Raw genomic sequence first — 56,919 nt, forward strand, 5'->3', positions numbered from 1 at the left:
GGCGCATTGGCGACGGCATCGACCGAGCAGAAGAATGATGCGCTCAATGCCATGGCCGATCTGGTTCTCGCCAACAGCGCCGAGATACTGAGCGCCAATGCCGAAGATCTTCGCAACATCGAGGGCAAGGGGCTCCTTCCCTCCTTCATCGACCGGCTGACGCTGACGGAAAAGTCGATCGCCGGCATGGCGGAGGCTCTTCGGGAAATCGCCGCGATCAAGGATCCGGTCGGTGAAGTGATCGCCGCCTGGGATCGCCCGAACGGGCTTCATATCGAACGTGTCCGCACGCCGCTCGGCGTGATCGGCGTCATCTACGAGAGCCGGCCGAACGTGACGGCCGACGCCGGCGCGCTTTGCCTCAAGGCCGGCAATGCGGTGATCCTGCGCGGCGGCTCGGATTCGATCCATTCATCGCAGGCGATCCATCGCTGCCTGGTGGCCGGCCTCAAACAGGCGGGTCTTCCCGAACATGCGATCCAGCTCGTGCCGACAACGGATCGTGCGGCCGTCGGCGCCATGCTGTCGGGCCTGTCAGGCGCCATCGACGTCATCGTTCCCCGCGGCGGAAAAAGCCTGGTCGCCCGCGTCCAGTCCGAAGCCCGCGTGCCGGTCTTTGCGCATCTGGAAGGCCTTTGCCACATCTATGTCGACGCGTCAGCGGATCTGGAAATGGCAAAGGCGATCGTCGTCAACGCCAAGATGCGCCGCACCGGCGTCTGTGGTGCGGCCGAAACGCTGCTGGTCGACAGCGCCGCGATCGGCACCCACCTGATGCCGGTGCTGGAAGCGCTGACGCAGGCCGGCTGCGAAATCCGCGCTTCGGCGGCCGTGCTCAAGGTTCACCCGGGCTTCAAGCCGGCGAACGAGGAAGACTGGCGCACGGAATATCTCGATGCCGTCATTTCGGTGGCGATCGTCGATGGCATTTCCGGTGCGATCCGCCACATCAACATCTATTCGTCCAACCACACCGAAGCGGTGATTGCGCAAGATCCGGCCGTGGTCGCGCGCTTCTTCAACGAGATCGATTCGGCGATCCTGCTCCACAACGCGTCTACCCAGTTTGCCGATGGCGGTGAATTCGGCATGGGCGGCGAGATCGGCATTTCCACGGGCAAGATGCATGCGCGCGGCCCTGTTGGCGTCGAACAGCTGACCTCGTTCAAATACAGGGTGCATGGCACCGGCCAGATCCGGCCCTGACGTGACGGTAGAGCGGATCGAAAGACGCCATCTCGCCATGCCGCATGTGGAACGGGGCATGGCCGTCGGCCTTTTCGGCGGTTCGTTCAACCCTCCGCATGAAGGCCACCTTCTGGTCGCCGAGATCGCCCTTCGCCGGCTCGGACTCGATCAGCTGTGGTGGATGGTGACACCTGGCAATCCGCTGAAAAGCCGGTCGGAACTCGCGTCCCTCCCCGACCGCATCGCCATGAGCGAGCGGCTGATCCAGGATCCGCGCATCAAGGTCACCGCATTCGAGAAAGCACTCGGCGGCGCCTATACCGCCGATACACTCTCCTTCGTCAAGGCGCGCAATCCGCATATCCATTTCATCTGGATCATGGGTGCAGACAGCCTCAGGACCTTTCACCATTGGCAGAAGTGGCAGGAGATCGTCTCTACCTTCCCGATCGCCGTGATAGACCGGCCGGGTGCCACCCTTTCCTTCCTGTCATCAAAGATGGCCCGCACATTCCAGCATGCCCGTGTCGACGAGACAGATGCCGGTACGCTGTGGAAGCGCCGTCCGCCCGCTTGGACCTTCATCCACGGTCCGCGTTCGGCCCTCAGTTCAACGGCAATCCGGGCATCGGGAAAGACTTCCGATTCCTAAAACTGGAACATTCCGATCACTTGAAAGATAAAGCATTCAATGCCACCTTCGGTATGCGGCCGGTCATCAGACGGGATTCGCACGAAGAGGATGTTGCTGTTACCGGACGAAAGGAACGACCCTGACAACAGTACACGCCAAGGGAAGGACGGCCTCCGTCATTCCGCAGAGCCTGGAACGTGGCGATGATGCCGCCGCCCATGCCCTCGATCAGGTCCTCACGAGCCTCGAGGACTCCAAAGCAGAAGATATCGTCACCATCAATATTGCCGGAAAATCCGCTCTCGGAGACTACATGGTCGTCGTCTCCGGACGATCGAGCCGGCATGTCATGGCGATCTGCGATCACCTCATCACCGACCTGAAAGCAGAGGGCCTCGGCGGGGCCCGTGTCGAAGGCATGGAGACGGGTGATTGGGTGCTGATTGACACTGGTGATATCATCATCCATGTGTTCCGCCCCGAAATCCGCGAGTTCTACAACATCGAAAAGATGTGGGCCGCTCCGGATGTCGAGGAAGGCACAGTGCTTCACTAACAGGCCGGGACGTTCCTGAGCCGACAAGATGCGACGATTGCATGCTAACGGCGGCGCCTTGACGACGTGCCGGCGCAGTGGCAGCCGAGAGCTCTGAAAACAACGGATCAGGACATGCGAATCAGCCTTTTCGCCGTGGGACGGCTCAAAGCCGGACCCGAGAAAGATCTTGCGTCCCGTTACCTCGACCGTTTCTCCAAGGCCGGGCCCGCGATCGGGCTCGAACTTGCCAGGATGATCGAAGTGCCGGAAAGCCGTGCTTCCAATGCAGAAACGCGGAAGCGCGAGGAGGCCGCCGCACTCGAGAAGGCCCTTCCCGATGGTGCCATCCTCGTTCTGCTCGATGAACGGGGCAAGGCGCTCGACAGCGAAGCCTTTGCCGGTCTGATCGACAAGTACAAGGACGGCGGCAAGCGCGACATGATGCTCGCGATCGGCGGCGCCGACGGGCTGGACCCGGATCTTCGGGCACGCGCTGATGTCGTCCTCAATCTCGGCTCTATGACATGGCCGCATCAGCTGGTCCGCATTCTCATCGCCGAACAGCTGTATCGCGCCGTCACCATCCTTTCAGGCCATCCCTACCACCGCGTTTAGACTTCGTTTACCTTCCGGGCCGATGTTGCGAAACACGATGTTGTTTATGGCTGGCCCCGGCGAATCAGCCTAGCCTTCGCAGGTCCGCTGCAGATTCGAGAACGCAATGACGATCAGGAGAGCCATAGCCCTGGGCCTTGCGCTGCCAGCGATGGCATCGGCGCTTGCCTTCGCGCCTCTCCGCCTGCCCCCGTTTCACTGGATTGCCTTGGCACAGGAGCCGGCACCGCCTGCGGCCCAACCCTCCCCGCCCGCAACCGAAGCCTTGGCGGATCCGACAGCCGATCTTCAAAAGAGACGCAACGAGACCCGCGGCGAGCTGGAAGTGCTGGCCAAAAGCATGAGCCTCTCGTCGGAAAAGGTCGCTCAGATCGAGCACAGCATTTCCGGCATCAAGAAGACGTCTGCGGATATGCGCCAGGCGCTGATCGATTCAGCCGCACGGCGCAAGGACCTTCAGTCGAAAATCCAGGTGAGCGAAGACAAGCTCGCTTCGCTGAAAGTGCAGGAAGACAAGATCCGCGTGGCCCTGAGGGGGCGTCGCTCCATTCTTGCCGAAGTGCTGGGCGCGCTGGAGCGCATGGGCCGCAGCCCGCCGCCAGCGCTGCTGGTGTCGCCGGATGACGCGCTGGGCTCTGTCAGAAGCGCCATCCTGCTCGGCGCCGTCGTGCCCGGCATGCGGGCCGAGGCCGAAAGGCTGGTCACGGATCTTCAAAATCTCGCGAGCCTTCAGGCCGAGGCGGCCAAGGAAAAGGAAACCGTTTCGCAAACCATCACGGCAGGCGTCGAGGAAGAACGACGGATGAACCTGCTGCTGGCTGAAAATGCCAAGCTGAACGCCGAAAACGAAAGACAGCTCGCCGCAGAACGCGCGCGTTCTCAGGAACTTGTCGGCCGTGCCACCTCGCTTCAGGATCTCATTCAGGGGCTTGAGGGACAGATCGCATCCGTGCGCGAAGGCATGGATCTGGCCCGTGCCGAGGAAGAGCGGCGGCGGCAGATGTCCGAAGAGGAACGCGAGAAAGCCCGGCAATTGGCCGAAAGCGGTGTGCCCGACAAAAACCGCATTGCGCCCGCATACGCGTTTTCAAGCCTCAGGCAAAAACTGGAGCTTCCAGTTGCCGGCGAAATATTGCGTGCGTTCGGCGATGCAGACGGGACGGGACACCCGGCACGCGGTATGACCGTGGCCTCCAACCCCGGCGCAGTGGTGACGGCACCGGCCGATGGGCTGGTCGTGTTTGCCGGTGCATTCCGGAGCTATGGCCAGATGATCATCCTGAACGCCGGCGACGGTTATCATGTTGTTCTGGCAGGAATGGACGTGGTGAACGCGCGGCAGGGCAAGTTTGTCTTTGCAGGCGAGCCGATCGCTGCCATGGGTGAGAAAAGAGTAGCAAGTGCGACTGCGTTGGCGCTGGAAACGGATCGCCCGACGCTTTACATTGAATTCCGAAAAGACGGCACCCCGGTTGATTCCAAGCCGTGGTGGGCCAGCAAAGAAACTGGAAGGGCGCGAAATGATTCGTAGGGCTTCTCTTGTCATCGTCGGAGCACTGTTGGGTGCGACCGCGATGAGCGTCATTTATTCGGCCGGTGTTCCGGCCCAGGCCGCCGGGGCTTCCACCTATAAGGAACTGTCGATCTTCGGCGACGTGTTCGAGCGGGTTCGCGCCCAGTACGTCACGCCACCGGATGAAAACAAGCTGGTCGAAAATGCCATCAACGGCATGCTGAGCTCGCTTGATCCGCATTCGAGCTTCATGAATTCCAAAGATGCCGAAGACATGCGCACCCAGACGCGCGGTGAATTCGGCGGTCTCGGCATCGAAGTGACGATGGAGAACGAACTCGTCAAGGTCATCACGCCTATCGACGACACGCCGGCATCCAAGGCTGGCATTCTTGCCGGCGACTACATTTCCGAGATCGATGGCCAGGCCGTTCGCGGCCTGAAGCTTGAAGACGCTGTCGAAAAGATGCGCGGCGCCGTCAATACCCCGATCAAGCTGACCGTCATCCGCCAAGGTGCCGACAAGCCGCTCGACATCACCGTGATGCGCGACATCATCGCGGTCCGCGCCGTAAAATCGCGCGTCGAAGCCGGCGACATCGGCTATGTGCGCGTCATCTCCTTTACTGAGAAAACCTATGACGATCTTGAGAAGGCGATCAAGAAGATCAAGGCTGACGTGCCTGCCGACAAGCTGAAGGGCTTCGTTCTCGATTTGCGCCTCAACCCGGGCGGTCTGCTGGACCAGGCGATCAACGTCTCCGATGCGTTCCTGGAACGCGGCGAAGTCGTTTCCACCCGCGGCCGCAATGCGGATGAGACACGCCGCTTCAATGCCGGCCCTGGCGACCTGACCGACGGCAAGCCGGTGGTTGTGCTCGTCAACGGCGGCTCGGCTTCGGCGTCTGAAATCGTCGCAGGTGCCCTTCAGGACCTGAAGCGCGCGACCGTTGTCGGCACCCGCTCGTTCGGCAAGGGCTCCGTCCAGACGATCATTCCGCTTGGCGAATCCGGCGCGCTGCGCCTGACGACGGCGCTCTATTACACGCCATCGGGCAAGTCGATCCAGGGAACGGGCATTACGCCTGACATCAAGGTCGAACAGCCGCTGCCGCCGGAACTGCAGGGCAAGGTCCGCGCCGAGGGCGAATCCAGCCTCAAGGGCCATATCCAGGGCGCGGCCGAGACCGATGAGGGCTCCGGTTCGGCTGCCTATGTGCCGCCGGAAACCAAGGACGACCTGCAGCTGAACTATGCCATGGACCTGCTGCATGGGACAAAGACCGATCCGTCCTTCCCGGCTAGCCCGGACAAGGCTGCGGCCGCCGTCAAGAACTAATCAGGCAAACCAGTCAGGCGGCTGTTTCACCACAGCCGCCTGACTGCATTCATTTCGGCAGCGCAGACGCGGGCATATCCCTTGGGCAGCGATCTCCATGCACCGCTCGGTCAAAACCGGCCGCCGAAGCGACAAAAGGCTCGTCGACTGTCGACGCTTGCCATTTTCGGGGGCATCGGCCTCATCGCCATCGTCGGCTTGTCGATCTACGCGATGCGAAACGATCCCCAACTTGAGCGGATCGCCGCGAACGATCCGCCCTCCTCCGCAGCGACCTCGGCCAAGGTACCGGCTGACGCAGTAAGCCCGTCCGAAAATTCCGACCCCAACGGCATGCCGCGGTCCAATCCGAATTCCGGAGCGACCATCGAGCAGAACCGGATGGCGGATGGCTCGGTCGTGACGAAATACACACCGCGTGAACGGGATGGAAACGGCCCCGTTCTCATCAATGCCCTGAGGATCGGCCAGGACCCGCGATTTGCCGCAGAGCCGAACGACGCCCTTCTTGAGGACACCGAATACGGCAAACTGCCGATCCTCGGGGAAGACGGCATGCGGCCGATGGACCAGTATTCACGTCCCTGGTCCGGCGCCCGTGGCACAAGGATCGCAATCGTGGTCGGCGGCCTCGGTCTCAGCCAGACAGGCACCCAGCGCGCCATCCAGCAACTGCCATCAGGCGTGACGCTCGGCCTTGCCGCAAGCGGCAACAGCCTGCAGCGCTGGATGCAGGAAGCGCGCCGCGCGGGCCACGAAATCCTCATCCAGGTCCCGTTCGAGCCCTACGACTACCCGGCCAACGACCCCGGCCCGGGCACGCTTCTCGTCAAGGATCCTGCCGCAAAGAACCTCGAGCGACTGCACGTGGCGATGGGCGAGATCACCAACTATACCGGGATCATGAACTATCAGGGCGGCCGCTATCTCTCCGACGTCAAGGCGCTCGAGCCTATCCTGCGCGACATGGCCTCACGCGGCCTGCTGTTTCTTGACGATGGCACGTCGGCTCAAACCAAGACCGAGGTCCTGGCCAAGGCAATGCAGCTGCCGCACGCCTTCGGTGATCTGACACTGGACGGTCAGCTCCAGTCGGATGCGATCCTCAAGAAACTTGACGAACTCGAGCGGATAGCTCAACGCAAGGGAACGGCGATCGGCGTCGCCTCCGCATTCGACGAGAGCATCGCAGCAATCCGGAAATGGGCCGACGAAGCCTCGCAGCGCGGTGTTGAAATCGTCGGTGTCTCCACGATCGCCCGCGAGAGCGTGGCACCTTGAATGAAGGGGAATGAGATGGCCAAGGATCACAAGAAGCCGGTGAAAGCGGAAGATCTTCCCTATCGCCCTTGCGTCGGGATCATGGTGCTCAACAGCCAGGGCCTCGTCTGGGCCGGACGCCGCATCGCCGCCGGCAACAGCGAATATGATGGATCGCCCCACATGTGGCAGATGCCGCAGGGCGGGATCGACAATGGCGAAGATCCCCTGCCCGCCGCCTATCGTGAACTCTACGAGGAAACGGGCATGCGTTCCGTCACGCTGCTTTCTGAAGCCGCCGACTGGATCAACTACGATCTTCCGGAGCAGCTGATCGGCATTGGTCTCAAGGGAAAGTATCGCGGCCAGACGCAGCGCTGGTTTGCCTTCCGCTTCGATGGCGACGAAAGCGAGATCGCCATCAACCCGCCACCGGGCGGCCACACGGCTGAATTCGATGCCTGGGAATGGAAGCCGATGCAGGATCTGCCCGACCTGATCGTGCCGTTCAAGCGCTCGGTCTATGACCGGGTCGTCGCGGAATTTGCCCACCTCGCGATAGCGGGCTGATTGCACATTCGATTAGCGCTGATCAGATATAGAAAAGCCCGGTGAAAGCATCATCCACCGGGCCTTGATACAGAATGTCGAAGACTTGACCGTTACTCGGCGGCGTCTGCGGATTCCGCGTTGAGCTGACCGTATCTCTCTTCACCGATCTTGGAGAGCAGTTCGAGCTGCGTTTCGAGGAAGTCGATATGACCTTCCTCGTCCATCAGTAGCTGTTCGAAAAGCTTCATGGAGACATAGTCTCCGGCGGCGTGACAGATATCGCGCGAGGCCTTGTAGGCGGTGCGGGCATCGTATTCGCCGGCCAGATCGGCTTCGAGAACTTCCTTGACGTTCTGGCCGATGCGCAGAGGCGCCAGCGTCTGAAGGTTCGGATGGCCCTCAAGGAAGATGATGCGGTCGATCAGGCGATCGGCATGCTGCATCTCTTCGATGGACTCGGCACGTTCCTTCTTGGCAAGCTTGGTAAAACCCCAATCGTGCAGGAGACGGTAATGCAGCCAGTATTGGTTCACAGCGCCAAGTTCGAGGAACAGTGCCTCGTTAAGCCGCTCGATGACCTGTAAGTCGCCTTTCAATGTCCGCTCTCCTGTTTTCTTCGTGGAGTTGTTTCAAGCGCGACATATATACGATCACGTCAGCTTCCGTCGAGTGCCGCTGGGCGTGATATTCCTCGGTCGTGCGGATGATCAGATCAACGACATTGGGAAAGCAACCGCAGCAACGGCCGCGCTTTTCCATCGCATGGTAGACCTTCACGGGAACGATCAGCTGCCAACAGTCCTCAGTGAGGAGTTGGATGATCGTATCCTTGATCTCCCTTTCGGTGATGTAATTACAACTGCAAACCAGCATTTCAAATCGACCTGGAGAACATTGACCTCGATACAGTCTTTTTTGCAAAAGAGGACAACCGATGTCAAGAAAGAATCCAGCCCGGTAATTGACATATCATAACCCCCTTATCAACGATCCGTGATCGGAGGCAGTGATGCCTAACCGGCTGCTGTGTCGCTGCGATATCTCTGAAAAGGCTCGAACGTCACTCGATCGAAACAACGCGCCGCCACAGGTTCCGTCCGCGGCAGAAGCAGAATCGCTCCACACGCCCGGAAAAGATGCGAGTGTCCCTTTGACGTCGAAACCCATCTGACGGAGTCTGCGGGAGGCATTGCCGAGCAAGCCCTGCTCTCCGCCACCGTAATCCGCACAGCCCGTGATATCCAGAGAGAGCCCGTTGCGCCCTTCTAGCGTCACCAGTGGCGTATATCGGTCGCACCAGTCGGAGAGCGCCATCAGAAGCGCCGCGTCGGCATCATCGTCTTCGTCCATCACGTCGAGCTCCGGAAAGATCGCTCGCGCTTCTGAAACGCCCTGCCCCAGCTTCAGGTTAAGGCGTTCGGCGGCCGCGTCGAGCACTGTCAGGCACATCCTGTCGGCGTGGCGCCCGGCAAAGACGATCGGTGGATGGTCGTGATGGCGGTAAGACCGCCAGTCCATACCCCAGCGGCGGCGCGCAATTCTGTCGGTTGACAGACGCGGGAACACGAGTGTCAGAATACGCCTCTGTCGATGCGCCAGAGGGGATCGAAAACAGGCGGTCATGCGGGTTCCAATCCAGACCAGACGCGAGCATCACGAGCAAGCTCGCCGACCGCTTTCCGTCTCCGAGATCGGCTTGCGCAGGGCAAAAGTCTCTCCCGCGCCCAGGCACCTTTGGCCATGGCGTTAACTCCATCGATAATGTTCGCTTTATGTTCTTATGGATTCCAGACACGTGGCAAAGAGTCAACAGCTCCCGATCAGGAATCTTTTCCTCTAAAAGCTATCGCAATGATTCTTTTCTCGAAATAGCTGCTTCAGGTATTATATGTGCCTGAGTTGGAAGGAGATCCCATGGCCCGCATTGACCAGACCGATGATTGGCAGGATCGCCATGCGCCGACGATCAGCACGTTCGAGTCGCTGGCATTAGAAGCCTACAGCCACCTTCCGGACGAATTCCGCAAACTCACGACGAACCTCACCATTGAGGTCGAAGAATTTCCGGACGACGACGTTTTCGAAGACATGGCGCTGGAAACGCCGTTCGACCTTCTGGGCCTGTTCGAAGGACGTGGCATTTCGGAACGGTTTACGGTCGAAACCGGCGAACTGCCCAATCGCATCCGGCTCTATCGCCGGCCTATCCTCGATTACTGGGCGGAGAATGAGGAAACGCTGGGCGATATCATCACCCACGTCCTTATCCACGAGATCGGCCATCACTTCGGCCTGAGTGACGACGACATGGAGCGCATCGAGGCGAGCGCCGAGGAAGCAAGCCAGCGCTGATCCAGCGCTGGCAGACACACCTCGGCCTAGCTTTTTACTGCTCGCCGAGCTTCATGTCGGGGCTGTATTCCTTGCCTTCTACGGTCTTCATCACGGCCTGGCCGCAATGCATCTCGCCCGTCTTGCCGTTGAAGGCGTAGCTTGGCGAACCGGAGAGTTCCCAGCCCTTGTTCAGCGCCGCCGTCACCCGGTGACAAAAGGCGGCATCGTCAGGACCGGTGATGAAACGATATACTTTCATGGCTTTCTCTTTCTGTTGGCGATGACCGCCGCGCTGGCGACGAGCTTTTCCGCATCCTCGAGATGCAGACGCTCGACCATGCGACCGTCGAGGTTGATGACGTTGAGCGTTTCGGCTCCCGGCTGGCGGAAGGCCTCGATGATGGCGCGCGCCTCTTCAAGCGCATCATCATCAGGACCGAAATGACGGTTGGCCGCGTCGATCTGCGCCGGATGGATCAGCATCTTGCCTGAAAATCCCATGGCGCGGCCCTGGGCGCACTCGGCTTCGAACGCGACTTCGTCCTTGAAATCGTTAAACACGCTGTCGATCACATCGACACCATAGGCCCTGCCCGCCAGCACGACCTGCATCAACCAGGGTATGAGATTGGCCCGCCCCGGTTGCGGCAAAACACCCGTTGCCTTGCGAAGATCGTTGAGCCCCACGACGAGGCATTTGATCCGTCCGCCCACGCTCGAGATTTCGGCGGCGTTGAGGACGCCGAGCGGCGTTTCGATCATCGCCCAGATAGAGACCCTCTCCGGCACGCCCGCCTGAGAAAGGCGCTCGGCGATCACCTGGACGTCGTCCGCATGCTCAACCTTGGGAATGACCACCGCATCCGGCAGAAGTTCGACGATGAGCTCGAGATCCGCAGGACCGAATTCGCTTGTGAGCGGATTGATCCGGATAGCCGTCTCGAGACCATCGGAATTCAGCTCGGCAAAGCTTCTGCGGAGGTTATCCCGCGCTTCCGCTTTCTGCGCGAATGCCACGGAATCCTCCAGATCGAAAATCACGCCGTCGCAGTCGAGCTGCGGGATTTTCGAAAGCGCACGGGTGTTGCTCGCGGGAACGCTCAGGAGCGAGCGCCGGATCAGAGCGGCCATCGCTTCGGGACCATGTAATCATTGGGAAAAGTCATAACGTGGTTGTGACAAGCTTTTTGGCCCTCGGCAAGACAGGAGGTCGTGAAACCACTTGTAAGCGGGGCCGGCCGGTCCCACATTTCAGACGTTGAAAGGTATGATCCATGCAAAACATTCGTGCATTTTTCGTCGTCGCCTCAGCTATTGCGGTGCTTGCCATGGCGGCGCTCTTTACAGCGTCTCTGACCGTCGCATTTGCCGGCATTCTCGTCCTTCTTTCAATTGGTAGGGCGATCTCGACCAGGTTGAACCCTGTACCCGTGCGAGCGAAATCGTTCGGACCAAAGCCGGCCAGCCGCGATATTCGTGTGTGGAACGACGGCCGCGGTACCATCATCGACCTCTAGCGTCATCATGTTCGCTCCGCCTGCGCGCTCTGGCGCAGCGGAGTACCGGTTGAAGGCATAATGCCCTTCAAATCGGCGGCAAATTGCTTTATTTGGCCTTCACGACAACTCCCTTGGAGGCAGATCATGGACAAGTTCACGCAACTCACAGGCGTCGCAGCGCCGCTTCCGGTCGTCAACATCGACACCGACATGATCATTCCCAAGGACTACCTGAAGACGATCAAGCGAACCGGTCTCGGCAAGGGACTGTTTGCAGAATCCCGCTACAATCAGGATGGGTCAGAAAACCCGGATTTCATCTTGAACAAGCCGGCCTATCGCAATTCCAAGATCCTGGTGGCTGGCGACAATTTCGGCTGCGGCTCGTCGCGTGAGCACGCGCCTTGGGCACTTCTCGATTTCGGCATCCGTTGCGTGATCTCGACCAGCTTTGCCGATATTTTCTACAATAACTGTTTCAAGAACGGCATCCTGCCGATCATCGTGTCTCCAGAAGATCTCGAAAAGCTGCTCGACGATGCGGATCGCGGCTCCAATGCCGTCATTTCGATCGATCTCGAAGCGCAGAAGATCACAGGTCCGGATGGCGGCTCGCTGCATTTTGACATCGATCCCGGCCGACGCCAGATCCTCTTGGAAGGTCTCGACGATATTGCTTCGACATTAAAGAGCGACGCCGTGATCTCGAGTTTCGAGGACAAGAACAGCACGGAACGCCCCTGGCTCTGAGGGTCATCAGATGGTCACGCATATCTCCTCGGGATCACCCTTCGAAGCGCGGATCGGCTATTCCCGCGCAGTTGTTGACCGTGACATGGTCTATGTCTCGGGCACGACGGGCTATGACTATGCCCTGATGGTGATGCCTGACGATGTCGCTGACCAGACCCGCAACGCGCTCGCCACTATCGCAAAAGCGCTTGGCGAAGCCGGCAGCAGCCTGAAGGACGTGGTCCGCGTGCGCTATTATCTCGTCGACATGGCCGACTACGATGCCGTGGTCGAGGTCGTCGGATCGGTATTTGCCCAGATTCGGCCGGCAGCGACCATGATCGTCTGCGGCCTCACCACCCCTGAAATGAAAATCGAGATCGAAGTGACCGCACGCATCGGTGCCGGCGCTTCCTGAAACAGCTGCCCAACCGCCGCCTGAACAATCAAGGACATCTGCACAATGGCAAAACACCTTTTCCTGCTTCCCGGTGATGGCATCGGTCCAGAGGCCATGGGCGAAGTGCGCAAGATCATCGCCCATATGAACGACGCCATGAGTGCCGATTTCGTCACCGACGAAGGTCTGGTCGGCGGCTGCGCCTATGATACGCATGGTGCCGCCATTTCCGACGAGGATATGGAAAAAGCGATGACGGCCGATGCCGTCCTGTTCGGCGCCGTCGGTGGTCCGAAATGGGATAGTGTGCCCTATGAGGTTCGCCCGGAAGCCGGCCTGCTGCGTCTGCGCAAGGATATGGAGCTTTTCGCAAATCTGCGCCCGGCCATCTGCTATCCGGCGCTTGCCGCCGCCTCCTCGCTGAAACCCGAACTGGTGGACGGGCTCGACATCCTGATCATCCGCGAACTGACCGGCGGCGTCTATTTCGGTGAGCCGAAGGAAATCATCGATCTCGGCAACGGCCAGAAGCGCGGCATCGATACCCAGATCTACGACACCTACGAGATCGAACGCATCGCAGGCGTTGCTTTCGAACTGGCGCGCACCCGCAAGAATGCCGTGTGCTCGATGGAAAAGCGCAACGTGATGAAATCCGGCGTGCTGTGGAACCAGGTCGTCACCGAGATCCACAAGGCCAAGTATTCCGATGTGAAGCTGGACCACATGCTGGCCGATGCCGGCGGCATGCAGCTGGTTCGCGCGCCGAAACAGTTCGACGTCATCGTCACCGACAACCTGTTCGGCGACATGCTGTCTGATGTTGCGGCCATGCTGACGGGTTCGCTCGGCATGCTGCCGTCCGCTTCCCTCGGCGCACCCGATGGCAAGACCGGCAAGCGCAAGGCGCTGTACGAGCCGGTCCATGGTTCGGCACCGGATATTGCCGGCAAGGGCATTGCCAACCCGATCGCCATGATCGCGTCCTTTGCCATGTGTCTTCGCTATTCCTTCAACATGATCACTGAAGCCGACAACCTGGAAAAGGCGATCGCCAACGTTCTCGACCAGGGCATCCGCACCGGCGACATCATGGCCGACGGCTGCCGCCAAGTCGGCACCGGCGACATGGGCGACGCCATCCTCAAGGAATTTGCCGGCCTCTCGGCCTGAGGCATCCCGCGAGGGGACCACTGCCCTGAAACGAAAAAGGGCCCGGCGTTTCCGCCGGGCCCTTCTTTTTTGCTGACTGATCAGTCGTTAAGATCGATATTGCGCCGGTCCTTCACGAAGACCGCGCCGATGATGATCGTGAGAACGGCAAAGCCGACCGGGTACCAGAGGCCGGCATAGATATCCCCGGTCGAGGCAACGATCGCGAAGGAGGTGGCCGGCAGCAGCCCGCCGAACCAGCCGTTGCCGATGTGATACGGCAGCGACATGGCGGTATAGCGGATGCGTGTCGGGAAAAACTCCACCAGCGCCGCGGCGATCGGGCCGTAGACGATCGTCACATAGACGACCATGACCCAGAGAATGGCGATGACAGTCAAAGCCTGGGCATTGCCGAACACCGCGAAGAAGCCATCCACACGCACCTTGGCAGCATCGTTGGCGGCAGGGTAGCCGGCTGCCACGCTGGCCGGGCCGAGACGCTGGGCGAAGGTTTCGGTCTTGCCGTCCGGCAACGTCACATTGGCAACGGGAACGTCCGTGCCCGCTACGCTGACCGTGGTTGGCGCACCGGCGGCTGCTGGCACCAGCGTGTAGGTAAACGCCTGCTGCGACAGCGTGCGTCGCGCGACGTCGCATGGCTGCGTGAAGGTTCTGATACCAACAGGGTCGAACAGGGATCCGCATGTCGCCGGATCCGCCGAAACCTGGATCTGGACGTTTTTGATCGCTCCCGCGTAGGTCGGATTGGCGGTATTGGTCAATGCGTGGAACAGCGGGAAGTACGTGACCGCTGCGAGCGCGCAGCCTGCCAGAATGACCCATTTGCGGCCCACGCGGTCAGACAGCGCACCGAAGACGAGGAAGAATGGTGTGCCGAGAAGAAGCGACCAGGCAATCAGTACGTTCGCCGTCAGAAGGTCGACTTTCAGGATGCTCTGCAGGAAGAACAGCGCGTAGAACTGGCCGGTATACCAGACGACGGCCTGGCCGACGACAAGGCCGAACAGTGCTATCAGCACGATCTTGCCGTTCTTCCAGGTGCCGAAGGCTTCCGTCAGCGGTGCCTTCGAACGGGTGCCTTCTTCCTTCATCTTCTGGAAGACGGGGGACTCGTTCATCTGCAAGCGGATGTAGATGGAGACCGCAAGCAGCAGTGCCGATCCGAGGAACGGAATGCGCCAGCCGCCCAGCAGACCGAATATGACCGGATAGCTTGTGGCAAAGGCTTCTTCACCCATGTTGACGCGCAGCGTCACGATGACGGCGAGCGACAGCAACAGGCCAAGCGTCGCCGTCGTCTGAATCCAGGCCGTGTAAAATCCGCGGCGACCGGGCGGGGCGTGCTCCGCCACATAGACAGCAGCACCACCGTATTCGCCACCGAGCGCCAGGCCCTGCAACATGCGCAGCGCGATGAGAAGGATGGGCGCCGTTGCACCAATCTGCTCGTAGCTCGGCAGAAGACCGACAAAGAATGTCGATAGGCCCATGATCACGATCGTGACCAGGAAGGTATATTTGCGTCCGACAAGATCGCCGAGCCGTCCGAAGACCAGTGCGCCGAAGGGTCGGACGAGAAAGCCTGCAGCAAAGGCCAGCAGTGCAAAGATGGCCTGCGTGGCGGGCGGAAACGCCGAAAAGAACTGCCGGCCGATGATGACGGCAAGCGTTCCGTAGAGATAGAAATCATACCATTCGAAAATGGTACCCAGCGACGAGGCGAAGATGACCTTCTTTTCCTCGCGCGTCATGGGGCTAGCCTTCGTCCGGGCTGCCGTTGCGACGTGTGCCATTGTCGTCCTCCCAACAAGATGAACTCCGTGCCTTCCTGTCCGGCCATTCTCCTCCTCGGCCAGACAGGTTAGCGCAATCGTTGCAGAGTGACAGAATTTGGCACGCCGGATGAGACATGCTTTCGGCTTATGACTTTCGTCTAATGACGTAGTCCGGAGTGGTCAGGAGCGAAGCGCCTGGGCGGGCGACTGCCGATAGGCAAGAAGTGCCGGCACGGCCGAAAGGACCGCTGCAAAGCCCAGCAGAAAAAGTGCCAGACGTACGTCGTCTCTCGTGAACCCGACCGGCAGGATGACCCCGCTTTTCGCGGTAAACAGATGGGCGCCGAACTGCGCCGCCAGTAGCCCGCAGACGAAGCCGAGCCCGATGCCAAGCGCAACCAGGAGAAGCAGCTCCAGCCACACGATCAGGAAGACGGCGCCGCGCGGTGCCCCGAACGCGCGCAGCGCGCCGATCTGCCGGCGCCGTTGCCCCACATGGATCACCGTCACCAGCACCAGTGCCGCCGCGACAAGAGCCTGAGATCCCGCAGCGACCGCACTCAACACCATTTTCGCATCGCCAAGCGTTGCATAAAGGCCGGTCAGCACCTCGCCGGGAAAGACCGCCACCGTGCCATTGCCGCGATAGGCCTGACGCAGGCGATAAGCGTCGGCAATCGACTTCGGTTTGACCAGAATCGCTGGAAGGCCGGGGGTATCAACACCGAAATCCTCGACGAGCGGCGCATCCGGATCGATGCCGCCGTGATGATGGTCTTCGTCATGGGTGGTAGAGGCGACAGCTGCCGCAGGCTCCGTGCTTGCGTCCTCGTGCTCATGCTCAGCGCCTAAACCATGAACGTGCCATACGGCCTGGATCGGCACGAGAATGGCGCGGTCCCATGGCGTGCCGGTCGGTTTGAGCTTGCCGACGACCTTGTATGCGATGTCCGTATGGGTTGGACCACCAGTTTCGGCTGTTCCATGCATCGGCTTGACGACGGCGCCGACCGGAAGAGTGACGGAAGCGCCGAGAACCGCTTCGCCTTCCGCGGCAAACATGCGCCCCTCGCCAAAGCCCGGCGTCGTGCTGGTGACAAGCGTGGTCGTCGTTCCAACGATCGGATAGCCGGCAAAGGAATCGCCGAAACCGACGGGTGCCGCCCAGGCCACGCGCGGATCGGCAGCAAGCTTTGAAAGCACTTCTCCATCGACCAGCGGCAGCGGTGCGGGCTGCAGAAAGATCGAGGAAAGGATAAGCTGCGTTTCGCTGCCGGAGGCGCCGATCACCAGATCGAACTTGTCCGCAGCACGCGCACTGCCGAGCCGCAGCGACCGTTCCTGCAGGGTCACGGCAACACCGAGTGCCGTCGCTAAGGCAACCAGAAGCACCACGACGGCGCAGCCCAGCCAGAGACGCCGCAGGTCGGCGACGATAAAACCGATCATGCAGCGATCTCCCTGACAGTCTCATCGCCGACGATGCACCCGCCCCTGAGCACGATGCGCCGGTCGAGGCGTTCGATCATGCGCTGGTCATGGGTGGCCACGACAAGCGTGCTGCCGGCACCGGCCGCGACCGACAAAAGCAGATCACCGACTGCCTCGCCGTTTTCGAGATCGAGGCTTGCCGTCGGCTCATCGGCGATGATGATACCCGGCTTGCGCAGCAACGCCCGGGCGATCGCCACCCGCTGCATCTCGCCGCGCGACATGGTCTCGATGGACTGACCGGGTCGCTTCAACCCGACGGTCTCGATCAGCTCCTGCGCTCTTTTCACCAGATCCGGGTTTGATACGCGCGAAAGCCTTGCCGGCAGGAGCACGTTGTCGAGCGCGGAGAGGCCCGCAAACAGATGGAAATCCTGCATCACCAGGCCGACATTCTCGGCCCGCCAGCGGTCTCTCCGGCCTTCCGACAGTCTGGCAATATCCTGCCCACCCCAGACGACATGGCCGATGCGAACACGCTCGAGGCCTGCAATGATATTGAGAAGCGTGCTCTTGCCCGATCCCGACCCGCCCGTCAGCGCAACGCGGCTGCCGGCTTCGATATCGAGAGCATCGATGGACAGAACCGGTGTCGCCAGACCGGGAAACGAGACGGCGAGAGATTGTACCTTCAGAGGCATCATGTCGTCAGACCGTACCGTATTCCGCCTGTCGGATCCTGAGCAGGCTCACGAAGCCGGTGTCCGGATCGGTCCACGAGCCCATCTCAAGCTTGCCGCGCACCTCGATCGTCTGGCTTGGCTGGGTGAATGTCTGCTTCTCATCGAGATAGACAACGACGATATTGTCCGGCCAATCCGCATCGGTGGAGCAGAACGGGCAGATCGACATCGGCACTTCGGTCAGAACGAAGAACGAGGCTTCCGCCTTCAACGGCGGCGCCATGAAACCGCGCATGGCGATCTCCTGGCCGTTCAGCCGCTTGACCTTGTCGGAAAATTCGAGCCCGAGAACGCTGACCTTGCCATAGAGTTCGTCGAAGGAAAGCGGATCGTCCGCACGCGCGGTTGCGCCTGATATCAGCAGCGGCAGGCCGGCAATGATGCCAAGCGAGGTCTTGAGCATCTGGCGACGGTCGACCATCTCGAGCGCTCCCATGATCATTTTCCCTCGTTGATCACGGTCATCATCCAGCAGGTGAGGCATATCTTCAAGTCCCGCGATATCTCATTGGACAGGGGGCATGCCACAGGACATGCCCCCTCCTTCATTCATGTCGTTCAGGCCAAATAGGTCTGATTAGTTGGTCTGCTTGGCGCCCAGCGCGAAAGTCTCCGCGAGAACCTTGTAGACGTCGCTCTGCTCCATGTAACCGCGGAAGCCTTCCGAACCCGGACCGGCAGCCTGAAGCACGACATCGTCAACCGCATGGACGCCGCTGTCAGCGCTCTTCGGAATGATGCCGGTCACGAGAACAGCGCCCGGGACATCCTTGTAGGCTTCGTTGGCGACATATTCCTTCTTCTCGTTCTGGATGGCGGGAACGAAGGGATTGTCGAGCTTCGGACGGAATGTCTCGTAGTGATCAGGGCCGTTATTGGCGTTCAGGAACAGGCGCTTGGTAACATCGACCTTGTCAGGATAACCGTCCTTGTTCTCGTCCATATAGTTCGGGAAGCCTGCCTCGGCATAGGTCCCGACCTTTTCGCGCATGTCGTCGCCCGGCTTTTCATCGTTGACCGTACCGATGATCGAAACACCGTGGGTATGATCGCCGGTGACGATGATCAGCGTGTCGGGGTTCTTGTCGGCAAATTCGCGGGCTGCGGCGATTGCCTTGTCGAATTCGATCGTATCGACGACGGCGCGGTCCCAGTCCAGCGGATGGGACATCTTGTCGATATTGGCAGCTTCGACCATCAGGAAGAAGCCGTCCGGGTTCTTCGACAGCGTGTCGAGGGCGACCTTGGTCATGTCGACGAGGCCCGGCTGGTCCGGGAACTTCGCGGTCGTGCCCTTTTTCAGGAATTCGCGGTCAAGCGTCGTGTCCATGTTGCCGGTGTGGAACAGGCCGAGGATCTTACCCGTATTGGTGCCGGATGCCCTTGCCAGTTCAGCCTTGCTGGTCGCAAGCATGTAGCCGGCGTCCTTGAACAGGGCGATATAGTCCTTGTCGTCCTTGCGCTTGGATCCGGGCGTCGCCTGGGGCAGGAAGTAGGCGGAACCGCCGCCCAGCAGGACGTCCGGCTCGACGTCGAACAGCATGCCGTTGATTTCCGCCTTGTCGCCGCGCTTGCGGGTGTGGGCGACGACGGCTGCGGGTGTTGCGTCCTGAACTTCTGCGGTCGTGACAATGCCGATCGACTTCTTCGTCTGGCGGCGGACCGCCTCAGCGTATGTTTCAACCTTAGGATCGTCCAGCGAGTCAGGCGTGCGGTCGGCATAGACGCCGATTGCGTTCACAGCTGTCTTGTGGCCGGTCATATAGGCCGACATCGTGTTGGCGCTGTCGGTAGCGACGGCGTCAGTCGCGGATGTGCCGATAAAGGCTGCCGGCGGGATGTCGTCCATCGCGAGACGACCGTTCGCCTTGCCTTCGGTCATGCCCTTGGCCATGATGCGGGCAGCGGTGCGATGCGCCACGGAAAGACCGTCACCGATCAGGAAGATCACGTTCTTGGCCTTTGGCTGCGCCGCGGTGCCGTAGACGTTCCAGGTCACGCTTTTGGTTTCCGAACCAGCAGACACCTCAACCTTGTAGTCGCCGGCATTCGCGATCGTCAGTGCGCGCAGCACGACGGCGGAACCGAGGACCTTGTCCTTGTTCTTCTCTTCTGCAACGAACTCGACATCCTTGCCGAACACAGACTTGTAGTCCTGGCCGTTGACGGTGATCTTGACGTCCTCAGGCTTCACGACCGAGCTGAACTCGACCTTGAAATCGAATGGAGAGCCGGTCAGGATCGTCGCCCGATCAAGCGGAAAGACGTTCGCGGCGTGGGCGGCTTGAATGCCGCCGGAAAGAATTGTGGTGGCTGCAAAGGCAGCAAGAAGCATACGCATGGAAAACCCCCGTCGTTGCGTCGCATAGAGGTTCGGGGATAGCCCCATGCGATGACAGTGCAATGACAGAAACGTGATAACGGCGCCGATGTCCGATCGCATCAACCTTGACTCTGTGGCAAAATCTTTTATGAGCAGCGTTGGAAAAGGAGTGTCCATGCTTCGCCGCGACTTTCGCTTTGCTGCGTGTGATGACCTGGCAGTATCTGCCGGGCGGCTGGATGTTGCCCTTTCGGTTTCCGACAAAACCACGGCCAAAACGACGACGAAAATTATCGTCTGACGTCTCTGGCCACCGCTCTCTCCCCGGTACGGCCGGGGACAAGGAACACCGCGTCGCGCGCGACACGGGCTTCCCCCTCAGAAAACCGAGGAGAGACAGAAAGAGAGCAAAGAAATGGGTTTCAAGATCGCAGTCGCCGGTGCAACCGGCAATGTCGGCAGGGAAATGCTGAACATTCTGGCGGAACGTGGTTTTCCGGCTGATGAAGTCGTCGCACTCGCCTCCGCCCGCAGCCAGGGCACGGAAGTCTCCTTCGGTGACAAGACGCTCAAGGTGTCCAACCTCGAGAACTACGATTTCTCCGATACCGACATCTGCCTGATGTCCGCCGGCGGCGATGCCTCCAAGAAGTGGTCGCCGAAGATCGGTGCGCAGGGCTGCGTCGTCATCGACAACTCGTCCGCCTGGCGCTACGATTCGGAAGTGCCGCTGATCGTTCCGGAAGTGAACCCCGACGCCATCGTCGGTTTCTCCAAGAAGAACATCATTGCCAATCCGAACTGCTCGACGGCCCAGCTCGTCGTCGCGCTGAAGCCGCTGCATGACTTTGCCAAGATCAAGCGCGTCGTCGTTTCCACCTACCAGTCGGTGTCCGGTGCCGGCAAGGAAGGCATGGACGAACTCTTCACCCAGACGCGCGCCGTGTTCGTGGCCGATCCGGTCGAATCGAAGAAGTTCACCAAGCGTATTGCCTTCAACGTCATCCCGCATATCGATAGCTTCATGGAAGACGGCTACACGAAGGAAGAGTGGAAGGTTCTGGCCGAGACCAAGAAGATGCTCGACCCGAAGATCCGTGTCACCTGCACGGCCGTTCGCGTTCCGGTCTTCATCGGCCACTCCGAATCCGTCAACATCGAGTTCGAAAACGAGATCACGGCCGATCAGGCCCGCGATATCCTGCGCGAAGCGCCGGGTTGCCTCGTGATCGACAAGCACGAAGACGGTGGCTACATCACGCCTCTCGAATGCGCCGGTGAAGATGCGACCTACATTTCGCGTATCCGCGAAGACGCAACCGTCGAAAACGGACTCAACATCTGGGTCGTCTCCGACAACCTGCGCAAGGGTGCCGCGCTGAACGCGATCCAGATCGCCGAACTTCTGGTCAATCGCGGTCTCATCAAGCCACGCAAGGTTGCTGCTTAATAAGTAACGTACTTTATTAAGCAAATCCGCTTAGAAAGCCCCGTCAGAAATGACGGGGTTTTTTCGATTCGTCTCTCTTCACGAACTATTCATGGGAAGATGAATTGCGATTATCCGCCACTGGGGTCATAAGGCCGAATATAGCGCAATTCTTCCGGAAGCTTTCGGCCAAGCAATCCGGACTTTCGACGGGTTTGACCGCATGATGAAGACTATTCTGGCAGGATTGATCGCAGCAGCAACGCTTGCAACCGCAGCCCCGGCCTTTGCCGCCGCCTGCGGCAATGATGGAGCCGGTTTCGACCGCTGGGTCGCCGATTTCAAGCAGCAGGCACCGTCCAAGGGTATCAGCCCTGCAGTTCTCGACCGCGCCTTTGCCAACGTCGTCTACAACCGCCCGACCATTCGCGCCGACCGCGGCCAGAAAAGCTTCAAGCTTTCCTTCGACGAGTTCATGAAAAAGCGCGGTGGCGCAACGATCATCTCGCGCGGCAAGTCCATGAAGAAATCCAACGCAGCGCTGTTTGCGTCGATTGAGCGCCGCTACGGCGTTCCGGCCGGCCCGATCCTGGCAATCTGGGGCATGGAAACCGGTTTCGGCAATTACATGGGCGACCAGCATACGCTGTCGGCCGTCGCGACGCTTTCCTATGACTGCCGCCGCTCGGCCTACTTTACCGAACAGCTTTACGCTGCCCTGCAGCTCGTTGCCCGCGGTGATCTCAGCACCACTGCAAAGGGTGCAGCGCATGGCGAAATCGGCCAGACGCAGTTCCTGCCGCTCAACGTCATCCGCTACGGCGCCGATGGCGACGGTGACGGCCATATCGACATGGTTCGTTCGCGCGCCGATGCGCTGGCATCGACCGCCAACTTCCTCAAGGGTCATGGCTGGCGTACAGGCGCCGGTTACCAGCAGGGCGAGCCGAATTTCGTCGCCATCCAAGGCTGGAACGCGGCAACCGTCTACCAGCAGGCGATCGCATACATGGGCGCCCAGATCGACGGCGGCTGAGCCCTTACACCGTTGAAATGATCAGGCCGGGCTCTGCTCGGCCTCGATCGCCGGTACACTGATGTCTGGCCGGGTGAAATCGCCCTTCTCGTTCATCACCCACAACTCGCCGGTCGAGATATCGAACCAGGCGCCGTGAATGTCGAGTTCTCCCTTTTCCGTGAGATTGCGGACGAAGGGGAAGGTCTGCAGATTGGCGATCGAATTGCGGATCGACACCCGTTCGAGCGCTGTCTGACGCTCGCTCTGGGTCATCAGGTCGTTGCTCTGGATCTGCGTGGCCGCAGGCCTGACCAAACCCATCCACTTGCCGATGAAATCCCCCTCCGACAGCGGCTTCATGGAAGCGTCGAGCGCTGCCTGGATACCGCCGCAGCGGCCGTGGCCCATGACTACGATATTGCGGATCTCGAGCACCTGCACCGCGTATTCAACCGCAGCCGATGTCCCGTGAAACTGGCTGTCGGGCTCGTAGCGCGGTACCATGTTGGCGACGTTGCGGACCACGAAGAGTTCTCCCGGACCGCAGTCGAAGATCGTCTCGGGCGCCGCGCGGCTGTCGCAACAGGCAACCAGGAGCGTATGCGGCTTCTGGCCGGTATCGGCGAGCGCGCGGTAGCGCTCCCGCTCGTCGCTGTAGCGACCACTCATGAAGTTACGGTAGCCCGAAAGCAGTTTTTCTGGAAATTCGCTCATGGCTCACGATTATCGTGCAGCCAGACGAGAATCAACGGCCATTGTGTGGATGGGCATGCTCTTTGAGCTTACGGCTTGCGCCTCTTAAGGGGATGCACGAGCCGGCGCATCTGGACCATCGCCATCGGCGTCGAGAGGCTGGCGGCATCCATTTCCAGCGTCAGCTCGTTGGCCCCGCGCTTTACCGAACGCGCCAGCACTTCGAACACGCTGGCAGTCGTTGTCTGCAGGGCTTTCTCTTCATCCATGCCGGACATGACGCGGGCGAGAAAAACCGCTGAGAGTAGGTCTCCGAGCCCGTTCGGGGCGTGGTCGATCAGCCGGTGTTCAGCCAGCAGCGCATGATTGCCGGTGAGATAGAGATTGCCTGTACTGCCTGTCATCATCGGCACCGCCGAGGTCACCAGCATCCGCGGCGGCCCGAGCGCGACTGCTGCCTCCATGATCGCATTGTTATCATCGAGCGGTGCACCCGAGAGCCAGGCAAGCTCGTATCGGTTCGGCGTGGCGATGGTGGCAAGCGGCAGAAGCTCGTCGCGGATTGCTTCGGCTGTCGGCTGCGGGATATAGAGCCCGCCGAGATCGCCCATCACGGGATCGCAGACATAGATAAGGTCCGGGTTGTTTCTCCGCAGCGCCTCGATCAGTCGTGCCACGGCGCGCGGCTGCGCGGCATTTCCGAAATACCCGGTCAGCACCGCCTTCACTTCGCCGAGCCATGGCGCCCGGATGAGATCGTCTATAGCCTTGTCGAAATCCGATTCGGGAAACGTCAGGCGCGTCGAAGGACCGTGCCCGGGATGCCAGGGCAGCACGACGGTCGGCATGGCCCAGACGGGATATCCCAGGGTCTCGAGCGCGAAGACGGCGGCCCGGTTACCGACCGAGCCACGGATCACATGGCTGGAAATGACGATGACCGCGCCTGAATTACCCTGCATGATGCTTGCTTTCGACGTTATCGAACCGTTGATCGGATCTCTGTGTCGGCATGTCAACAAGACGTGACACGCCTATGACAAATTCCAGCCGCAAGCACCGGTGAGACACCGCGGCAAAGCATAATGACATTGGCTGCGTTTTATCGCACGTTGAGAAAAAATTTAGGGAGAGACAGATGGCAGGCCGGCAAAACCCGAAGCGGGACAAGCAGATCGAGAAGGCGGGCAAGATTGCGGCCGCTTCCGGCATGGAGGACAATCTCGATCCCTTCCTGATCTTCAGCCGCGCCAGCAGTGACGATCTCGAAAACTACACCCCAGAAATGCTCGCCCTGTGCGCGGGACATGCCGCAAGACGGCTGAAAGCCTGGACGCGAATCAAGGCCGACATCACAATCGAAACCCTTGATGGTGTCGAGCCCGATGGAATGCCGGTTTCGATCATTACGGTGATTGATCGCAACATGCCGTTTCTGTTCGATTCGGTCATGGGTGAAGTTACGACGGCCTATCGCGACCTCACGATGGCCGTCCATCCGATCCTGGTCATCGAACCGGGCAAGCAGCCGACGCTTCACTCGAGCGAGCGACCCGGCGACCCGGCCCATCACGTCAGCCTGATCCAGATCCATGTGCCTCAGCTCAACGACGAGCAAGCCGACGGGCTGGTCGAGCGAATCCGCTTTGTTCTTAACCAGGTGCACCAGGCCATTACCGGCTGGTCCGCGATGCTCGGCGTTCTCAAAGACGCCCAGGCCCAACTCGTCAACGCTAAAAAAGGCAAGAAGGCCGATGCCGACGAGGCGTATGCTTTTCTCGACTGGCTCAGGAACGACAATTTCACCTTCCTCGGCATGCGCGAATACACCTATTCGGGCAAGGGCGCCGATGCCAAGGTGGAGCGCGGCAAGGGCAGGGGCCTCGGCATTCTGTCCGATCCGGATGTGCTCGTCCTGCGTCAGGGCAAGGATCAGGTCACGACGACGCCAGAAATCCTCGAATTTCTCGACGGCCCGGATTTCCTCATCGTCGCCAAGGCCAACGTCAAATCCGTCGTGCACCGTCGCGCCTATATGGATTACGTCGGGGTGAAGCGCTTCGACGAAAAGGGCAATGTGGTCGGCGAACTGCGCATCGTCGGCCTGTTCACGTCCACGGCCTATACCCAGTCCGTCCGCGACGTGCCGCTCTTGCGCGCAAAGATTGCCCGCATCGAGAAGAATTTCGGGTTCGACCCGGAAAGCCATTCGGGCCGCATGCTCGAAAACACGCTGGAATCCTACCCGCGCGACGATCTCTTCCAGATCGATCTCGACGTGCTCTCGAGCTTCTGCGAACAGATCATGGAGCTGAGCGAGAGGCCGCGCGTGCGCGTGCTGCCGCGTATCGACCATTTCGACCGTTTCGTTTCGGTCATAGTCTACGTGCCGCGCGAGGATTATAATTCGATCGTCCGCGAAAAGGTCGGCGCGTATCTCTGCGAAATCTTCGACGGCCACGTCTCGGCCTATTACCCGGCGTTTCCGGAAGCCCGCGTGGCCCGCGTCCACATGATCATCGGCCGCAGCGGCGGCAAGACGCCGCGTGTCGCGCAGGCAAAGCTTGAGGAGGCCGTGCGCCTCATCGCCACGCCTTGGGAGGACAGGTTCGCGTTGCTTGCGGAAGACGGACCCCGCCTGTCCGTCACCCGCGCTTTCCAGGAAGCGTTCTCTCCGGAAGAAACCTTTGCCGACCTGCCCGATATTGCCGCCTGCGCAGCGGGTGAAACAATCCGCATCGACTTCTACCGGCGCCCCGGTGACGATGCGAACACCGTTTCGCTAAAGATCTTCCACCGCGACCAGCATCTTTCCCTGTCGCGCCGCGTGCCGCTTCTCGAAAATCTCGGCTTTCACGTGGTCAGCGAGCAGACATTCGAAATCCACGCCGGCCCGCAGGCGGACCTCATCGTCCTGCACGACATGGAACTGCAGCTCGACGGTGCCCGCGAGATCGATCTTGCGCGTGAGGGACAGCGGCTCGAAGACGCGTTCCTCAAAGCCTTCGAGGGATTGACCGACAATGACGGCTTCAACCGCCTCGTTCTGCTCGCCGGACTTTTCGCCCGCGAAGTGACCGTGCTGCGCGCCTATGCCCGCTATCTGCGCCAGGCCGGCATCGTCTACTCGCAGACCTACATCGCCGATACGCTCAACAAGTATCCGGAAATTTCCGCCTCCGTCTTCCGCCTGTTCCGCGACGGGTTCGATCCGAAGATTGCCGAAAAAGCCCGCATCAGGAAGCTGACCGAGCTGCACGAGACGATCGAGCAAGCACTCGGCAACGTGCCGAACCTCGACGAGGACCGCACACTTCGCCGCTTCGTCATCGCGATCGACGCAACGCTTCGCACCAATTACTTCCAGGTTGACGAGAACGGCGGCGCAAAGCCGATGCTGGCGTTCAAGCTTGATCCTGATTTGCTCGATGGCCTGCCGGAACCGCGCCCGTACCGCGAGATCTTCGTCTACGGCACCGAAGTCGAAGGTGTTCACCTGCGCTTCGGCAAGGTCGCTAGAGGCGGCATCCGCTGGTCGGATCGCGGCGAGGATTATCGCACCGAAGTGCTGGGCCTTGTGAAGGCACAGCAGGTCAAGAACGCCGTCATCGTTCCCGTCGGCGCCAAGGGCGGCTTCTTCCCGAAGATGCTTCCCGCCGCCGCCTCGCGCGACGCCTTCTTCAACGCCGGCAAGGAAGCCTACAAGACCTATATCCGCACGCTTCTGTCCGTCACCGACAACATCATCGACGGAGAGGTGGTCCCGCCGGAAAACACGCTGCGCATCGATGAGGACGATCCTTACTTTGTCGTCGCTGCCGATAAGGGAACGGCAACCTTCTCCGACACCGCCAACGGACTGGCGCAGGAAGCCGGCTTCTGGCTGGATGATGCCTTCGCATCGGGCGGCTCTGCCGGCTACGACCACAAGAAGATGGGCATCACCGCCCGCGGCGCCTGGGAAGCGGTCAAGCGGCATTTCCGCGAAAAGGACATCGACATCCAGACGACGCCGTTCTCCGTCGCCGGTGTCGGCGACATGTCGGGCGACGTCTTCGGCAACGGCATGCTTCTGTCGGAAAAGATCCGCCTGATCGCCGCCTTCGACCACCGCGACATCTTTATCGATCCGGATCCGGATATCGAGAAATCCTTTGCCGAGCGCAGTCGCATGTTCGCGCTTGCCCGCTCCAGCTGGCAGGATTACGACCGCTCGACGCTGTCTGAAGGCGCGATGATCATTTCGCGCACGGAAAAATCCGTGAAGCTGACCAAGCAGGCGGCAGCGGCGATCGGCCTGGACAAGATGACGGCCTCGCCCTTCGAGATCCTGACGGCGATCCTGAAAAGCAAGGTCGACCTTCTCTGGTTCGGCGGCATCGGCACCTATATCAAGGCCGCATCCGAAACCGACACCGAAGTGGGCGACCGCGCCAATGACCCGATCCGCATCACGGCCGCAGAAGTCGGTGCTAGCGTCATCGGCGAGGGCGCCAATCTCGGCGTTACCCAGAAGGGCCGCATCGCCTATTCGCTGGCCGGCGGGCGCTGCAATTCCGACGCGATTGACAATTCCGCAGGCGTCAATTCGTCCGACGTCGAGGTCAATATCAAGATCGCGCTCAATCCGGCCATGCAGGACGGCAGGCTGACCCGCGCCAAGCGCAACACGCTGCTCGCCTCCATGACGGAAGACGTGGCTCATCTCGTCTTGCGCAACAACTACCTGCAACCACTGGCGATTTCGCTCGTCGAGCGCAAGGGTGCCGCCAATCGCGAGCAGCTCGCCCGCCTGATGTCGGTCCTCGAAAGCGAAGGGCGGCTGAACCGCAAGGTCGAGACTCTGCCCGACGACGCCGAGCTTGCCGAGCGCTACGCCAGTGGGAGACCGCTGACACGACCGGAGATCGGCGTGCTCGTCTCCTACTCGAAGATCGTCCTGTTCGACGCCCTGATCGACAGCACCATCCCCGACGACCCGTATTTCGCATCCGTGCTGAAAACCTATTTCCCGGCGAAGATGCAGAAGGCGTATGCCGCAGATATCGCCGGCCACCGCCTGCACCGCGAAATCGTCGCGACGGCGCTGGCAAACGAAGCCATTAACCGCGGCGGCCCGGGCTTTGTCCACATGATGAGCGACATGACGGGGGCCACCTCGGCCAATGTCGTCAAGGCACTCTTCCTCGTTCGCGACGGCTTCGATCTCGAAAACATCTGGGCCGAAATCGACCAACTGGATGGCAAGATCTCGGGCAGGGTTCAGAATGATCTCTACGCCCAGGTTAGCCGCATCATCGGCATCGGCACCTATCTCGCGCTTCAGACGCAGATCGGCACGACGGAGCTGACCGAGGCCATCGCCAGGCTCCGGGCCGCCATCAAGGGTCTGCGCGCCGCCGTGACCGACGATATCATCGCCGAAACGGGCCCGCTTGCCGCAGAACTTGAGGCCGAAGGTGCGCCGTCCGGTCTCGTGAAAGAGATACGCCTGCTATCGGCCCTCGTCATCGTGCCGGAGATCATGCGGATTGCCGACCGGACCGGCGAAAGCATGGCGCGCGCCATCGAGAGCTATTTCGCCGTCACCGAAACGTTCCGCGTCAACCGGCTGATCGTGGCCGGCGAGCGGATTGGCACAAGCGACCATTACGAAAGCCTGGCACTGTCACGCAGCCTGCAACAGCTCGCATCGGCACGCCGCGACATCGTCATTGCCGTCCTGACCGAGCACCGCAAGGACAAGAAGCCGGTGGAGGCCTGGATCGCTGGCGATCGACTGCGCGTCAATCGCATCGGCGCTGAACTGATGAGCCTCAGCGAAAGCGGCGATCTGACCCTCTCGAAGATTTCCGTCGCCGCCGGCCTGCTGGGAGATCTGGCACACGCACGGTCGACTTGAGGGCAGGGGCTCCGGGGAAAAGAAGATGGCCGAGACAGGAATTGACGAGGCGCCGGCTAAACCAGGCCGGCGCGGCATTTGGGGCTGGATGCTGTTCGACTGGGCGGCACAGCCGTTCTTCACGGTTGTCATCACCTTCATCTTCGGCCCGTATTTCGTCGCGCGCCTCACCGACGACCCGATCTCCGCCCAGACCACCTGGAGCAACATGGCGACGGCATCCTCCGTCGTCATCGCCATCCTGTCTCCGATCCTGGGATCGATCGCCGATCAGTCGGGGGCCAGAAAGCCATGGATCGCAAGCTTTGCACTGATCAAGGTCGCAAGCCTCGTCATGCTCTGGCAGGCCGCCCCCGGCTCGCCACTCACCCTGCCGGTGACCTGCATCATCCTTGCCTCGATCGCGGCGGAGTTTTCCATCGTCTTCAACGATTCCATGATGCCGCGCCTCGTATCCAAGGCCGATATCGGCAAGGTTTCGAACATCGCCTGGGGTCTGGGTTATCTCGGCGGCATGACCGTGCTGATCGCGGTCGTCGCGCTGCTTGCCGCCAATCCGGAAACGGGTCTGACGCTCCTCGGCATTCCGCCGCTCTTCGGGCTTGATCCGGCGCTCGGCGAGGACGCGCGCATCACCGGCCCGATCGCGGCGATCTGGTATCTTCTATTCATCCTGCCGATGTTCTTCTTCACGCCGGACGCCCCGAAAGGCCTGCCTCTCGCAAAGGCCGTCGGCTCCGGCTTCCGCGAACTTGCAGGCACGCTGCGTGAACTTAAGCATCGCCCCGACATCGTCCGCTTCCTGATTGCCCGCATGCTCTATCAGGATGGCGTCAACGGCCTCATCATTCTCGGCGGCACGTTTGCGGCGGCCATGTTCGGCTGGGCGACCATCGAGATCGGCATCTACGGCATCATCCTGAATGTCGTGGCGATCTTTGGCTGCATTGCGGCCGGGCATCTCGACCGGGTGCTCGGATCAAAGACGGTGGTGGTCACAAGTCTTGTCCTGCTGCTGATCGCAACCGTCGGCATCGTTTCCACCAGCCCGGGCGAGGTCTTCTTCGGCCTGATGCCGCTTTCCATGGAGGATTCAGGCGGTATGTTCGGCACCGCGGCGGAAAAGGCCTATATCCTGTTCGGGCTTCTGATCGGTGCCGCCTTCGGCCCCGTCCAGGCCTCGTCGCGGTCATACCTTGCCCGCAGCATCGATGTGTCGGAGGCCGGCCGCTATTTCGGCATTTATGCGCTGTCTGGACGCGCCACGAGCTTTCTCGCCACGCTGTCGTTTTCCATCGTTACCTATGCAACGGGCTCTGCCCATCTCGGCATGGCGACGCTGACAGTCTTTCTCGGCACCGGCCTGATCCTGCTTCTGACCGTGCCCTATCCGGCCGACAGATCGGCCGGATAGAAGGTTCTCAACCTAGATTAGTGCCGGAAGTGACGCATGCCGGTAAACACCATCGCCACACCATGCTCGTCGGCGGCCGCAATCACTTCTGCATCGCGCATCGAGCCGCCGGGCTGGATGACCGCAGTTGCGCCGGCAGCGATCGCCGAAAGCAGACCGTCGGCAAACGGGAAGAAGGCTTCCGAAGCGACCGCTGACCCCTTGGTCATCGGCTCGGCCCAGCCCATCGCCTTTGCCGCATCTTCGGCCTTGAGACCAGCGATTCGGGCGGAATCGATCCGGCTCATCTGGCCGGCGCCGATGCCCGCCGTCTGGCCGTCCTTGGCATAGACGATGGCGTTGGACTTGACGTGCTTTGCCACCTTGTAGGCGAACTTCATGTCTTCAAGCTCGGTCGGCGTCGGTGCGCGCTTGGTCACGACCTTCAGATCGACATCCTCGATGACGCCGCTGTCGCGGCTCTGCACCAGCAGGCCACCGGCAACGGTCTTTGCCGTGATGCCGCGCGAACGCGGGTCCGGCAGGCCGCCGGTCACCAACAGGCGCAGGTTCTTCTTGGAAGCGATGATCGCCTTCGCCTCGTCGGAAACCTCGGGCGCAATGATCACTTCGGTAAACAGCTTGACGATCTCTTCCGCCGTCTCGGCATCGAGCAGCTGGTTGAGCGCGATGATGCCGCCGAAAGCTGATGTGCTGTCGCAGGCCAGCGCCCGCAGATAGGCGTCCTTCAGCGTCGAGCCGGTTGCGACGCCGCAGGGGTTGGCGTGCTTGATGATGGCACAAGCCGGTCCCTGATCGGCCGCAAATTCACCGATCAGCTCGAAGGCGCCATCGGTATCGTTGATGTTGTTGTAGGACAGCTGCTTACCCTGCAGCAGCACCGCCGTGGCAACGCCGGGGCGGTTCTCGCCAGTCACGTAGAAGCCGGCGCTCTGGTGCGGGTTCTCGCCGTAGCGCATGGCTTCCTTCAGCACGCCGCCGATCGTCCGATAGCTCGGCGTCTCGATCTCGAGCGCTTCGGCAAACCAGTTGGAGATCGCCGTGTCATAGGCTGCGGTGCGGGCATAGGCCTTGGCGGCAAGCTTCTGGCGAAACGCATAGTCCGTCTCGCCGCCATTGGCCTGCAGCGCCTCGATCAGGGCAGTGTAATCAGAGGGATCGGTGACGATCGTGACATAGGCATGGTTCTTGGCAGACGCACGGATCATCGCCGGGCCGCCGATATCGATATTCTCGACCGTCGTCGGATAGTCGCCGCCTGCCGCGCGCACTTCCTCGAACGGATAGAGGTTGATGACCGAAAGATCGATACTCTCGATGCCGTGTTTCTGCATCGCGGCGACATGCTCCTCGTCGTCGCGGATGGCGAGAAGGCCGCCATGCACGGTCGGATGCAGCGTCTTGACGCGACCGTCCATGATTTCAGGAAAACCCGTGACTTCGGAGACGTCGGTGACGGCAAGACCGGCGGCCGCGATCGCCTTGTGCGTGCCGCCGGTGGACAGAAGCTTTACACCCTGTTCGGTCAGCGCCTTGGCGAGCTCGATGATGCCGGCCTTGTCGGACACGGAAAGAAGCGCTGTGCGGATCTTGACGCGGTCGGGCGCTGGGATTTTCTTGGATGCGACGGCCATCGGTCTCTCCTGAAAGAGGGTGCCCCGAAAGGGCTAAAAGGGATTGGGCGCCGGTTAGCACAGCTACCCCTTCAGGGAAACCCTATTCCAACCAGGCTAGTCGGCGCGACGCAGCATCCAGCGGATTTCGGTCACCTCGGGCAGGATGAATTCGATCGCCAGCTGCTGGCTCGGGCGAGGGCCGGAAACATCCGCAAAGAAGATGTCCTCGTCGATCATGACATCGAGACCCGGCGCCGAAAACAGCCATTTCTCGCCGTCACTCGCCTGCATCACGACGCTTTCCGGGTCGCGCCGCACCAGCCGGATGGCCGGGTGGATGTGAAAGCGAACAACAGCCACCAGTCTCTCGTCTCCCGGCTCCTCGCCATCGGGCACGAACAGCCGGTCATGGCCCTTGATCTTGTTGCCGGTCGTGTTGAGGCCGATCTCGCGGTGGTAGAGATAGCCGAACTCCTTGAGATACCCGTCATGGGTCGCCCGCAGCCAGTCGTTGCCATGCGCATCGTCGCGTCGGTCGATCGTGACATCTGAGACGCCGGGAAGCAGGATGGGGCCGGCAAGCTTCGACTTGGCGATCCGGCTCGATGACGTCTCCGATAGGGTGAGCGTCGAATGCGCCGCCGTCGAGCGCGCCATCTTGCGGTGGCCGCGCCCGGAAAATTTCGGTGAGCCTGAGTTGACGATGAACCTGTTGCGGCCCGACGAGAGCTCGAAGGCAAGGCAACCGGCATGCGCCGTACGCGAGAATTCCGGCTCCGACCAGCCGGTATCGACGATCAGCGTCGTGTCCTCGGCCGTCAGCCGGTGATAGTTCATATGCGGCAGCGCCTTGAACGGCTTGCCACCGCTTTCGTCATACCGCAGCACCGACATCAGCTCGCTTGCCGGTGTCGCCGTCGCACCGTTGAACAGCGCCAGATCGCCATCCTGGTGGCGGAAGAAGCGCAGCGCAGGATAGATGCGGTCGATCGTCGGGATCAGCTTCTGCGGCAGATCGTGGCCAAGATTGATATAGGTCTGCCGCAGCGGCAGAAGGTCGAGCAGCGCATCGAGCATCGAGCGCGGATTGCGCGAGAGATGGCCGCCATCGGCCAGGATCTGAAATTCCAATTCACGATCGAGCCGCGCACCTTCGCGGCGGATGAAGGCCGCCCGTGTGGGCATGGAAACCGACGCCATGGCGAGCGCGATGCGGATGCGAAGCCGGGTCTCGTCGGCGGGAATGCAGCCGGCGATCTTGCGCAGGTAGCGCACCTGAAACGCCAGGCTCTTCATGAAGCGGCGGTAGAAGCCGGCCTCCGCGCCCTGGAGGAGGACGGTCGAGTGCGAGAGCCATGCGACCACCCGCTCGGCCACCACGCTCGGTTCCCAGCCGATGCCCTTCTGGCGGCGGCCATGCAGCGTGATCCAGTCCGCCACCACGTCACGGGCGTGGTCGCAGGCTTCTTCCGTCTTGTTGGCGCGAACATGCCGCAGCCAGGCAAACGAATGCAGCCGCTCGGCAAAGGCCTTGGACGGAAGCTCGACCTGGAACGGCGAATGACCGAAGGTTTCGAGAACGCGCCCGGCCAGCGGATAGCGCCCCTCGAGAATTTCCTCGGCAATGAACGGATCGATCGATCGCAGGTCGGTGGGCGCCACGATCAACCTGTCCGGCACCGGCAGCGGTGTCAGAGCAAGGCGCATGCCGGCGGACCGGCGACACATGCGTCGCCAGATCTCCCGCATGCCGAAGGCAAGAATCCTTCGGCGATCGGCAAGCCGCATCGTCACTTGAGATATTCTCCGCAGGGCCGGGTGCTCTCCCCGAGCGCCCGGAATCGATTATGGATCAACCGAAACTATGTAAGGTTATAGTGAATAAAGACTTACCTGACGCGAAGCACGCTCGCGAAGAAGCCATCCATGCCACCGGCAAAGGTCTCATCGCCCGGCAGCATGGCGGGCGTGGTGCGGAATTCACCGAGATCTGAAACCGCAGATTCCAGACCCGGCCAATCGCTCGGGCTGACCGGCTGGCGTTCCAGTGTCGGCGTATCCGCCAGAACCTTGGCCACCAGCTTTTCGCCCTCCAGCGGATCGAGCGAGCAGTTCGAAAACACGATGAGCCCGCCCGGTTTTACCAGTGTCACCGCATGCCGCAGCATGCGTTCCTGCAGCACGGCAAGCTTGCCGATATCCTCGGGTCCCTTGGTCCAGAGCACATCGGGATGGCGGCGGGTGGTGCCGGTGGACGAGCAGGGTGCATCGAGCAGCACGCCATCGAGCAACTCGTCCGGCTTGAATTCGAACAGATCGCCGCTCGAAAGCTCCGCTTCGAGACCGAGCCGTGCCAGGTTTTCCTTCAGCCGCGCCAGCCGGTTGGCGGATTGCTCGACGGCAATCACGTGCGCGCCGGCCACAACCAGCTGCGCCGTCTTGCCGCCGGGCGCCGCACAGAGATCCGCGATACGCTTGCCCGTGAGGTCACCGAACAACTGTGCCGGAATGGATGCGGCAACGTCCTGCACCCACCATTCACCGTCCTCGAAACCCTCGAGACCGGTCACGGATCCCTGGAAAGCCTGCAGGCGGATGCTGCCTGTTGGCAACAGCTTGCCGCCGAGCTTTTCGGCCCAGCCCTTGGCATCGCTCTTTACTGTCAGATCGATGGCGGCCGGCGTCAGCTGCGCTTCGGCAATCTTGTCGGCCTTGGTCTCGCCGTAGGCGGCAACCAGACGCTTGCGGAACCAATCCGGTACCGGCGACACCGAAGCGGTGGCCGCGAGGATCTCTTCCTTTTCGCGCACCATGCGGCGCAGAACGGCATTCACCAGCTTGGCAAAGCGACGGTTGCGAGGATCGCGATTGGCCTGCTCGACGGCCAAGTCGACCGCCGCATGCGAGGGGACGTCGAGATGGAGGATCTGCGCGGCCGCAACCACCAGAACATGATGCAGGGATTTTGCCCCGTGCGGCAGCGGCGTATCGATCATGGACGAAATCGCCGCTTCGAGCCGGGTCAGATGGCGAAGGGCGGTGGTCAGGATGGCGCGCGTCAGGGCCCGGTCAGCATCGCCCAATGCCTTGTAGGCCGGGTTGCCGTGGGACAGGTCGAGCATGCCATCGAGCGAAATCTTCTTGTCGATGGCCGCCGACAAAAGCTTGGCCGCTGTCACGCGGACTTCGAGCCCCGGCTTTGCCGGTCCGGCGTCTGGGCGAGGCCCTGGCGCATGGGATGTCGGGTTTTCCCGCGCGCCAGTTGATCTGGAAGGCCTGTTGTTTTTCTTGTCGTTCAAGACCATGGACCCTTGGGCGGTTCGTTCGAACTGCGGCCCCACCGGCTGTCGGAGCCGGAATTCGGAACGGAGCGCGCGCTTCGCTGCGGTCTAGCAGCCGAAGACTGCCCCGTCGAGCCACCGCCGCCGATGTCCCCCCGGAACTCACCAGCCATCTGCTGAAGTGCTGCGATCCGGTTGTCCGTATTCGGATGGGTCGAGAACAGGTTATCCATCCGCTCGCCCGAAAGCGGGTTGATGATGAACATATGCGCCGTCGCAGGGTTGCGCTCCGCCTCGTAATTCGGAACCTGCCGCGCCGTGCCGGCGATCTTGGAGAGTGCGGAAGCCAGCGCCAGCGGCTTGCCGCAGATCTCGGCGCCGCGACGGTCGGCCGAATATTCGCGCGTCCTGCTGATCGCCATCTGCACCAGCATTGCCGCAAAGGGCGCAACGACCATGGCAACAATCACGCCGATAAAACCGAACGGATTGCTGTTGTTTCCGCGATTTCCGCCGAACAGAAACGCAAAATTGCCCAGCATGGAAATCGCGCCGGCGAGCGTCGCTGTGATCGTCATGATCAGCGTGTCGCGGTTTTGCACATGCGCCAGCTCATGCGCCATGACACCGGCCACTTCGTCATGGGTCAGGCTTTGCAACAGACCGGTCGAAGCGGCAACGGCAGCATTTTCCGGATTGCGGCCGGTCGCAAACGCATTCGGCTGCGGGTTGTCGTAGATATAGACTTTCGGCATCGGCAGGCCCGCATTGGCAGCAAGTGACTGCACCATTAGGTAAAATTCCGGCGCCGAACGGGCATCGACCTCCTGCGCATGATAGGCAGACAGCACCATCTTGTCGGAGTTCCAGTAGGAAAACAGGTTCATGCCGGCCGCGATCACCAGCGCGATCATCATCCCGCCCTTGCCGCCGATCAGGAAGCCTATGCCCATGAACAACGCCGTCATGAAGGCCAGAAGCATGGCGGTGCGCATCACATTCATCGTCATATCTCCCGTTGCCAATTCAACCCGTGTAAGGGTTTTCGAAATCTTCAGAACGCCCTATAATGTGGTGAATTCGCTCAGACTTTCAATAAACCATCCGGTGAATGAAATGCAGACGCCCGACAACGACAACAGCGAAACGCAGATCGAGACCGCAGCCCCGAGCAAACCGCTCTCGCCGGCTGCCCAGCGCGCTCTGAAGGAAGCCGAGGAGCGCCGGCAGGCAGCAGCAAAGACGGACACTCCAGAAGAATTCGGCGGCCGCGGCGGCGCCGATCCCTCCCGGTTCGGCGACTGGGAAATCAACGGCCGCGCCATCGATTTTTAAGCTACCGAGCCGTAAGCAAATATTCCTATTGACTTCAGTCAATGATCGGAATTTATTCCTTTCATGGTCAGATATCTCGTGCTCATTGCTGTTCTCCTCGTAGCCCCTGCGGCTGAGGCGACAGCGCGCGAAGAAATCTCCGGACCGGTTGCTGCCGAGATCCTGCGGGTCATCGATGGCGATACGATCCTGGTCGAAGCGCGGCCTTGGCCGCAGCAGAGGGTGGAAGTCTATGTCCGCATCCGTGGCATCGATGCGCCGGAGCTGAAGTCGAAGTGCGGATCCGTCCGTCAAGCCGGTGGCAACGCGCGACAGGCGCTGGAGGCACTGACGCAGGCGTCCGGCACGATCCAGCTCGTCAATATTTCCGGAGACAAGTATTTTGGCCGCATCGTCGCTGACGTCGTCCTGCCAGATGGCCGCAGCGCCAGCTCGGACCTGCTTCTGGCAGGACTGGTTCAACCCTATGACGGCGGCCGCAAGATGGTGCCAGTGTGTGATGACTGAGCCTGTATTGGCCGCTTGGACTAATACGCAGATATTCGTTGAAATGCGTGGGATGCCATCGCTGACATCCCACGCGAGTTATCGGATCAATCCGACCTGTTCTGCCGGTTGGCGATCAGATCATCCACCACGCCTGGATCTGCGAGTGTCGACGTATCTCCCAGCGCCCCGAAATCGTCCTCGGCAATCTTTCGCAGAATGCGTCGCATGATCTTGCCGGATCGGGTCTTGGGCAGGCCGGGCGAGAACTGGATCTTGTCCGGTGCCGCGATCGGGCCGATTTCCTGGCGCACATGCTTGACCAGCTGCTGGCGAAGCTCCTCCGTCCCCTCGTTGCCGGCCATCAGCGTCACGTAGCAGTAGATGCCCTGACCCTTGATGTTGTGCGGGTAGCCGACCACGGCCGCCTCCGACACGAGATTGTGCGACACCAGCGCCGATTCCACTTCCGCCGTACCGAGACGGTGGCCGGAAACGTTGAGCACGTCGTCGACGCGGCCCGTGATCCAGTAATAGCCGTCCTCGTCACGCCGGCAGCCGTCGCCGGTAAAGTACTTGCCCTTGTAGGTGGTGAAATACGCCTCGACGAAACGGTCGTGATCGCCGTAAAGCGTGCGCATCTGGCCCGGCCAGCTGTCGATGATGCAGAGATTGCCGTCGGCAGCCCCTTCCAGCACATTGCCTTCGTTATCGACCAGCTGCGGCTGCACGCCGAAGAAGGGTTTTGTCGCCGAACCAGGCTTGAGCGCTGTGGCACCCGGCAGCGGCGTGATCATGTGGCCGCCGGTTTCCGTCTGCCACCAGGTATCGACGATCGGGCAGCGCTTGTTGCCGACCACTTCGTGATACCAGTTCCAGGCCTCCGGATTGATCGGCTCGCCCACCGTTCCGAGCAACCGCAGGCTGGCCCGCGACGACCGCGTCACGAACTCGTCGCCGGCGCCCATCAGCGAACGGATCGCTGTCGGCGCCGTATAAAAGATGTTTACCTTGTGCTTGTCGACGATTTCCCAGAACCGGCCCTGATCGGGGAAATTCGGCACGCCTTCGAACATCAGCGTTGTCGCGCAGTTCGCCAGCGGCCCGTAGACGAGATACGAATGCCCGGTCACCCAGCCCACATCGGCCGTGCACCAGTAGATATCCCCGTCATGGTAATCGAACGTGTATTCATGCGTCATCGCCGCATAAACCAGATAGCCGCCGGTCGTGTGCAGAACGCCTTTCGGCTTGCCGGTGGAACCTGACGTGTAGAGGATGAACAGCGGATCTTCCGCCTTCATCTTCACCGGTTCGCAATGCTCTTTGACGGTGGCGATTTCCTGGTGATACCAGAGGTCGCGACCGGGCGCCCAGTTCGTCTTGCCGCCGGTGCGGCGGACAACCAGAACCTTGTTGACCGTGACATACTGCTTGGCCGCGATGCGGATAGCGGTATCGGTATTTTCCTTGAGCGGCACCGGTTTGCCGCCGCGCACGCCCTCGTCACAGGTGATCACGAATGTCGACTGGCAGTCGATGATGCGGCCGGCCAGCGCTTCCGGCGAAAATCCGCCGAACACGACGGAATGCACCGCGCCGATGCGGGCGCAGGCCAGCATCGCATAGGCTGCCTCCGGGATCATCGGCATGTAGATCGTGACACGGTCGCCCTTCTTGACGCCGTGCTTCTTCAGCACGTTCGCCATGCGGCAGACCTGATCGTAGAGCTGGTTGTAGGTGATCTTCTTGTCGATATACGGGTTGTCGCCTTCCCAGATGATCGCAGTGCGCTCGCCATGCGTCTTCAGGTGTCGATCGATGCAATTATAGGAAACGTTGGTCTGGCCGTCCTCGAACCACTTGATCGAGACCTTGCCCTTGAACGACGTGTTTTTCACCTTGGTGAAAGGCTTGAACCAGTCGATCCGCTTGCCATGCTTGCCCCAGAACTTGTCCGGGTTTTCGATGCTTTCCTCATACCACTTGTCATACTTGTCCTTGTCGATGAGCGCCTTTGCCTTGGTGGCTTTCTCGACCGGATAAATTTTTTCGGACATGTGCTCCTCCCTGCTTTGACCCATATCTAACACTTGGAACATGGGCCGCAATTAGACAAAGGGTAAGGTGCTGGACGATTTGCAATTCCGACGCAAATCGAATATAGGGCAATAAATTCCCGGAAATTGTGGTTGATACCCACGCCCGCGACACCGGCGCGGACGGACAGAGGAACTATATCTATGGCTCAAACACTGCTCATGCCGAAAGCGACAGCCGTCTGGCTCGTCGACAACACCGCGCTTTCGTTCGACCAGATCGCCCAGTTCTGCAAACTTCACCCGCTTGAGGTGAAGGCGATTGCAGACGGCGAAGCAGCGCAGGGTATCAAGGGCCTGGACCCGATCGCCACCGGCCAGCTGTCGCGCGACGAGATCGAGCGCGCTGAAAAAGACATCAACTACAAGCTCAAGCTTTCCGAGCCGAAGGTTCGCGTTCCCGAATCCAAGCGCCGCGGCCCGCGTTACACGCCGGTCTCCAAGCGCCAGGATCGCCCCAACGCCATTCTCTGGCTGGTGCGCAATCACGCAGAACTGAAGGACGCGCAGATTTCGCGCCTCGTCGGCACCACCAAGTCGACCATCGAACAGATCCGCGAGCGCACCCACTGGAACGCCGCAAACCTGGCGCCGATGGACCCGGTCACGCTCGGCCTTTGCAGCCAGATCGATCTCGACCTTGAAGTCGAGAAGGCCTCGAAGGGTCGCCCGCTGCCCACCGCTGCCGAACTCGGTGCATCCCTGCAGCCGGCTGCAGAAGCCGAAAACATCGGCTTCGGCGGTTTCCGCAGCGAACGCGAAGAAGAGAAGGAAAAGGAAATCGATGCGAACGCCGTGTTCGCCAAGCTTTCCTCCCTCAAGTCGACCCGCAAGGACGACGACGAAGAAGACGACGGCCGCTTCTAAGCCGCGATCTTCGAGATACGATTTTACGAAAGCCCTGGGCCACAGCCCGGGGCTTTTTATTTGGGCGCTCAGTCGCCAGCCTAGGTGTCGCCTGTGCGCGATACAGCCCGCATGCCCCCTCCATAGCCTTTCGCGGTGAGCGCGGCTGTCACCGCATCCAGTGCGCCCGGATCCTCGATCGTTGCCGGCATGGTCCAGGGCATCCCGTCCGCGATCTTCTGCATCGTTCCCCGCAGGATTTTGCCCGAGCGTGTCTTCGGCAGTTTCGGTACGATCATGACCGTCTTGAACGCGGCGACCGGGCCGATCTGCGAGCGCACCATTTCTGCGACTTCCGACGAGATCTTCTCCGTTTCCCGTGAAACATTGTGCTTCAGGACAAGGAAGCCGCAGGGGATCTGCCCTTTCACCGTATCGCTGATGCCGATCACGGCGCATTCCGCCACATCAGGATGTTTCGCACAGACCTCTTCCATCGAGCCGGTCGAAAGGCGATGCCCGGCGCAGTTGATGATGTCGTCGGTGCGCGCCATCACGAAGACATAGCCGTCCTCGTCGATCACGCCTGCATCTGCGGTCGTATAGTACCCAGGGAAGGTGCTGAGACAGGTCTCGCGGAAACGCTCATCTGCGCTCCAGAAGGTCGGCAGGCATCCGGGCGGCAGCGGCAGCCGGATGGCGAGGTTGCCGAGCGTCCCCGCCGGCACCGGCAGTCCGGAATCATCAAGAACATCGATGGCGTAGCCGGGCATCGGTCGTGTGGGAGATCCGTGCTTGAACGGCATCAGCCCCAGCCCCATCGGATTGGCAGCAATCGGCCAGCCGGTCTCGGTCTGCCACCAGTGGTCTATCACAGGCACTTTCAGCTTCTGTTCCGCCCATTTCAGCGTTTCCGGATCCGCCCTTTCGCCGGCCAGAAAAAGAGCACGCAGCCCCTTGAGATCGTAATGCGCCATGAGCTCGCCGTCCGGGTCTTCCCGACGGATAGCGCGGAACGCCGTTGGCGCCGTGAAGAAGACCTTGACGTCATGGTCGGCGATGACGCGCCAGAAGGTCCCTGCATCCGGTGTTCCGACGGGCTTTCCCTCGAAGATGACGCTGGTATTGCCGGCAAGCAGCGGCGCGTAGACGATATAGGAGTGACCGACCACCCAGCCGATATCGGACGCGGTCCAGAACACCTCGCCCGGCTTGATCCCAAAAATATTCGGCATACTCCAGGCGAGCGCCACCATGTAACCGCCGTTGTCGCGCACCACGCCCTTTGGCTGTCCCGTCGTACCGGATGTGTAGAGAATGTAGAGCGGATCGGTAGCCTTGACCGCCACGCATTCGATATCCCGGCCAAGCGCGTTGCCGACCAGATCGGCAAAGTCGAGTTCGCCCTTTTCGGGCCTGAGCTGCGCTATGAGTTCCGGCCGCTGCACGATGAGGCAATGCTCGGGCTTCACGGTTGCGAGGTCGATTGCCTTGTCGAGCAACGGCTTGTAGGCGACGACCCGGCCAGGCTCCAGTCCGCAGCTCGCCGAGATGACCAGTTTTGCCTGGCTATCATTCAGCCGTGCTGCGAGTTCCTGTGCCGCGAAACCGCCGAACACCACGGAATGCACAGCACCGATCCGCGCGCAGGCGAGCATAGAGAAGATCGCTTCCGGCACCATCGGCATGTAGATAACGACCCGGTCGCCGTAACCGACGCCGAGATCGCGCATGACAGTTGCAATCGCCTTCACCTCCGCCAGAACCTCGGAATAGGTGAAGGACCGTTGCGCACCGGTCATCGCGCTGTCGTGGATAAAGGCGAGCCGATCGCCGTTGCCTGCTGCGACATGGCGGTCGAGGCAATTGTAGCAGGTGTTGGTTTCACCCCCCACGAACCACCGACCATAGACACCGGCATTGGCATCAAAGACCGCGTCCGGTTCTTTGAACCAGTCGATCGCCTCTGACGCGGACTTCCAGAAGGCCTCTGGGTTGTTTTCCCAGCTGCTGTAAACGTCGAAATATTGGCTTTGCATCTGTACCTCCCAACACAACCGCATAGCCTGATCGGGCGAGTGTAGGGGAGGGACGATCGGGCGGGAAGCCCGACCAACGGGTTAGACCTCAGCGTGCGCCGAAGATTGCCGAACCGACGCGGACGCTGGTGGCGCCAAATTCCACCGCCGTCTCGAAATCGCCGGACATGCCCATGGAAAGTTTTTCCACGCCGCATTCTTTGGCAAGCTTTGCCAGAAGCGCGAAATGCGGTCCCGGATTTTCATCCGCCGGCGGAATGCACATCAGCCCTTCGACGGCGAGCCCCAGTTCGTTTCGGCAAAGCGCGACGAACGCCACCGTCTCTTTCGGCTCGATGCCTGCCTTTTGCGGTTCGAGTCCGGTATTCACCTGCACATAGAGCTTCGGCGACTTGCGCTGCTTGGCCATTTCCGCCGCCAGCGCTCGTGCAATCTTCTCGCGGTCCACCGTCTCGATCACATCGAACAGAGCCACCGCATCACCGGCCTTGTTGGATTGCAGCGGGCCGATCAGATGCAGCACAATATCAGGCGTTTCCGCCTTCAGCTCCGGCCACTTTCCCTGGCTTTCCTGTACCCGGTTTTCGCCGAACACCCTCTGGCCCGACGCGATCACCGGCCGGATGTCACCGGCATCGAATGTCTTGGAGACAGCGACGAGCGAGACAGAGCCCGCGGAGCGATTGGCCGTCTCTTCCGCCTTGCCGATCCTTGTCCTGACTTCCTGGAGCCGTTCTTCGACGCTCATTGTCCGTCACCTTTCGCTATTCTTGTGATGCAAGCGATTAAAGCCCATATGAGGCTCTGCCAAGGGCATGTCCCATCAAAGTTTGGCACGTGTCAGGCCTCAAAAACTTGACGCTTGCGGCCATTCATGGTGAAGGTCTGCCCGACTCCTATATCCTGATTTCCCGGAATATCATCCAGATGGCGACTGAACGTTACAACCCGCGCGATGCCGAGCCCCGTTGGCAGCAGACCTGGAACGAGGCGAAGGTTTTCGAAACCGACAATGCCGATCCGCGGGAAAAGTATTACGTCCTCGAGATGTTCCCCTATCCATCCGGCCGCATTCACATGGGCCACGTGCGCAATTATGCGATGGGTGACGTTGTCGCCCGCTACAAGCGCGCCCGCGGCTTCAACGTTCTGCACCCGATGGGCTGGGACGCGTTCGGCATGCCGGCCGAAAACGCCGCGCGTGACAACAAGACCCACCCGAAGGCCTGGACCTACCAGAACATCGAATCCATGAAAAAGCAGCTGAAGGCGATGGGCCTTTCGCTGGACTGGTCGCGCGAGTTCGCCACCTGCGACGTGGAATATTACCAGCAGCAGCAGCACCTCTTCCTCGACATGATGGAAAAGGGCCTGGTCTATCGCAAGCAATCCAAGGTCAACTGGGATCCGGTCGACCAGACGGTTCTGGCTAACGAGCAGGTGATCGACGGTCGCGGCTGGCGTTCGGGCGCTCTGGTTGAGCAGCGCGAGCTCGTGCAGTGGTTCTTCAAGATCACCGATTTCAGTCAGGATCTGCTTGACGAGCTGGATAACCTGGACCAGTGGCCTGAAAAGGTCCGCCTGATGCAGAAAAACTGGATCGGCCGCTCTGAAGGCATGAGCCTGCGCTGGGAAATCGTCACGGACACCGCACCTGTCGGCGTCGACAAGGACGTGACGGTCTATACGACCCGTCCCGATACGCTGTTCGGCGCATCGTTCCTGGCCATCGCTGCAGACCATCCGCTGGCGAAGGCCGCGGCTGCGAACAACCCTGAGATCGAAGCCTTCGCCGAGGAATGCCGGCGTCAGGGCACGTCCCTTGCTGCGCTGGAAACGGCCGAGAAAAAGGGCATCGACACCGGCGTCCGCGTCAAGCATCCGCTCGATCCCTCGTGGGAACTGCCGGTCTATGTCGCGAACTTCGTGCTGATGGAATACGGCACGGGCGCAATCTTCGGCTGCCCGGCCGGCGACCAGCGCGACCTGGATTTTGCCCGCAAATACAATCTTCCAGTCGTTGCCGTGGTGATGCCCAGGGATGGTGATGCCGCCACGTTTGAGATCGGCGATACCGCTTTCGTCGACGACGGCGTGATGATCAATTCCCGCTTCCTGGACGGCAAGTCCACGGACGAAGCGTTTCAGATCATTGCCGATAGGCTGTCCGAACAGACGCTCGGCAATGCACCGCAGGGCGAGCGCAAGGTGAACTTCCGCCTGCGCGACTGGGGCATTTCCCGCCAGCGCTACTGGGGTTGCCCGATCCCGGTCATCCATTGCGAAGTCTGCGGCGTCGTGCCGGTGCCGAAGAAGGACCTGCCGGTGCAGTTGCCCGACGACGTCACCTTCGACCTGCCGGGCAACCCGCTCGACCGCCACCCGACCTGGCGCCATGTCAGCTGCCCGAAATGCGGCCACGATGCCCGTCGCGAGACGGACACGATGGATACGTTTGTCGATTCCAGCTGGTATTTCACGCGCTTCACAGCCCCTTGGCTGAACGAGCCGACAAACCCGGCCGTTGCCGATCACTGGCTGCCGGTCGATCAGTATATCGGCGGCATTGAGCACGCGATCCTGCATCTGCTCTATTCGCGCTTCTTCACCCGTGCCATGCGCGAGACCGGCCACGTGGCCGTGAAGGAACCGTTCAAGGGCCTGTTCACGCAAGGCATGGTCGTGCACGAAACCTACCGTCTCGGCGAGTCCGGCCAGAACGGTGAATGGGTCGCTCCCGCCGATATCCGTATCGAGGAAGTCGACGGCAAGCGTACCGCGACGCTGCTGACAAGCGGCGCCGACGTCACCATCGGCTCGATCGAAAAAATGTCGAAGTCGAAAAAGAATGTCGTCGATCCCGATGACATCATCGCATCCTACGGCGCCGATACGGCCCGCTTCTTCGTTCTGTCCGATAGCCCGCCGGATCGCGATGTGATCTGGTCGGAAGCTGGTGTCGAAGGTGCCTACCGCTTTACCCAGCGCCTGTGGCGCCTGATTTCTGAAGCCGCCGAAAACCTCAAAATGGTCGATCCGACTCCGGCTAAGGATGGCGATGGACTGGCAATCTCGCAGCTGGCCCACAAGACGCTGCAGGCCGTTCAGGGCGATCTCGACAAGCTGTCCTTCAACAAGGCCGTGGCCCGCATCTACGAACTGGTCAACGCGCTTGCAGCGCCGCTGACCGATGTTGCCGCCGGCAAGGGCGACGCCGCCTACCGTGCCGCTGTTCGCAACGCCTCGGAAATCCTGATCCAGATCGTCGCGCCAATGACGCCGCATCTGGCCGAGGAATGCTGGGCCGTGCTCGGCAATGGCGAGATGGTATCAACAACTGCATGGCCACAGTTCGACCAGGCTCTCGTCGTCGAAAACGACGTTACGATGCCGGTCCAGATCAACGGCAAGAAGCGCGCCGAATTGACAATCGCGCGCGACGCGGATCAAACTGCCGTCGAGGCTGCAGCCCTCGCACTCGACGTGGTAAAAGCCGCTCTCGGTGGCAAGCCACCGAAGAAGATCATCGTCGTCCCACAGAGGATCGTGAACATTGTTGCCTGATCGTTCATTCCGCCGCTTTGGCATCGCACTTGGCATCGCCGGCCTTGCCCTTCTGGCGGGATGCCAGGCACGGCCTCTCTATTCCGAACAGGAAGGCACCGGTCAGAAGCTCGCATCCGTGGAGTTTGCGGATCCGAAGACCCGTATCGAGCAGGTGATCCGCAACAATCTCGTCTTCCTCACCGGTCATGGTGCAGGCGAGACGGCGCATCCGCTCTACGAAGTGAAAATGACGGCCACGAGCTCCGCCTCGAGCATTCTCGACCTTACCAGCGACGATGACACCGTGTCTGTCAGCAACATCCCTGTTGCCGGCCGCGTTCAGGTGGATGTCACCTATACGCTGACCCGTATCAGCGACAGCAAGATCCTGAAATCGGCCAAGCGCGAAGTCGTCGCCTTGATCGATGTCCCGGGACAGAGCTTTGCAAAACTGCGGGCAATCCGCGACGCTGAAAACCGTGCTGCCCGCGAGACGGCCGAGTTCCTGCGTGGTGAGATCGCCATTGCCCTTGCCCGCGAGCCCCAGTCGCCTCCCGTATGGCAGAAATAAAATCCCACGAGTTCGACCGGTTTCTTGACAAGTCGGTCGGCCTCTACAAGATCTTCGTAATCTATGGGCCCGATCGCGGGCTCGTTTCCGAGCGGGCTGCGCAGATCGCGGCCAAGACCGGTGTCGCGCAGGACGACCCATTCGCGATGCTCAAGCTGGATGTATCCGATCTCCAGGGAGATCCCGGCCGTCTCCTTGATGAGGTCAACTCACTCGGCCTTTTCGGAGGCGCCAAATTGGTCTGGCTCCGTGGCGCAATGAACGAGAAGCCGCTGCTGGATGCCATGCAGGCGCTCGCCAAGGATGAGCCTCCCGCCAATATCTTAATCATCGAGGCTGGTGACCTGAAGAAGGGCAGCGGCCTTCGCAAGGTGGTGGAGCCGGTCCGCTCCATCGCCGTCATTCCCTGCTATGCGGACGATGCACGCGCGCTTGCCGGCCTGATCGATACCGAACTGTCGGCCGAAGGCCTCACCATCAGCGGCGCTGCCCGCCAGCGCCTGATGGAGCTTCTCGGCGGCGATCGAATCGCATCCCGCAACGAGGTGAAGAAGCTTGCGCTCTATTGTCGCGGTGCGGGGACTATTAGCGAAGATCACGTCGATGAAATCATCGGCGATGCTAGCAGCGTCTCCGCGGACGAGGCCGTCGACGCCATTCTCTCCGGAGACGTGGCGTCTCTTCAGCGCGCTTTTCAGAAGGTGTTGGTATCCAAGACGCCGATCTTTCTGATCCTGCAATCCTGCCTCAGACAGTTCCAGTTGCTGGATGTGATGCGGGCGGAAATGGACGACAAGAAGCTGCAGGCCGCACAGGTCATGATGACTCTCGGTCGGCATATCCACTTCAAGCGCAAGCCGATTATCGAAAAGGCGCTGCGATCCTGGACCGCACCGGCACTTGCCCGGGAAACCGAGCGCCTGCAGGCAGCCGTCCTTCAGTCCCGGCAAAGACAAAGTCTCGAGCCCAGCATCGCCTTCCACAGCCTGATGGCAATCGCGATACAGTCGTCGCGATATCGCTGATGACGATCTGGGAAGGCGCTAACCTCGCCGCTCCAGCAACCGGCAAACCTCTTCAAGCTGCTCGAGATTGCGGTAGTTGATCCGAACCTGACCGTTGCCCCCTCGGTGATTGATCTTCACATCCAATCCGAGAGCATCGGTCAACGTGCGCTCCAAGGCTAGCGTATCAGAATCCTTTTCAACCGACTTGGTTTCAAGCTGGGGCATGCCCTGGGACTTGATATCGTTTTGCGCAAGCCGCTCTGCATCGCGCACCGACATGCCTTTGGAAACGATCGTGCGCGCGAGGGACGAGGGATCGGACGTGGTGATCAAGGCACGCGCGTGACCAGCTGAAAGGCTTCCGGCAGACAGCATGTCGCGAACCGGGTCCGGCAATTTCAGAAGGCGAAGGCTGTTTGCGACGTGACTGCGGCTCTTGCCGATGATTTCACCCAGATCGTTCTGGGTATAGCCATGTTCGGCAATCAACTGCTCGTAACCGAGCGCCTCTTCGAGCGGATTGAGGTCGGACCGCTGAACGTTTTCAACGATTGCGATTTCAAGTGCAGTCCGATCGTCTACGTCGCGGACGATGACCGGGATCTCAGTCAGTCCCGCCAGTTGCGCTGCGCGCCACCGGCGCTCACCGGCAATGATCTCAAGGCGACCGTCGACCGTCCGAACAACGACCGGCTGGACAATGCCATGCTGCCTGATCGAGCTGGCGAGATCCTGCAGCTCGGCCTCATCGAAATGGCGCCTGGGGTTTTTCGGACTGCGCGAAACATGCTCGATCGGCACCATGCGGTCCGGATTGACGTTTTTCGCAGGTGTATTGACCTGCACAGGTTGATCCATCTCACCGATAAGCGCAGCAAGCCCGCGGCCCAGCCGCCTTTTCGAGGGATCTTCGTTCATCCTGTCACCTGTTATTTCGTGTAATCAAAGAAGGGTTTCAAGCCGCCTTGCGCCGACGTTCCCGCTGGATCACCTCGGAGGCGAGCTGAAGGTAGGCCTGGCTCCCAGCGCATTTGAGATCGTAAAGAATAGCCGGCTTACCATATGAAGGCGCTTCGGATACCCGAACGTTTCGCGGAATCAGCGTGTGGTACACCTTATCACCGAGATATGTCCTGACGTCGCTGACGACCTGTTGGGCCAGATTGTTGCGCGCATCGAACATCGTCAGAACGATACCCTGGATATCGAGCAGAGGATTGACCGTCCGGCGGACCTGGTCAACCGTTTCGAGGAGCTGGCTCAAACCCTCGAGCGCAAAGAACTCGCACTGCAGAGGTACGAGCACCGAATGCGCTGCGGCCATCGCATTCATCGTCAGCAGATTGAAAGAGGGTGGGCAGTCGACGAGGATATAAGAGTATGCACGCGCGACATCAGTATCCAGCGCCCGCTTTAACCGGAAAGCGCGGTCCGTGGCCTGCGAAATTTCCATCTCGAAACCGAGAAGATCCATGGTGGAGGGAACGATGGACAGGTTCGGAACAGCAGTCGGAACGGCAGTTTCGCCAATATCGCTTTCACCCATCAGCACGTCATAAGACGAATGAACGCGATCCTTGCGGTTAATACCGAGGCCAGTGCTGGCGTTTCCCTGAGGATCAAGGTCGATGATGAGGACGTTTTCGCCGATTGCGGCGAGCGCCGTTGCCAGGTTGATCGCTGTCGTCGTCTTACCGACGCCGCCTTTTTGATTAGCGATGGTAATAATACGGTTCTTTTCGAACATATCGCACCTGACTTTACGGGTCCTTGCGTCGGAGGTTGCTGATCTCAAGAATAACCGAGTCCTGCTCGACAACGCTTTGGTGTTCTAGCAGATCGAAATCCCAGCGACTACGGGCTTCGCTGACTTCACGGCGATAATCCCGGCCTTTGTGGAAGAAGCCTCTGGCTTCCGTCTCGACCATCCAATCGGAGGAATAGGATAGAAGTTGGTCAAGATCAGCCAGAGCGCGAGCGGAAACGCGCTGGCATTCAGGCAACTCATGTGCCGCCTGCTCGATCCGGAGAGGGTGAACCGAACCCCGAGCTCCGGTTTCGTTTAGAGCGACGCGGAGGAAAGCAGCCTTTTTATGGTTGCTTTCGACCAAGTGAACCCAACCATCTTCAAGCTCGGCGAGGAAAATCGAGGTCACGATTCCTGGAAAGCCACCGCCCGAGCCAAGATCGATCCATTTTGATGGCCCCGGGGATAGTTGAAAGATTTGCGCACTATCAGCGATATGGCGCTGCCAAATCTCGTTCAGGGTCGAGGGAGCGACAAGGTTGATTGTTTTCGCCCACTTGGAGAAGAGCGTAGCAAAATGCTCAAGCCTCTCCTGCGTTTCACGTGAAACACTTCTGCCGTTTAACATCATGCCGAGACTCGTTTTACGCGATCCGCGACCGCGGCTTCCTTTTTCACAAGCGCGAGAATGAGCGCCAACGCTGCGGGCGTCATACCGTCAACTTTTGCGGCCTGCGCCATATTACTGGGCTGATGCTTCGCGAGCTTTATGCGTAGCTCGTTTGAGAGACCGGGCACTGTAGAATAATCGAAGGACAGAGGGATGGTTTTTGACTCATCGCGGATCGTTGAGCCAATATCTGCAGCTTGTCTGTTCATGTAGACAGAGTAAGAGGACTCGATCTCGAGAGCTTCTGCTACCTTCGCATTGACCCCATGGAGTTCCTCCCAGACACCGGCCAGCCCAGCCATCGATTGGTTGGGGTAGGCGAGCAGCTCGTACGCCGTACGCCGCTGGCCGTCCTGGTTGAGGGACAATCCGTGGGCTGCACCCTGTTTAGGCGTTACCGAGAGCGATTTTAGCATCGCACGGGCTTCGTCGACTGCTCTGGAGTAGGCCGCGAACTTGGCTGCACGATCGGCGCCCACGCAACCCAGTTCAATACCCTTCTGAGTGAGCCTGATATCGGCATTGTCGGCCCGTAGCGAAAGGCGGTATTCGGCACGTGATGTGAACATGCGATAAGGTTCCGTCACGCCCTTCGACGTGAGGTCATCGACCATGACACCGATATAGGATTCGGCACGACTGAACGGCTCCGGCTGGCCTCCCGAAGCCGTCATCGCTGCTGAAAGGCCGGCGACCATTCCTTGCGCGGCAGCTTCCTCGTAACCCGTGGTGCCGTTGATCTGGCCAGCCAGGAACAGCCCCGGCAATTTCTTGACTTCCAGCGTGGGTGTCAATTCCCGCGGATCAACATAGTCATACTCGATCGCATAGCCGGGCTGAATAATCTCGACCTGCTCAAGGCCCGGGATAGTGCGGATGAAAGCTTCCTGGACTGATGCGGGCAGGGACGTGGATATTCCGTTTGGGTAAACAGTTGGATCATCAAGCCCTTCGGGCTCTAGGAAGATCTGGTGCCCGTCACGCTCACCGAACCGCACGATCTTGTCTTCGATCGACGGACAATAACGCGGGCCCACGCCCTCGATCTGGCCGGAATACATTGCGGACAGGTGGATGTTGTCGGAGATGATCCGATGGGTCGCCTCGTTCGTGCGGGTCACTCCACAGCTGATCTGCGGCGTTACGATTTTATCGGTCATGAACGAGAACGGAACTGGCTGCTCATCGGCTTCCTGCTTGTCAAGCTGGTCCCAAGCGATGGTCCGCCCATCAAGCCGTGCCGGTGTGCCGGTTTTCAGGCGCCCCAGGGCAACGCCAAGTCCAAGAAGCGTCGCTGATAGCCCGAGCGATGGTTCCTCACCCACCCGACCGGCCGGTATCTTTTCCTGCCCGATATGAATAAGCCCGCGCAGGAACGTACCGGTCGTGAGTACAGCCGTTCCGCATCCGAATCGACGGCCATCCCTCATGATGACAGCTGACACTCGACCAGTGTCCGTGATGAGGTCGAATGCGTCACCCTCGATGACAGTGAGGCTCAGGTGATTGAAGATTTCCTTCTGCATCGCTTCACGGTAAAGGCGCCGGTCGGCCTGCGTACGGGGACCACGAACGGCGGGACCCTTTTTCCGGTTGAGCAAACGGAACTGGATTCCAGAAACGTCTGCGACGCGGCCCATCAGACCGTCAAGCGCATCGACCTCGCGCACGAGGTGACCTTTGCCCAGCCCGCCGATCGCGGGATTGCAGGACATGACACCAATCGTTTCACGTTTGTGGGTGATTAAGGCCGTCCTGGCGCCCATCCGCGCCGCAGCGCTCGCGGCCTCGCAACCGGCATGACCACCACCAATTACGATGACATCGAAATTTTGGTCCATATTCATTGTCCCACGTCAGCCGAGTGTTTCACGTGAATCATTTTCCGATACAGAACTGCGAGAAGATAACATCCAGCAACTGCTCGACATCGACGCGGCCCGTAATGCGCCCCAAGGCGGATGCGGCTGCTCGAAGGCTTTCGGCTCTCAAGTCAAGTTCCGTGCCGTTTAACGCCTCTGCGATAAAATTGGAAGCATCTTTCAGTGCGTCGACTTGCCGAGCTCTGTTCGGAACCAGCGAACCGGTCCACAGCGCTGTGATCTTTCGGAGGATGGTCTCCCTGAGGAGCTCGAGCCCGTCGCCAGTTTTTGTTGAGATGCAAAGGTCGAAGTCGTCCGAAGGTGCGTGCGCATCCAGCTTCGTTCCGACAGTCAGGACGTTAGTCTGACTGAACTCATGGTTTTGTAACGCCGGCGAACCGATCTCGTTGAGAGCGAGGATCATGTCGGCTTGCTCGATCGCAACACGGGCCCGACGGATCCCTTCGACTTCAACAATGTCGTCGCTTTCCCGCAGGCCAGCCGTATCGAAGAAACGGACGAGATAACCCGACATGTCGAGATCGACATGCAGGATATCCCGGGTCGTTCCTGCACGTTCCGTCACAATCGCCACATCCCGGTTCGCAAGCGCGTTCAAAAGGCTGCTTTTGCCCGCGTTCGGAGGTCCGGCGATGACGATCTTGTAGCCATCCCGGATGATCTCGCCAGACTTTGCGGTTTCCAGATGCTGGAGAAGTTCCAGATAAATCTGTCCCACCTCGCTCCAGACCCGCTCCGATACGGAACCCGGCACGTCGTCCTCGTCAGCGAAATCCATCTCGGCCTCGATCAGAGCACGCGACCGCGTCAGACGCTCAGCCCAGTCGATATAGAGCGCTGACTGGCCGCCAAAGCTTTGCTCGACCGCTAGACGGCGCTGCATTTCCGTTTCGGCAGAGATGAGATCCGCAAGACCTTCAATCTCGACGAGATCCAACCTGCCGTTCTCAAACGCTCGCCTTGAAAACTCTCCCGCCTCGGCCAACCTAAGTCCGTCGATTTGCTCGAGCTCTAGGATGAGAGCTGCAACAACGGCGCGGCTGCCATGCACATGCAGTTCGACGCAGTCTTCTCCCGTAAACGAGTTTGGCCCCGGGAAGCCGACCACCAGTCCCTGATCGATGATCGCGCCGTTTCGGCCGCGAATCGTTCTGAGCGATGCTTTACGGTCCGTCGCTAAACGACCAGCAAGCGTCTCAGCCGCAGTGAAGGCTTGGCTGCCGCTTAGCCTGATAACGGCGAGACCTGCGGGCAGTGCTCCGCTCGAAAGGGCAAAGATCGTATCAGGGTTCATGATGCGGCTTTCGGACTGTGTCCCAGAAACTCGAAAGCGCCCGTCTTTACGACGGGCGCCTCTCGGTAGCAGTGAATCCGGCTAAGGATCAGGTGTTCATCGAGTCGAAGAAGTCGCTGTTGCTCTTGGTCTGCTTCAGCTTGTCGATCAAAAACTCGATTGCATCCGTCGTTCCCATCGGCGCGAGAATTCGACGGAGAACAAAGATCTTCTGCAGGTCCTGGCGCTGGACGAGAAGGTCTTCCTTGCGCGTGCCGGATTTCAGAATATCCATGGCTGGGAAGATGCGCTTGTCGGCAACCTTTCGGTCGAGCACGATTTCCGAGTTGCCGGTCCCCTTGAACTCTTCGAAGATGACTTCGTCCATACGGCTGCCCGTATCGATCAGCGCCGTAGCGATGATGGTCAGCGATCCGCCTTCTTCGATGTTACGAGCGGCACCGAAGAAGCGCTTCGGGCGCTGCAGGGCGTTGGCGTCCACACCACCGGTCAGAACCTTGCCGGATGACGGAACGACCGTGTTGTAGGCGCGGCCAAGACGGGTGATGGAGTCGAGCAGAATGACGACATCGCGGCCATGTTCGACCAGACGTTTCGCCTTCTCGATGACCATTTCAGCCACCTGAACGTGGCGGATGGCGGGTTCGTCGAAGGTCGAGGAAACAACTTCGCCCTTCACCGAGCGCTGCATGTCCGTCACTTCTTCCGGCCGCTCGTCGATCAGGAGAACGATGAGATAGCACTCGGGGTGGTTAGCCGTGATCGAATGCGCGATGTTCTGTAAGAGAACGGTCTTACCCGTGCGCGGCGGCGCGACGATCAGGCCGCGCTGGCCCTTGCCGAGCGGTGCGACGAGATCGATCACGCGCGCCGAATTGTCCTTCGACGTCGGGACGTCGAGTTCCATCTTGAAGCGCTCATTCGGGTAGAGCGGTGTCAGATTGTCGAAATGCACCTTGTGGCGGATTTTTTCCGGGTCGTCGAAGTTGATCGTGTTGACCTTCAGCAGCGCGAAATAGCGCTCGCCTTCCTTCGGCCCGCGGATCGGTCCCTCGACGGTGTCGCCGGTCTTCAGCGAAAAGCGGCGGATCTGCGAGGGAGAGATGTAGATATCATCCGGGCCAGGCAGGTAATTGGCGTTGGCCGAACGGAGAAATCCGAAGCCATCCTGCAGAACTTCAACGACACCTTCGCCGATGATCTCGACATCCTGGCTGGCCAGAATCTTGAGAATCGCAAACATCAATTCCTGCTTGCGCATGGTGCTGGCGTTTTCCACCTCCAGCGATTCGGCGAATGTCAGCAAATCGGTCGGCGATTTGCTCTTGAGTTCTTGAAGCTTCATTTCAGCCATGAAGAGGGGACCATATTCAGAATTTTTTGGGGAAACAGGCGTGTCGGTGAAATTCGCTACCGCGGAAGACACCGGGGTAGGACAGACGATTACACACATGCCACGAGATGAGATGGCTGGGAAAATAGCTGTTCACGAGCACGCCTGCAAGGGGGAGGGGCAGGCGGAGTTAAGAAAAAGCTCAAGACACCATCAAAATGGCTTAACGATGACCATGATTACGATGGCAATCATCAAAACCGTCGGGATTTCGTTCATCAACCGCCAGTAGCGGGCGGTTTTGCGCGGCCCGTCTATGGCAAAAGCCCGAACTGCGGCACTGAACCGCATATGCGCCATGGTGAGCAGCAGGACAAACAGTATCTTGGCATGAAGCCAGCCGCCCTGGAAACCGTAGACTGCCCAAGCGAGATAAAGCCCGAGCGCCCAGCTGATCATCATCGCCGGGTTCATGATGATTTTCAGGAGCCGCCCCTCCATCACTTTGAAGGTTTCCGACTGGGCGGAGCCGGGTTCGGCTTCCGCGTGATAGATGAAAAGCCTGGGAAGGTAGAGCAGCCCGGCCATCCAGGAAATCACGGCGATGACGTGAAAGGCCTTGATGTAGAGCAGGAAATCATCAGGCCGCAGCCAGTAGATAAAAAACAGCACGACGACGAAAACCGAAAGCGCCGTCGCCGCCCGGAACGCGACACGCCGCCCATTTCCGGCACCGGTGCGATCGTCCCGCGTCATACGCCCGATCCTCTGACCCGTTTCACAAGATGCGCAACAGTCTGCGGATCCGCCTGCGGTGTGATGCCGTGGCCGAGATTGAAGATCAGCGGTCCCTGTCCAAGCCCCTGGAGAATAGCATCGATCCCGTCGTCTAGGGACTTTCCGCCTGCCACCACGCGCATTGGATCGAGATTGCCCTGGACGGGCCCGTCCTTCTGCAGCTCCTGCGCAAACGACATCGGCACCGACCAATCGAGCCCGATTGCATCTGCGCCCGTCCGGGCCCGGTAGTGTTTGAGGTTCATGCCTGCACCCTTGGCGAAAGCAATCACCTTCGCGTTAGGTCGCGCTGCCTTGATGATATCGATGATCCGCCGCACGGGCTTGATCGAGAATTCCTCGAATTCCTTCTCCCCGAGCACGCCGGCCCAGGAATCGAAGATCTGCACGACATCTGCGCCCGCATCGATCTGACCGATCAGATATTCGGCAGACATCTCCGCCAGCAGAGCCAGCAGTTTTTCAAAGGCCTCGGGGTAGCGGTAGGCGAACAGACGTGCCGGCGCTTGGTCCGGTGTTCCCTGACCGGCGATCATATAGGTCGCAACGGTCCAGGGAGCCCCGCAGAAGCCGATCAGGGCAGTTTCAGGGGGTAGCTCCAGCCGAAGCCTCCGAACCGTCTCCAGCACCGGTGCAAGGTGGGAAAGCATCGTACTGCTATCGAGCGCTGCAATCCCTGCTTCGTCGATCGGATCCATCCTTGGACCCTCTCCCTGCACGAAGCGAACATTGCGCTTCAAGGCATCGGGAATGACGAGGATATCGGAAAACAGGATGGCTGCGTCGAACTGGTAGCGCCGGATAGGCTGAAGCGTCACTTCGACAGCCAGATCCGGCGTATAACAGAGATCGAGAAACGAACCGGCTGCCGCACGGACTTCCCGGTACTCGGGCAGATATCGACCTGCCTGCCTCATAAGCCATATCGGCGGTGGGGTGATCGTCTTGCCGTTCAGCACCTCAACGATCTTCCTGGTCGGACCGGCCAATGGGTTCTCCAAATAAAGAAAATAAGATTCTTAAGATCTTCTATTTCTTAGAGTCGGTGAGTAGCAAGGATTAAAACTCCTGCACAGAAAACGCGACGATCTGCCGCTCCGTATCGTTGGAAAGGAAAACTTCCGGGCATTCTTGGCAGAGCTTCTGGATAACCATATTTCGATCAGGGATATCAATTGCTTGTGCCGGGCGCCCGGTGAAGCTCTCTTGTGGATATCTTGTGAATCAAACGATACGTTAATCCGGTTATCCCCGCTTTGAACAGGGGGCCTGAAACGGCTTCCTCGAAATACGCGATTGTGGACAACTCGGAGGTTATCCCAGGGGTCTGGCTCGGCCCTCGAAAGGCGGTCAGTCTCTCCCCGGTTATCAACAGAGGACGAAGAACAACGTGGAGAACAGAAAAAACTTCTTCCATCTCCACCTCATATCTGACTCCACGGGCGAGACCCTGATCTCGACAGGACGCGCGGCGGCAGCCCAGTTCCAGACCTCGCTCGCCGTCGAGCACGTCTATCCGCTGGTGCGAAACCGCAAGCAGGTTCTCGCCGTGCTGGAGGCGATCGATCGTGAACCGGGGATCGTCCTTTATACGATCGTTGATCGCGAGCTTGCGAAACTGCTGGACGAGCGCTGCCGTCAGATAGGAACACCGTGCGTCAACGTGCTGGAACCGGTTATGGCGACATTCCAGACCTATCTCGGAGCACCGTCGAAATACCGCGTCGGCGCGCAGCATGCGCTCAACGCGGAATATTTCGCCCGCATCGAAGCGCTGAACTTCACCATGGATCATGACGATGGCCAGATGCGCGAAGGGTACGACGAGGCCGATGTCGTACTGGTCGGGATCAGCCGCAC

The 56,919-nt window shown here is 60.2% G+C and carries 52 protein-coding genes (2 of these 52 cut by a window edge); 25 read left to right on the forward strand and 27 right to left on the reverse strand.

Going from position 1 to position 56,919, the window contains the following annotated elements:
• The 8 genes from ACQY1P_RS22000 to ACQY1P_RS22035 all read left to right on the forward strand — a co-directional run.
• A protein-coding gene (locus ACQY1P_RS22000; RefSeq protein WP_430255488.1) for a glutamate-5-semialdehyde dehydrogenase crosses the window boundary here: on the forward strand, window positions 1–1,206 show its 3' portion. It extends 75 nt beyond the left edge of the window; the window shows 1,206 of its 1,281 coding nt (coding positions 76–1,281); its start codon lies off the left edge, out of view; its stop codon occupies window positions 1,204–1,206.
• Window positions 1,181–1,840, forward strand: a complete 660-nt coding sequence (locus ACQY1P_RS22005; protein WP_209902585.1) for a nicotinate-nucleotide adenylyltransferase — start codon at window positions 1,181–1,183, stop codon at window positions 1,838–1,840. Before ACQY1P_RS22000 ends, ACQY1P_RS22005 begins: the two co-directional genes overlap by 26 nt.
• A 121-nt stretch (window positions 1,841–1,961) precedes the next feature.
• A complete protein-coding gene (rsfS, locus tag ACQY1P_RS22010) occupies window positions 1,962–2,378 on the forward strand; it encodes a ribosome silencing factor (RefSeq protein WP_062577032.1) in 417 nt (138 codons plus the stop codon).
• A 114-nt stretch (window positions 2,379–2,492) separates the two neighbouring features.
• Window positions 2,493–2,975, forward strand: coding sequence for a 23S rRNA (pseudouridine(1915)-N(3))-methyltransferase RlmH (gene rlmH, locus ACQY1P_RS22015; RefSeq protein ID WP_062463039.1), 483 nt, complete (start codon window positions 2,493–2,495; stop codon window positions 2,973–2,975).
• A 106-nt stretch (window positions 2,976–3,081) separates the two neighbouring features.
• Window positions 3,082–4,506, forward strand: coding sequence for a murein hydrolase activator EnvC family protein (locus tag ACQY1P_RS22020; RefSeq protein WP_430255490.1), 1,425 nt, complete (start codon window positions 3,082–3,084; stop codon window positions 4,504–4,506).
• The gene (locus tag ACQY1P_RS22025; protein WP_174197291.1) at window positions 4,496–5,827 is read left to right on the forward strand and encodes a S41 family peptidase; all 1,332 of its coding nucleotides are present in this window, start codon (window positions 4,496–4,498) and stop codon (window positions 5,825–5,827) included. The genes ACQY1P_RS22020 and ACQY1P_RS22025 overlap by 11 nt, the downstream gene beginning before the upstream one ends.
• An 81-nt stretch (window positions 5,828–5,908) precedes the next feature.
• Window positions 5,909–7,108, forward strand: a complete 1,200-nt coding sequence (locus tag ACQY1P_RS22030) for a divergent polysaccharide deacetylase family protein (RefSeq protein WP_430255492.1) — start codon at window positions 5,909–5,911, stop codon at window positions 7,106–7,108.
• A gap of 15 nt (window positions 7,109–7,123) precedes the next feature.
• Window positions 7,124–7,657, forward strand: a complete 534-nt coding sequence (locus ACQY1P_RS22035; protein WP_430255494.1) for an RNA pyrophosphohydrolase — start codon at window positions 7,124–7,126, stop codon at window positions 7,655–7,657.
• A gap of 92 nt (window positions 7,658–7,749) precedes the next feature.
• Here ACQY1P_RS22035 and bfr read toward each other — a convergent pair whose 3' ends face one another.
• From bfr to ACQY1P_RS22050, 3 genes are all read right to left on the reverse strand, one after another.
• Window positions 7,750–8,235 carry a bacterioferritin gene (bfr, locus tag ACQY1P_RS22040; RefSeq protein ID WP_430255496.1) on the reverse strand — a complete coding sequence of 162 codons (486 nt, stop codon included), beginning with the start codon at window positions 8,233–8,235 and terminating at the stop codon, window positions 7,750–7,752.
• Window positions 8,201–8,512, reverse strand: a complete 312-nt coding sequence (locus ACQY1P_RS22045; RefSeq protein WP_430255498.1) for a (2Fe-2S)-binding protein — start codon at window positions 8,510–8,512, stop codon at window positions 8,201–8,203. The genes bfr and ACQY1P_RS22045 overlap by 35 nt, the downstream gene beginning before the upstream one ends.
• 96 nt (window positions 8,513–8,608) lie before the next feature.
• A complete protein-coding gene (locus ACQY1P_RS22050) occupies window positions 8,609–9,076 on the reverse strand; it encodes a hypothetical protein (protein WP_174197292.1) in 468 nt (155 codons plus the stop codon).
• A gap of 477 nt (window positions 9,077–9,553) precedes the next feature.
• Here ACQY1P_RS22050 and ACQY1P_RS22055 point away from each other — a divergent pair, with 477 nt between their 5' ends.
• On the forward strand, window positions 9,554–9,991 hold the full coding sequence (locus ACQY1P_RS22055; protein ID WP_062462782.1) for a metallopeptidase family protein: 438 nt from the start codon (window positions 9,554–9,556) through the stop codon (window positions 9,989–9,991).
• Between the two features lie 34 nt (window positions 9,992–10,025).
• Here the strand turns inward: ACQY1P_RS22055 and ACQY1P_RS22060 are convergent, their stop codons facing one another.
• Window positions 10,026–10,232, reverse strand: coding sequence for a DUF1737 domain-containing protein (locus ACQY1P_RS22060; protein ID WP_062462785.1), 207 nt, complete (start codon window positions 10,230–10,232; stop codon window positions 10,026–10,028).
• Complete coding sequence (locus tag ACQY1P_RS22065; protein ID WP_430255500.1) at window positions 10,229–11,104, reverse strand: HpcH/HpaI aldolase/citrate lyase family protein; 876 nt, start codon at window positions 11,102–11,104, stop codon at window positions 10,229–10,231. Before ACQY1P_RS22065 ends, ACQY1P_RS22060 begins: the two co-directional genes overlap by 4 nt.
• 143 nt (window positions 11,105–11,247) lie before the next feature.
• Here ACQY1P_RS22065 and ACQY1P_RS22070 point away from each other — a divergent pair, with 143 nt between their 5' ends.
• The 4 genes from ACQY1P_RS22070 to leuB all read left to right on the forward strand — a co-directional run bounded on the left by ACQY1P_RS22070 (window position 11,248) and on the right by leuB (window position 13,777).
• Entirely contained in the window at window positions 11,248–11,490 is a 243-nt protein-coding gene (locus ACQY1P_RS22070; protein ID WP_062462792.1) for a hypothetical protein, read from the forward strand.
• A 126-nt stretch (window positions 11,491–11,616) separates the two neighbouring features.
• Window positions 11,617–12,222: a 3-isopropylmalate dehydratase small subunit gene (gene leuD, locus ACQY1P_RS22075; RefSeq protein WP_062462796.1), complete on the forward strand. Its 606-nt coding sequence runs from the start codon at window positions 11,617–11,619 to the stop codon at window positions 12,220–12,222.
• Window positions 12,223–12,232: 10 nt separating this feature from the next.
• Window positions 12,233–12,622: a RidA family protein gene (locus ACQY1P_RS22080; RefSeq protein WP_184655582.1), complete on the forward strand. Its 390-nt coding sequence runs from the start codon at window positions 12,233–12,235 to the stop codon at window positions 12,620–12,622.
• Between the two features lie 45 nt (window positions 12,623–12,667).
• Window positions 12,668–13,777, forward strand: coding sequence for a 3-isopropylmalate dehydrogenase (leuB, locus tag ACQY1P_RS22085; protein ID WP_430255502.1), 1,110 nt, complete (start codon window positions 12,668–12,670; stop codon window positions 13,775–13,777).
• Between the two features lie 80 nt (window positions 13,778–13,857).
• Here leuB and ACQY1P_RS22090 read toward each other — a convergent pair whose 3' ends face one another.
• From ACQY1P_RS22090 to ACQY1P_RS22110, 5 genes are all read right to left on the reverse strand, one after another.
• Entirely contained in the window at window positions 13,858–15,573 is a 1,716-nt protein-coding gene (locus ACQY1P_RS22090) for an MFS transporter (protein ID WP_430255504.1), read from the reverse strand.
• Window positions 15,574–15,735: 162 nt separating this feature from the next.
• Window positions 15,736–17,004 carry an FtsX-like permease family protein gene (locus tag ACQY1P_RS22095; protein WP_430255506.1) on the reverse strand — a complete coding sequence of 423 codons (1,269 nt, stop codon included), beginning with the start codon at window positions 17,002–17,004 and terminating at the stop codon, window positions 15,736–15,738.
• Window positions 17,001–17,690: an ABC transporter ATP-binding protein gene (locus ACQY1P_RS22100; RefSeq protein ID WP_325265603.1), complete on the reverse strand. Its 690-nt coding sequence runs from the start codon at window positions 17,688–17,690 to the stop codon at window positions 17,001–17,003. Before ACQY1P_RS22100 ends, ACQY1P_RS22095 begins: the two co-directional genes overlap by 4 nt.
• Before the next feature lie 4 nt (window positions 17,691–17,694).
• Complete coding sequence (locus ACQY1P_RS22105; protein ID WP_325265604.1) at window positions 17,695–18,165, reverse strand: hypothetical protein; 471 nt, start codon at window positions 18,163–18,165, stop codon at window positions 17,695–17,697.
• Between the two features lie 141 nt (window positions 18,166–18,306).
• Window positions 18,307–20,070, reverse strand: a complete 1,764-nt coding sequence (locus tag ACQY1P_RS22110; RefSeq protein ID WP_325265605.1) for an alkaline phosphatase — start codon at window positions 20,068–20,070, stop codon at window positions 18,307–18,309.
• 88 nt (window positions 20,071–20,158) lie between these two features.
• Between ACQY1P_RS22110 and ACQY1P_RS22115 the strand changes: the two genes are divergently transcribed.
• The 3 genes from ACQY1P_RS22115 (at window position 20,159) to ACQY1P_RS22125 (ending at window position 22,517) form a co-directional block, all read left to right on the forward strand.
• Window positions 20,159–20,353, forward strand: a complete 195-nt coding sequence (locus ACQY1P_RS22115; RefSeq protein WP_162734925.1) for a hypothetical protein — start codon at window positions 20,159–20,161, stop codon at window positions 20,351–20,353.
• 114 nt (window positions 20,354–20,467) lie between these two features.
• Window positions 20,468–21,502: an aspartate-semialdehyde dehydrogenase gene (locus tag ACQY1P_RS22120; RefSeq protein ID WP_062577062.1), complete on the forward strand. Its 1,035-nt coding sequence runs from the start codon at window positions 20,468–20,470 to the stop codon at window positions 21,500–21,502.
• A gap of 202 nt (window positions 21,503–21,704) precedes the next feature.
• Window positions 21,705–22,517, forward strand: a complete 813-nt coding sequence (locus ACQY1P_RS22125) for a lytic murein transglycosylase (protein WP_062462825.1) — start codon at window positions 21,705–21,707, stop codon at window positions 22,515–22,517.
• Between the two features lie 21 nt (window positions 22,518–22,538).
• Here ACQY1P_RS22125 and ACQY1P_RS22130 read toward each other — a convergent pair whose 3' ends face one another.
• Window positions 22,539–23,213: a carbonic anhydrase gene (locus ACQY1P_RS22130; RefSeq protein ID WP_062462828.1), complete on the reverse strand. Its 675-nt coding sequence runs from the start codon at window positions 23,211–23,213 to the stop codon at window positions 22,539–22,541.
• A 68-nt stretch (window positions 23,214–23,281) separates the two neighbouring features.
• Complete coding sequence (pdxY, locus tag ACQY1P_RS22135; RefSeq protein ID WP_430255509.1) at window positions 23,282–24,154, reverse strand: pyridoxal kinase PdxY; 873 nt, start codon at window positions 24,152–24,154, stop codon at window positions 23,282–23,284.
• A 176-nt stretch (window positions 24,155–24,330) separates the two neighbouring features.
• On the opposite strand from pdxY, the gene ACQY1P_RS22140 reads away from it, so the two are divergent.
• Together ACQY1P_RS22140 and ACQY1P_RS22145 are read left to right on the forward strand one after the other, a co-directional pair.
• Window positions 24,331–29,094 (forward strand): NAD-glutamate dehydrogenase, encoded by a 4,764-nt coding sequence (locus tag ACQY1P_RS22140; protein ID WP_430255511.1) that lies wholly within the window; start codon window positions 24,331–24,333, stop codon window positions 29,092–29,094.
• A gap of 25 nt (window positions 29,095–29,119) precedes the next feature.
• Window positions 29,120–30,508 carry an MFS transporter gene (locus ACQY1P_RS22145; RefSeq protein ID WP_430255513.1) on the forward strand — a complete coding sequence of 463 codons (1,389 nt, stop codon included), beginning with the start codon at window positions 29,120–29,122 and terminating at the stop codon, window positions 30,506–30,508.
• Between the two features lie 17 nt (window positions 30,509–30,525).
• Here the strand turns inward: ACQY1P_RS22145 and purH are convergent, their stop codons facing one another.
• The 4 genes from purH to htpX form a co-directional block, all read right to left on the reverse strand.
• Complete coding sequence (purH, locus tag ACQY1P_RS22150; protein ID WP_325265610.1) at window positions 30,526–32,142, reverse strand: bifunctional phosphoribosylaminoimidazolecarboxamide formyltransferase/IMP cyclohydrolase; 1,617 nt, start codon at window positions 32,140–32,142, stop codon at window positions 30,526–30,528.
• 96 nt (window positions 32,143–32,238) lie between these two features.
• Window positions 32,239–33,912, reverse strand: coding sequence for a heparinase II/III domain-containing protein (locus tag ACQY1P_RS22155; protein ID WP_325265652.1), 1,674 nt, complete (start codon window positions 33,910–33,912; stop codon window positions 32,239–32,241).
• A gap of 101 nt (window positions 33,913–34,013) precedes the next feature.
• A complete protein-coding gene (locus tag ACQY1P_RS22160; RefSeq protein ID WP_430255515.1) occupies window positions 34,014–35,429 on the reverse strand; it encodes an RsmB/NOP family class I SAM-dependent RNA methyltransferase in 1,416 nt (471 codons plus the stop codon).
• A complete protein-coding gene (gene htpX / locus ACQY1P_RS22165; RefSeq protein ID WP_113110011.1) occupies window positions 35,420–36,409 on the reverse strand; it encodes a zinc metalloprotease HtpX in 990 nt (329 codons plus the stop codon). The genes ACQY1P_RS22160 and htpX overlap by 10 nt, the downstream gene beginning before the upstream one ends.
• 112 nt (window positions 36,410–36,521) lie before the next feature.
• Here htpX and ACQY1P_RS22170 point away from each other — a divergent pair, with 112 nt between their 5' ends.
• Complete coding sequence (locus ACQY1P_RS22170; protein WP_325265612.1) at window positions 36,522–36,740, forward strand: DUF1674 domain-containing protein; 219 nt, start codon at window positions 36,522–36,524, stop codon at window positions 36,738–36,740.
• A 63-nt stretch (window positions 36,741–36,803) separates the two neighbouring features.
• The gene (locus ACQY1P_RS22175; RefSeq protein ID WP_430255517.1) at window positions 36,804–37,247 is read left to right on the forward strand and encodes a thermonuclease family protein; all 444 of its coding nucleotides are present in this window, start codon (window positions 36,804–36,806) and stop codon (window positions 37,245–37,247) included.
• An 86-nt stretch (window positions 37,248–37,333) separates the two neighbouring features.
• Here the strand turns inward: ACQY1P_RS22175 and acs are convergent, their stop codons facing one another.
• Window positions 37,334–39,286, reverse strand: a complete 1,953-nt coding sequence (gene acs, locus ACQY1P_RS22180; RefSeq protein WP_062577075.1) for an acetate--CoA ligase — start codon at window positions 39,284–39,286, stop codon at window positions 37,334–37,336.
• 183 nt (window positions 39,287–39,469) lie between these two features.
• Between acs and ACQY1P_RS22185 the strand changes: the two genes are divergently transcribed.
• Complete coding sequence (locus ACQY1P_RS22185; RefSeq protein WP_062462856.1) at window positions 39,470–40,192, forward strand: DUF1013 domain-containing protein; 723 nt, start codon at window positions 39,470–39,472, stop codon at window positions 40,190–40,192.
• A gap of 80 nt (window positions 40,193–40,272) precedes the next feature.
• Here the strand turns inward: ACQY1P_RS22185 and ACQY1P_RS22190 are convergent, their stop codons facing one another.
• Window positions 40,273–42,210 (reverse strand): propionyl-CoA synthetase, encoded by a 1,938-nt coding sequence (locus ACQY1P_RS22190; protein ID WP_430255519.1) that lies wholly within the window; start codon window positions 42,208–42,210, stop codon window positions 40,273–40,275.
• 88 nt (window positions 42,211–42,298) lie between these two features.
• Window positions 42,299–42,958, reverse strand: coding sequence for a YggS family pyridoxal phosphate-dependent enzyme (locus ACQY1P_RS22195; RefSeq protein ID WP_430255521.1), 660 nt, complete (start codon window positions 42,956–42,958; stop codon window positions 42,299–42,301).
• 179 nt (window positions 42,959–43,137) lie between these two features.
• Here ACQY1P_RS22195 and leuS point away from each other — a divergent pair, with 179 nt between their 5' ends.
• Genes leuS through holA form a run of 3 tightly spaced genes read left to right on the forward strand, consistent with a single transcriptional unit; the run spans window position 43,138 to window position 47,352 of the window.
• The gene (leuS, locus tag ACQY1P_RS22200) at window positions 43,138–45,774 is read left to right on the forward strand and encodes a leucine--tRNA ligase (RefSeq protein WP_430255523.1); all 2,637 of its coding nucleotides are present in this window, start codon (window positions 43,138–43,140) and stop codon (window positions 45,772–45,774) included.
• Window positions 45,767–46,327, forward strand: a complete 561-nt coding sequence (locus tag ACQY1P_RS22205) for a hypothetical protein (RefSeq protein ID WP_371816224.1) — start codon at window positions 45,767–45,769, stop codon at window positions 46,325–46,327. Before leuS ends, ACQY1P_RS22205 begins: the two co-directional genes overlap by 8 nt.
• Entirely contained in the window at window positions 46,315–47,352 is a 1,038-nt protein-coding gene (gene holA, locus ACQY1P_RS22210) for a DNA polymerase III subunit delta (RefSeq protein WP_430255525.1), read from the forward strand. The genes ACQY1P_RS22205 and holA overlap by 13 nt, the downstream gene beginning before the upstream one ends.
• An 18-nt stretch (window positions 47,353–47,370) precedes the next feature.
• On the opposite strand, the gene ACQY1P_RS22215 is transcribed toward holA, so the two are convergent.
• From ACQY1P_RS22215 to hemE, 8 genes are all read right to left on the reverse strand, one after another.
• On the reverse strand, window positions 47,371–48,252 hold the full coding sequence (locus tag ACQY1P_RS22215; RefSeq protein WP_430255527.1) for a ParB/RepB/Spo0J family partition protein: 882 nt from the start codon (window positions 48,250–48,252) through the stop codon (window positions 47,371–47,373).
• 37 nt (window positions 48,253–48,289) lie between these two features.
• Window positions 48,290–49,081, reverse strand: a complete 792-nt coding sequence (locus ACQY1P_RS22220; RefSeq protein WP_092665164.1) for a ParA family protein — start codon at window positions 49,079–49,081, stop codon at window positions 48,290–48,292.
• Between the two features lie 13 nt (window positions 49,082–49,094).
• Window positions 49,095–49,712, reverse strand: coding sequence for a 16S rRNA (guanine(527)-N(7))-methyltransferase RsmG (gene rsmG / locus ACQY1P_RS22225; RefSeq protein ID WP_184655569.1), 618 nt, complete (start codon window positions 49,710–49,712; stop codon window positions 49,095–49,097).
• The gene (mnmG, locus tag ACQY1P_RS22230) at window positions 49,709–51,592 is read right to left on the reverse strand and encodes a tRNA uridine-5-carboxymethylaminomethyl(34) synthesis enzyme MnmG (protein ID WP_430255529.1); all 1,884 of its coding nucleotides are present in this window, start codon (window positions 51,590–51,592) and stop codon (window positions 49,709–49,711) included. Before mnmG ends, rsmG begins: the two co-directional genes overlap by 4 nt.
• Window positions 51,593–51,629: 37 nt before the next feature.
• Window positions 51,630–52,928, reverse strand: coding sequence for a tRNA uridine-5-carboxymethylaminomethyl(34) synthesis GTPase MnmE (gene mnmE, locus ACQY1P_RS22235; RefSeq protein ID WP_430255531.1), 1,299 nt, complete (start codon window positions 52,926–52,928; stop codon window positions 51,630–51,632).
• Window positions 52,929–53,016: 88 nt separating this feature from the next.
• Window positions 53,017–54,282 carry a transcription termination factor Rho gene (rho, locus tag ACQY1P_RS22240; protein ID WP_092665173.1) on the reverse strand — a complete coding sequence of 422 codons (1,266 nt, stop codon included), beginning with the start codon at window positions 54,280–54,282 and terminating at the stop codon, window positions 53,017–53,019.
• 192 nt (window positions 54,283–54,474) lie between these two features.
• Window positions 54,475–55,017 carry a protoporphyrinogen oxidase HemJ gene (hemJ, locus tag ACQY1P_RS22245; RefSeq protein ID WP_174197314.1) on the reverse strand — a complete coding sequence of 181 codons (543 nt, stop codon included), beginning with the start codon at window positions 55,015–55,017 and terminating at the stop codon, window positions 54,475–54,477.
• Complete coding sequence (gene hemE, locus ACQY1P_RS22250) at window positions 55,014–56,048, reverse strand: uroporphyrinogen decarboxylase (RefSeq protein ID WP_174197315.1); 1,035 nt, start codon at window positions 56,046–56,048, stop codon at window positions 55,014–55,016. The genes hemJ and hemE overlap by 4 nt, the downstream gene beginning before the upstream one ends.
• A 401-nt stretch (window positions 56,049–56,449) precedes the next feature.
• Here hemE and ACQY1P_RS22255 point away from each other — a divergent pair, with 401 nt between their 5' ends.
• On the forward strand, window positions 56,450–56,919 hold the 5' portion of the coding sequence (locus ACQY1P_RS22255; RefSeq protein ID WP_430255534.1) for a pyruvate, water dikinase regulatory protein. 352 nt of this gene lie beyond the right edge of the window; only the first 470 of its 822 coding nucleotides appear in the window; it begins with the start codon at window positions 56,450–56,452; its stop codon lies off the right edge, out of view.

It is taken from the genome of Neorhizobium sp. DAR64872/K0K18 (assembly GCF_050500175.1).
Taxonomy (GTDB): domain Bacteria; phylum Pseudomonadota; class Alphaproteobacteria; order Rhizobiales; family Rhizobiaceae; genus Neorhizobium; species Neorhizobium soli.

Coding starts and splice junctions, on each gene's coding strand:
- ACQY1P_RS22005 (WP_209902585.1), top strand. CDS start 1,181: ATGGCACCGGCCAGATCCGGCCCTGACGTGACGGTAGAGCGGATCGAA.
- rlmH (WP_062463039.1), top strand. CDS start 2,493: ATGCGAATCAGCCTTTTCGCCGTGGGACGGCTCAAAGCCGGACCCGAG.
- ACQY1P_RS22020 (WP_430255490.1), top strand. CDS start 3,082: ATGACGATCAGGAGAGCCATAGCCCTGGGCCTTGCGCTGCCAGCGATG.
- ACQY1P_RS22025 (WP_174197291.1), top strand. CDS start 4,496: ATGATTCGTAGGGCTTCTCTTGTCATCGTCGGAGCACTGTTGGGTGCG.
- ACQY1P_RS22035 (WP_430255494.1), top strand. CDS start 7,124: ATGGCCAAGGATCACAAGAAGCCGGTGAAAGCGGAAGATCTTCCCTAT.
- ACQY1P_RS22045 (WP_430255498.1), bottom strand. CDS start 8,512: ATGCTGGTTTGCAGTTGTAATTACATCACCGAAAGGGAGATCAAGGAT.
- ACQY1P_RS22055 (WP_062462782.1), top strand. CDS start 9,554: ATGGCCCGCATTGACCAGACCGATGATTGGCAGGATCGCCATGCGCCG.
- ACQY1P_RS22060 (WP_062462785.1), bottom strand. CDS start 10,232: ATGAAAGTATATCGTTTCATCACCGGTCCTGACGATGCCGCCTTTTGT.
- ACQY1P_RS22065 (WP_430255500.1), bottom strand. CDS start 11,104: ATGGCCGCTCTGATCCGGCGCTCGCTCCTGAGCGTTCCCGCGAGCAAC.
- ACQY1P_RS22070 (WP_062462792.1), top strand. CDS start 11,248: ATGCAAAACATTCGTGCATTTTTCGTCGTCGCCTCAGCTATTGCGGTG.
- leuD (WP_062462796.1), top strand. CDS start 11,617: ATGGACAAGTTCACGCAACTCACAGGCGTCGCAGCGCCGCTTCCGGTC.
- ACQY1P_RS22080 (WP_184655582.1), top strand. CDS start 12,233: ATGGTCACGCATATCTCCTCGGGATCACCCTTCGAAGCGCGGATCGGC.
- leuB (WP_430255502.1), top strand. CDS start 12,668: ATGGCAAAACACCTTTTCCTGCTTCCCGGTGATGGCATCGGTCCAGAG.
- ACQY1P_RS22090 (WP_430255504.1), bottom strand. CDS start 15,573: ATGGCACACGTCGCAACGGCAGCCCGGACGAAGGCTAGCCCCATGACG.
- ACQY1P_RS22095 (WP_430255506.1), bottom strand. CDS start 17,004: ATGATCGGTTTTATCGTCGCCGACCTGCGGCGTCTCTGGCTGGGCTGC.
- ACQY1P_RS22100 (WP_325265603.1), bottom strand. CDS start 17,690: ATGATGCCTCTGAAGGTACAATCTCTCGCCGTCTCGTTTCCCGGTCTG.
- ACQY1P_RS22105 (WP_325265604.1), bottom strand. CDS start 18,165: ATGGGAGCGCTCGAGATGGTCGACCGTCGCCAGATGCTCAAGACCTCG.
- ACQY1P_RS22110 (WP_325265605.1), bottom strand. CDS start 20,070: ATGCGTATGCTTCTTGCTGCCTTTGCAGCCACCACAATTCTTTCCGGC.
- ACQY1P_RS22115 (WP_162734925.1), top strand. CDS start 20,159: ATGTCCGATCGCATCAACCTTGACTCTGTGGCAAAATCTTTTATGAGC.
- ACQY1P_RS22120 (WP_062577062.1), top strand. CDS start 20,468: ATGGGTTTCAAGATCGCAGTCGCCGGTGCAACCGGCAATGTCGGCAGG.
- ACQY1P_RS22125 (WP_062462825.1), top strand. CDS start 21,705: ATGATGAAGACTATTCTGGCAGGATTGATCGCAGCAGCAACGCTTGCA.
- ACQY1P_RS22130 (WP_062462828.1), bottom strand. CDS start 23,213: ATGAGCGAATTTCCAGAAAAACTGCTTTCGGGCTACCGTAACTTCATG.
- pdxY (WP_430255509.1), bottom strand. CDS start 24,154: ATGCAGGGTAATTCAGGCGCGGTCATCGTCATTTCCAGCCATGTGATC.
- ACQY1P_RS22140 (WP_430255511.1), top strand. CDS start 24,331: ATGGCAGGCCGGCAAAACCCGAAGCGGGACAAGCAGATCGAGAAGGCG.
- ACQY1P_RS22145 (WP_430255513.1), top strand. CDS start 29,120: ATGGCCGAGACAGGAATTGACGAGGCGCCGGCTAAACCAGGCCGGCGC.
- purH (WP_325265610.1), bottom strand. CDS start 32,142: ATGGCCGTCGCATCCAAGAAAATCCCAGCGCCCGACCGCGTCAAGATC.
- ACQY1P_RS22155 (WP_325265652.1), bottom strand. CDS start 33,912: ATGCGGCTTGCCGATCGCCGAAGGATTCTTGCCTTCGGCATGCGGGAG.
- ACQY1P_RS22160 (WP_430255515.1), bottom strand. CDS start 35,429: ATGGTCTTGAACGACAAGAAAAACAACAGGCCTTCCAGATCAACTGGC.
- htpX (WP_113110011.1), bottom strand. CDS start 36,409: ATGAATGTGATGCGCACCGCCATGCTTCTGGCCTTCATGACGGCGTTG.
- ACQY1P_RS22170 (WP_325265612.1), top strand. CDS start 36,522: ATGCAGACGCCCGACAACGACAACAGCGAAACGCAGATCGAGACCGCA.
- ACQY1P_RS22175 (WP_430255517.1), top strand. CDS start 36,804: ATGGTCAGATATCTCGTGCTCATTGCTGTTCTCCTCGTAGCCCCTGCG.
- acs (WP_062577075.1), bottom strand. CDS start 39,286: ATGTCCGAAAAAATTTATCCGGTCGAGAAAGCCACCAAGGCAAAGGCG.
- ACQY1P_RS22185 (WP_062462856.1), top strand. CDS start 39,470: ATGGCTCAAACACTGCTCATGCCGAAAGCGACAGCCGTCTGGCTCGTC.
- ACQY1P_RS22190 (WP_430255519.1), bottom strand. CDS start 42,210: ATGCAAAGCCAATATTTCGACGTTTACAGCAGCTGGGAAAACAACCCA.
- ACQY1P_RS22195 (WP_430255521.1), bottom strand. CDS start 42,958: ATGAGCGTCGAAGAACGGCTCCAGGAAGTCAGGACAAGGATCGGCAAG.
- leuS (WP_430255523.1), top strand. CDS start 43,138: ATGGCGACTGAACGTTACAACCCGCGCGATGCCGAGCCCCGTTGGCAG.
- holA (WP_430255525.1), top strand. CDS start 46,315: ATGGCAGAAATAAAATCCCACGAGTTCGACCGGTTTCTTGACAAGTCG.
- ACQY1P_RS22215 (WP_430255527.1), bottom strand. CDS start 48,252: ATGAACGAAGATCCCTCGAAAAGGCGGCTGGGCCGCGGGCTTGCTGCG.
- ACQY1P_RS22220 (WP_092665164.1), bottom strand. CDS start 49,081: ATGTTCGAAAAGAACCGTATTATTACCATCGCTAATCAAAAAGGCGGC.
- rsmG (WP_184655569.1), bottom strand. CDS start 49,712: ATGATGTTAAACGGCAGAAGTGTTTCACGTGAAACGCAGGAGAGGCTT.
- mnmG (WP_430255529.1), bottom strand. CDS start 51,592: ATGGACCAAAATTTCGATGTCATCGTAATTGGTGGTGGTCATGCCGGT.
- mnmE (WP_430255531.1), bottom strand. CDS start 52,928: ATGAACCCTGATACGATCTTTGCCCTTTCGAGCGGAGCACTGCCCGCA.
- rho (WP_092665173.1), bottom strand. CDS start 54,282: ATGGCTGAAATGAAGCTTCAAGAACTCAAGAGCAAATCGCCGACCGAT.
- hemJ (WP_174197314.1), bottom strand. CDS start 55,017: ATGACGCGGGACGATCGCACCGGTGCCGGAAATGGGCGGCGTGTCGCG.